Source organism: Lentilactobacillus sunkii DSM 19904, from assembly GCF_001435575.1.
GTDB classification, from domain to species: Bacteria; Bacillota; Bacilli; order Lactobacillales; family Lactobacillaceae; genus Lentilactobacillus; species Lentilactobacillus sunkii.
Genome location: NZ_AZEA01000001.1, coordinates 115,343 through 173,013 on the forward strand (window position 1 = coordinate 115,343; position 57,671 = coordinate 173,013).

59 protein-coding genes, 1 tRNA gene and 2 other annotated features (2 of these 62 running past the window's edge) are annotated in these 57,671 nt (G+C 41.0%); of the genes, 11 read left to right on the forward strand and 49 right to left on the reverse strand.

All coding sequences use genetic code 11. The features are described from left to right. The 8 genes from greA to FD17_RS00600 form a co-directional block, all read right to left on the reverse strand. Window positions 1-271 carry the 5' portion of a transcription elongation factor GreA gene (gene greA, locus FD17_RS00565; protein WP_057822695.1) on the reverse strand. Its footprint begins 203 nt before the window's first position, so 271 of the gene's 474 nt are visible here — the first part of the coding sequence; the start codon lies at window positions 269-271; its stop codon lies beyond the left edge, outside the window. Between the two features lie 22 nt (window positions 272-293). Further along, window positions 294-968, reverse strand: a complete 675-nt coding sequence (udk, locus tag FD17_RS00570; protein WP_057822697.1) for a uridine kinase — start codon at window positions 966-968, stop codon at window positions 294-296. A gap of 19 nt (window positions 969-987) precedes the next feature. Continuing rightward, window positions 988-2,109 (reverse strand): endolytic transglycosylase MltG, encoded by a 1,122-nt coding sequence (gene mltG, locus FD17_RS00575; protein ID WP_057822698.1) that lies wholly within the window; start codon window positions 2,107-2,109, stop codon window positions 988-990. 43 nt (window positions 2,110-2,152) lie between these two features. Beyond that, window positions 2,153-4,564, reverse strand: coding sequence for a phenylalanine--tRNA ligase subunit beta (gene pheT, locus FD17_RS00580; protein WP_057822700.1), 2,412 nt, complete (start codon window positions 4,562-4,564; stop codon window positions 2,153-2,155). A gap of 3 nt (window positions 4,565-4,567) precedes the next feature. Beyond that, window positions 4,568-5,617 carry a phenylalanine--tRNA ligase subunit alpha gene (pheS, locus tag FD17_RS00585; protein WP_057822702.1) on the reverse strand — a complete coding sequence of 350 codons (1,050 nt, stop codon included), beginning with the start codon at window positions 5,615-5,617 and terminating at the stop codon, window positions 4,568-4,570. Window positions 5,618-5,663: 46 nt separating this feature from the next. Next, window positions 5,664-5,882, reverse strand: a binding site (T-box leader). Window positions 5,883-5,919: 37 nt separating this feature from the next. Beyond that, on the reverse strand, window positions 5,920-6,270 hold the full coding sequence (locus FD17_RS00590; RefSeq protein WP_057822704.1) for a winged helix-turn-helix transcriptional regulator: 351 nt from the start codon (window positions 6,268-6,270) through the stop codon (window positions 5,920-5,922). A 32-nt stretch (window positions 6,271-6,302) separates the two neighbouring features. Further along, window positions 6,303-6,809 carry an HD domain-containing protein gene (locus FD17_RS00595; RefSeq protein ID WP_057822706.1) on the reverse strand — a complete coding sequence of 169 codons (507 nt, stop codon included), beginning with the start codon at window positions 6,807-6,809 and terminating at the stop codon, window positions 6,303-6,305. 70 nt (window positions 6,810-6,879) lie between these two features. Continuing rightward, entirely contained in the window at window positions 6,880-7,650 is a 771-nt protein-coding gene (locus FD17_RS00600; protein WP_057822708.1) for a TrmH family RNA methyltransferase, read from the reverse strand. A 47-nt stretch (window positions 7,651-7,697) separates the two neighbouring features. On the opposite strand from FD17_RS00600, the gene FD17_RS00605 reads away from it, so the two are divergent. From FD17_RS00605 to FD17_RS00615, 3 genes are all read left to right on the forward strand, one after another. Next, a complete protein-coding gene (locus FD17_RS00605; protein WP_057822710.1) occupies window positions 7,698-7,982 on the forward strand; it encodes an acylphosphatase in 285 nt (94 codons plus the stop codon). Between the two features lie 68 nt (window positions 7,983-8,050). Next, window positions 8,051-9,082 (forward strand): membrane protein insertase YidC, encoded by a 1,032-nt coding sequence (gene yidC / locus FD17_RS00610; RefSeq protein WP_057822712.1) that lies wholly within the window; start codon window positions 8,051-8,053, stop codon window positions 9,080-9,082. Between the two features lie 138 nt (window positions 9,083-9,220). Then, on the forward strand, window positions 9,221-11,077 hold the full coding sequence (locus tag FD17_RS00615; RefSeq protein WP_057822714.1) for a cation:proton antiporter family protein: 1,857 nt from the start codon (window positions 9,221-9,223) through the stop codon (window positions 11,075-11,077). Window positions 11,078-11,134: 57 nt separating this feature from the next. Here the strand turns inward: FD17_RS00615 and FD17_RS00620 are convergent, their stop codons facing one another. Together FD17_RS00620 and FD17_RS00625 are read right to left on the reverse strand one after the other, a co-directional pair. Beyond that, window positions 11,135-12,760: a HAMP domain-containing sensor histidine kinase gene (locus tag FD17_RS00620; RefSeq protein ID WP_057822717.1), complete on the reverse strand. Its 1,626-nt coding sequence runs from the start codon at window positions 12,758-12,760 to the stop codon at window positions 11,135-11,137. Further along, window positions 12,757-13,443, reverse strand: coding sequence for a response regulator transcription factor (locus FD17_RS00625; protein WP_057822718.1), 687 nt, complete (start codon window positions 13,441-13,443; stop codon window positions 12,757-12,759). Before FD17_RS00625 ends, FD17_RS00620 begins: the two co-directional genes overlap by 4 nt. A gap of 252 nt (window positions 13,444-13,695) precedes the next feature. Here FD17_RS00625 and adhP point away from each other — a divergent pair, with 252 nt between their 5' ends. Further along, entirely contained in the window at window positions 13,696-14,712 is a 1,017-nt protein-coding gene (gene adhP, locus FD17_RS00635; protein WP_057822722.1) for an alcohol dehydrogenase AdhP, read from the forward strand. A 120-nt stretch (window positions 14,713-14,832) separates the two neighbouring features. On the opposite strand, the gene rpmF is transcribed toward adhP, so the two are convergent. The 25 genes from rpmF to FD17_RS00760 form a co-directional block, all read right to left on the reverse strand. Then, window positions 14,833-15,009, reverse strand: a complete 177-nt coding sequence (gene rpmF / locus FD17_RS00640; protein ID WP_008856889.1) for a 50S ribosomal protein L32 — start codon at window positions 15,007-15,009, stop codon at window positions 14,833-14,835. Window positions 15,010-15,063: 54 nt separating this feature from the next. After that, window positions 15,064-15,618, reverse strand: a complete 555-nt coding sequence (locus FD17_RS00645; protein WP_057822724.1) for a DUF177 domain-containing protein — start codon at window positions 15,616-15,618, stop codon at window positions 15,064-15,066. Window positions 15,619-15,702: 84 nt separating this feature from the next. Beyond that, window positions 15,703-16,839: a nucleotidyltransferase gene (locus tag FD17_RS00650; protein ID WP_057822726.1), complete on the reverse strand. Its 1,137-nt coding sequence runs from the start codon at window positions 16,837-16,839 to the stop codon at window positions 15,703-15,705. A 14-nt stretch (window positions 16,840-16,853) separates the two neighbouring features. Beyond that, window positions 16,854-17,609, reverse strand: a complete 756-nt coding sequence (locus FD17_RS00655) for a class I SAM-dependent DNA methyltransferase (protein ID WP_057822728.1) — start codon at window positions 17,607-17,609, stop codon at window positions 16,854-16,856. Further along, window positions 17,609-17,965, reverse strand: coding sequence for a ribosome silencing factor (gene rsfS, locus FD17_RS00660; RefSeq protein WP_057822730.1), 357 nt, complete (start codon window positions 17,963-17,965; stop codon window positions 17,609-17,611). Before rsfS ends, FD17_RS00655 begins: the two co-directional genes overlap by 1 nt. A 9-nt stretch (window positions 17,966-17,974) precedes the next feature. After that, complete coding sequence (yqeK, locus tag FD17_RS00665; protein ID WP_057822732.1) at window positions 17,975-18,586, reverse strand: bis(5'-nucleosyl)-tetraphosphatase (symmetrical) YqeK; 612 nt, start codon at window positions 18,584-18,586, stop codon at window positions 17,975-17,977. Beyond that, window positions 18,576-19,208, reverse strand: a complete 633-nt coding sequence (locus FD17_RS00670; RefSeq protein ID WP_057822734.1) for a nicotinate-nucleotide adenylyltransferase — start codon at window positions 19,206-19,208, stop codon at window positions 18,576-18,578. Before FD17_RS00670 ends, yqeK begins: the two co-directional genes overlap by 11 nt. Window positions 19,209-19,220: 12 nt before the next feature. After that, entirely contained in the window at window positions 19,221-19,532 is a 312-nt protein-coding gene (yhbY, locus tag FD17_RS00675; protein WP_057822736.1) for a ribosome assembly RNA-binding protein YhbY, read from the reverse strand. Window positions 19,533-19,547: 15 nt separating this feature from the next. Continuing rightward, on the reverse strand, window positions 19,548-20,684 hold the full coding sequence (yqeH, locus tag FD17_RS00680; RefSeq protein ID WP_057822738.1) for a ribosome biogenesis GTPase YqeH: 1,137 nt from the start codon (window positions 20,682-20,684) through the stop codon (window positions 19,548-19,550). 8 nt (window positions 20,685-20,692) lie between these two features. Continuing rightward, a complete protein-coding gene (locus tag FD17_RS00685; RefSeq protein WP_331334169.1) occupies window positions 20,693-21,274 on the reverse strand; it encodes a YqeG family HAD IIIA-type phosphatase in 582 nt (193 codons plus the stop codon). Window positions 21,275-21,289: 15 nt separating this feature from the next. Next, entirely contained in the window at window positions 21,290-21,646 is a 357-nt protein-coding gene (rplT, locus tag FD17_RS00690; RefSeq protein WP_054768958.1) for a 50S ribosomal protein L20, read from the reverse strand. Between the two features lie 51 nt (window positions 21,647-21,697). Then, window positions 21,698-21,895 (reverse strand): 50S ribosomal protein L35, encoded by a 198-nt coding sequence (gene rpmI, locus FD17_RS00695; protein ID WP_056981245.1) that lies wholly within the window; start codon window positions 21,893-21,895, stop codon window positions 21,698-21,700. 33 nt (window positions 21,896-21,928) lie between these two features. Further along, complete coding sequence (infC, locus tag FD17_RS00700) at window positions 21,929-22,438, reverse strand: translation initiation factor IF-3 (protein ID WP_057822742.1); 510 nt, start codon at window positions 22,436-22,438, stop codon at window positions 21,929-21,931. 38 nt (window positions 22,439-22,476) lie between these two features. Then, window positions 22,477-22,614, reverse strand: a sequence feature (ribosomal protein L20 leader region). Window positions 22,615-22,702: 88 nt separating this feature from the next. After that, entirely contained in the window at window positions 22,703-24,646 is a 1,944-nt protein-coding gene (gene thrS, locus FD17_RS00705) for a threonine--tRNA ligase (RefSeq protein WP_057822744.1), read from the reverse strand. Between the two features lie 332 nt (window positions 24,647-24,978). Beyond that, complete coding sequence (gene dnaI / locus FD17_RS00710) at window positions 24,979-25,938, reverse strand: primosomal protein DnaI (RefSeq protein WP_057822746.1); 960 nt, start codon at window positions 25,936-25,938, stop codon at window positions 24,979-24,981. A gap of 6 nt (window positions 25,939-25,944) precedes the next feature. After that, on the reverse strand, window positions 25,945-27,339 hold the full coding sequence (locus FD17_RS00715) for a replication initiation and membrane attachment family protein (RefSeq protein WP_057822748.1): 1,395 nt from the start codon (window positions 27,337-27,339) through the stop codon (window positions 25,945-25,947). Beyond that, window positions 27,340-27,828, reverse strand: a complete 489-nt coding sequence (gene nrdR / locus FD17_RS00720) for a transcriptional regulator NrdR (protein WP_057822750.1) — start codon at window positions 27,826-27,828, stop codon at window positions 27,340-27,342. A gap of 14 nt (window positions 27,829-27,842) precedes the next feature. Next, window positions 27,843-28,433 carry a dephospho-CoA kinase gene (gene coaE, locus FD17_RS00725; RefSeq protein WP_057822752.1) on the reverse strand — a complete coding sequence of 197 codons (591 nt, stop codon included), beginning with the start codon at window positions 28,431-28,433 and terminating at the stop codon, window positions 27,843-27,845. Then, window positions 28,430-29,269, reverse strand: coding sequence for a DNA-formamidopyrimidine glycosylase (gene mutM / locus FD17_RS00730; RefSeq protein ID WP_057822754.1), 840 nt, complete (start codon window positions 29,267-29,269; stop codon window positions 28,430-28,432). Before mutM ends, coaE begins: the two co-directional genes overlap by 4 nt. A gap of 25 nt (window positions 29,270-29,294) precedes the next feature. Further along, complete coding sequence (gene polA / locus FD17_RS00735) at window positions 29,295-31,946, reverse strand: DNA polymerase I (protein WP_057822755.1); 2,652 nt, start codon at window positions 31,944-31,946, stop codon at window positions 29,295-29,297. A gap of 100 nt (window positions 31,947-32,046) precedes the next feature. Further along, window positions 32,047-32,769 (reverse strand): Bax inhibitor-1/YccA family protein, encoded by a 723-nt coding sequence (locus FD17_RS00740; protein WP_057822757.1) that lies wholly within the window; start codon window positions 32,767-32,769, stop codon window positions 32,047-32,049. A 143-nt stretch (window positions 32,770-32,912) separates the two neighbouring features. Then, entirely contained in the window at window positions 32,913-34,244 is a 1,332-nt protein-coding gene (murC, locus tag FD17_RS00745) for a UDP-N-acetylmuramate--L-alanine ligase (protein WP_057822759.1), read from the reverse strand. Window positions 34,245-34,269: 25 nt separating this feature from the next. After that, window positions 34,270-36,438, reverse strand: a complete 2,169-nt coding sequence (locus FD17_RS00750) for a DNA translocase FtsK (RefSeq protein WP_057822761.1) — start codon at window positions 36,436-36,438, stop codon at window positions 34,270-34,272. 21 nt (window positions 36,439-36,459) lie between these two features. After that, window positions 36,460-37,098 (reverse strand): YtpR family tRNA-binding protein, encoded by a 639-nt coding sequence (gene ytpR, locus FD17_RS00755; RefSeq protein WP_057822763.1) that lies wholly within the window; start codon window positions 37,096-37,098, stop codon window positions 36,460-36,462. Window positions 37,099-37,122: 24 nt separating this feature from the next. Further along, on the reverse strand, window positions 37,123-37,458 hold the full coding sequence (locus tag FD17_RS00760; protein WP_057822766.1) for a thioredoxin family protein: 336 nt from the start codon (window positions 37,456-37,458) through the stop codon (window positions 37,123-37,125). 129 nt (window positions 37,459-37,587) lie between these two features. Between FD17_RS00760 and FD17_RS00765 the strand changes: the two genes are divergently transcribed. Beyond that, window positions 37,588-37,899 carry a hypothetical protein gene (locus FD17_RS00765; protein ID WP_057822768.1) on the forward strand — a complete coding sequence of 104 codons (312 nt, stop codon included), beginning with the start codon at window positions 37,588-37,590 and terminating at the stop codon, window positions 37,897-37,899. Here the strand turns inward: FD17_RS00765 and trmB are convergent. The 3 genes from trmB to FD17_RS00780 are packed head-to-tail and all read right to left on the reverse strand — an operon-like array spanning window position 37,889 to window position 40,514. Further along, complete coding sequence (trmB, locus tag FD17_RS00770; RefSeq protein WP_057822769.1) at window positions 37,889-38,530, reverse strand: tRNA (guanosine(46)-N7)-methyltransferase TrmB; 642 nt, start codon at window positions 38,528-38,530, stop codon at window positions 37,889-37,891. The two genes, FD17_RS00765 and trmB, sit on opposite strands and share 11 nt — an antisense overlap. A gap of 26 nt (window positions 38,531-38,556) precedes the next feature. Continuing rightward, window positions 38,557-39,780, reverse strand: a complete 1,224-nt coding sequence (locus FD17_RS00775; RefSeq protein ID WP_057822771.1) for an ABC transporter permease — start codon at window positions 39,778-39,780, stop codon at window positions 38,557-38,559. Further along, the gene (locus tag FD17_RS00780) at window positions 39,777-40,514 is read right to left on the reverse strand and encodes an ABC transporter ATP-binding protein (protein WP_057822773.1); all 738 of its coding nucleotides are present in this window, start codon (window positions 40,512-40,514) and stop codon (window positions 39,777-39,779) included. Before FD17_RS00780 ends, FD17_RS00775 begins: the two co-directional genes overlap by 4 nt. 126 nt (window positions 40,515-40,640) lie before the next feature. Between FD17_RS00780 and FD17_RS00785 the strand changes: the two genes are divergently transcribed. The 5 genes from FD17_RS00785 to FD17_RS00805 all read left to right on the forward strand — a co-directional run bounded on the left by FD17_RS00785 (window position 40,641) and on the right by FD17_RS00805 (window position 43,751). Next, window positions 40,641-41,069 carry an HIT family protein gene (locus FD17_RS00785; RefSeq protein WP_057822775.1) on the forward strand — a complete coding sequence of 143 codons (429 nt, stop codon included), beginning with the start codon at window positions 40,641-40,643 and terminating at the stop codon, window positions 41,067-41,069. Between the two features lie 2 nt (window positions 41,070-41,071). Beyond that, on the forward strand, window positions 41,072-41,377 hold the full coding sequence (locus tag FD17_RS00790; protein WP_057822777.1) for a hypothetical protein: 306 nt from the start codon (window positions 41,072-41,074) through the stop codon (window positions 41,375-41,377). 117 nt (window positions 41,378-41,494) lie between these two features. Further along, window positions 41,495-42,379, forward strand: a complete 885-nt coding sequence (locus FD17_RS00795) for a peptidylprolyl isomerase PrsA (RefSeq protein ID WP_057822779.1) — start codon at window positions 41,495-41,497, stop codon at window positions 42,377-42,379. Between the two features lie 274 nt (window positions 42,380-42,653). Next, window positions 42,654-43,172 carry a methylated-DNA--[protein]-cysteine S-methyltransferase gene (locus FD17_RS00800; protein WP_057822781.1) on the forward strand — a complete coding sequence of 173 codons (519 nt, stop codon included), beginning with the start codon at window positions 42,654-42,656 and terminating at the stop codon, window positions 43,170-43,172. 33 nt (window positions 43,173-43,205) lie between these two features. Next, complete coding sequence (locus tag FD17_RS00805; protein ID WP_156653596.1) at window positions 43,206-43,751, forward strand: bifunctional transcriptional activator/DNA repair enzyme AdaA; 546 nt, start codon at window positions 43,206-43,208, stop codon at window positions 43,749-43,751. A gap of 73 nt (window positions 43,752-43,824) precedes the next feature. On the opposite strand, the gene FD17_RS00810 is transcribed toward FD17_RS00805, so the two are convergent. The 7 genes from FD17_RS00810 to FD17_RS00840 form a co-directional block, all read right to left on the reverse strand. Next, window positions 43,825-44,811 carry a 3'-5' exoribonuclease YhaM family protein gene (locus FD17_RS00810; protein WP_057822785.1) on the reverse strand — a complete coding sequence of 329 codons (987 nt, stop codon included), beginning with the start codon at window positions 44,809-44,811 and terminating at the stop codon, window positions 43,825-43,827. 11 nt (window positions 44,812-44,822) lie between these two features. Continuing rightward, the gene (locus tag FD17_RS00815; protein WP_057822786.1) at window positions 44,823-47,417 is read right to left on the reverse strand and encodes an ATP-binding protein; all 2,595 of its coding nucleotides are present in this window, start codon (window positions 47,415-47,417) and stop codon (window positions 44,823-44,825) included. After that, window positions 47,414-48,655 (reverse strand): metallophosphoesterase family protein, encoded by a 1,242-nt coding sequence (locus FD17_RS00820; RefSeq protein WP_057822788.1) that lies wholly within the window; start codon window positions 48,653-48,655, stop codon window positions 47,414-47,416. The genes FD17_RS00815 and FD17_RS00820 overlap by 4 nt, the downstream gene beginning before the upstream one ends. 74 nt (window positions 48,656-48,729) lie before the next feature. Then, window positions 48,730-49,074 carry a YlbF family regulator gene (locus tag FD17_RS00825; protein ID WP_057822790.1) on the reverse strand — a complete coding sequence of 115 codons (345 nt, stop codon included), beginning with the start codon at window positions 49,072-49,074 and terminating at the stop codon, window positions 48,730-48,732. Between the two features lie 72 nt (window positions 49,075-49,146). Further along, on the reverse strand, window positions 49,147-51,234 hold the full coding sequence (locus FD17_RS00830; protein WP_057822791.1) for a PBP1A family penicillin-binding protein: 2,088 nt from the start codon (window positions 51,232-51,234) through the stop codon (window positions 49,147-49,149). 156 nt (window positions 51,235-51,390) lie between these two features. Beyond that, the gene (gene argS, locus FD17_RS00835; RefSeq protein ID WP_057822793.1) at window positions 51,391-53,082 is read right to left on the reverse strand and encodes an arginine--tRNA ligase; all 1,692 of its coding nucleotides are present in this window, start codon (window positions 53,080-53,082) and stop codon (window positions 51,391-51,393) included. A gap of 306 nt (window positions 53,083-53,388) precedes the next feature. Further along, window positions 53,389-53,459 (reverse strand) — tRNA-Gly (locus tag FD17_RS00840). Window positions 53,460-53,584: 125 nt separating this feature from the next. Here FD17_RS00840 and FD17_RS00845 point away from each other — a divergent pair. After that, the gene (locus FD17_RS00845) at window positions 53,585-53,923 is read left to right on the forward strand and encodes a YisL family protein (RefSeq protein WP_057822796.1); all 339 of its coding nucleotides are present in this window, start codon (window positions 53,585-53,587) and stop codon (window positions 53,921-53,923) included. Between the two features lie 9 nt (window positions 53,924-53,932). Here the strand turns inward: FD17_RS00845 and FD17_RS00850 are convergent, their stop codons facing one another. The 4 genes in view from FD17_RS00850 to asnB are tightly spaced (at most 29 nt apart) and all read right to left on the reverse strand, a layout consistent with a single transcriptional unit that may run on beyond the window. Next, window positions 53,933-54,649, reverse strand: coding sequence for an aspartate/glutamate racemase family protein (locus tag FD17_RS00850; RefSeq protein ID WP_057822798.1), 717 nt, complete (start codon window positions 54,647-54,649; stop codon window positions 53,933-53,935). Between the two features lie 12 nt (window positions 54,650-54,661). After that, window positions 54,662-55,912, reverse strand: coding sequence for a carboxylate--amine ligase (locus FD17_RS00855; protein WP_057822800.1), 1,251 nt, complete (start codon window positions 55,910-55,912; stop codon window positions 54,662-54,664). Window positions 55,913-55,914: 2 nt separating this feature from the next. After that, window positions 55,915-57,450: a UDP-N-acetylmuramoyl-L-alanyl-D-glutamate--2,6-diaminopimelate ligase gene (locus tag FD17_RS00860; RefSeq protein WP_057822802.1), complete on the reverse strand. Its 1,536-nt coding sequence runs from the start codon at window positions 57,448-57,450 to the stop codon at window positions 55,915-55,917. Between the two features lie 29 nt (window positions 57,451-57,479). Next, a protein-coding gene (gene asnB / locus FD17_RS00865; RefSeq protein ID WP_057822804.1) for an asparagine synthase (glutamine-hydrolyzing) crosses the window boundary here: on the reverse strand, window positions 57,480-57,671 show its 3' portion. 1,689 nt of this gene lie beyond the right edge of the window; 192 of the gene's 1,881 nt are visible here — the last part of the coding sequence; its start codon lies off the right edge, out of view; the stop codon is at window positions 57,480-57,482.

Genomic DNA, 57,671 nt, shown 5'->3' on the forward strand with positions numbered 1-57,671 from the left:
TTCCCACTGTGACTTCATCTTTGTCGCTATCGTGTGAATCAATGATTTGAGCATACTGCAACATATGTTCAATTGTCGTAATTCGACTTTCAAGCATACTTTGTTCATCTTTGGCAGACTCGTATTCTGAGTTTTCAGATAAGTCACCATAACTTCTTGCAATCTTAATTCGTTCCACTACTTTGGGTCGTTGATTTACTTTAAGGTCTTCTAATTCCGCCTTAAGCTTATCGCGACCTTCGGCAGTCATTGGATATGTGTCTTCAGCCATTTGATAAATTCCCCTTTTATATTTAAATTGTTGAATCAAAGTTGTTCTTAATCTCTTTATTGCCACGGTGTATCAAGATTGAACGCATCTTAGTGGTTAACAGGTCAATTGCGACTTGATTTTCTCCACCTTCCGGTACAATTAAATCGGCATAGCGTTTCGTAGGCTCAACAAATTGATGATACATTGGTTTGACCGTCTTCAAATATTGATGAATGATATTATCCAAGGAACGACCACGCTCTTTGGTATCTCGTTGAATTCGTCGAATCAGTCGAATATCATCATCCGTGTCAACAAATACTTTAATATCCATTAAATCACGTAAACGCGGATCGTCAAGGATTAAAATGCCTTCCAAGATAATAACTTCGCGTGGCTCCTGATGAATGGTTGCATCACTACGAGTAAATTGTCCGTAATCATACACTGGCTTCTCAATTGCTTCATAGTTGAGCAACTGCTTAATTTGCTCAATTAACAGATCAAAATCGAATGCCATTGGATGATCATAATTTACCTTTTTGCGTTCATCCATACTCATTTCATCCTGATTATTATAATAAGAATCCTGTTGGATAATTGTTATTGAATAATTGGATAATTGATCAAAAATCTTTCGCGCAACGGTGGTTTTACCGCTTCCTGAACCACCTGTAATCCCGATAACGACCGGACGTGTTTTGTGAGTTGACATGTGAAATGATCCCTCTTCATTAATTATTGTCAGATGTATGTTTTGCGATCTGTTCTTGATGCTCCGCATAAGTCTTTGAGTAATATACCTTTCTGGTCTTCGTATTGGCAACGAAGTACAAATAATTTTTTGACCTGTCCATTGGATGAAGCACCGCACTCATGGAACTGATGCTTGGACTGTCAAATGGGCCCGGTCCAAATCCGGTGTATTTGTATAGATTATAAGGTGAATTGCTCTGCAAGTCCTTATTTGTCAACACTTTGTTGTTACGATGAATTGCATAAAGGACAGCAACATCTGATTGAAGCGGCATATTAATGTCAATTCGATTCAGCAGGACTCCAGCCATTTTACGGCGGTCCGTTTGGTTGACGCCCTCACGCTCAATCAATGATGACAGTGTCATAAATTGCTGCATGTTCATTCCGGACTTTTTAATCTTACTCAGATGAGGTGTCACCATTTGATTAGTCTTGGCAACCATTTGGTTAACGAGTGATTTCAGTGAAGTATTCTTCTCAACCTCATAAGTTGCAGGATACAAATATCCCTCAAGTCGATAACGCACGTTTTTGGCTTTCATTGCTGACTTCAATAAATTAGGATAACGCTTGGCTAATTGGCTAATGTATGTCTGATCTTTCATCAACTTAATGAAGTCGTTTTTTGAGAAATCAGTTGAGATCGCAACTTGGGCCGCAATTTGATCAATATTAGCCCCCTCACGAACCAAAACCTTTCCTTTTGTACTTTGGATTGGCTGATCGGTTCCGCCTTGTTGCAAATGTTTGGCAATGCCCTTTAAGCTCATCGATGGCTTAAGCTGGTAATAACCAGCTCGAAAGTTGGCCATGTTATTTGACTTAACGTAATAGTCAAAGACCATCCCACTTTTTACAATTTTTTTGTTTTGAAGGATTGAACCGATTTGCTTATTTGAAGCACCAAGTGGAATATGCACCTGGGTCACATTTGTGTCACGCGGGTTGAGTGGTTTTAGAGCATCTTGGAAATATCGATAGCCCATAAAGCCAATCGTAGCAGCTAAAATAACCAACAAGGTAATTACAGAAATAATAATTCTCCGCCCGAGACTTTTATTGGGTTTGGGGTTTCGTCGACTTGAGTCATCACTCATGAGAAGCTCCTCCTATCTTTTCAATTTAATTATAGTTTCCAAATTATCTAATTTCTGCATTTAAGTCAGCTGTTAAACGTTTTTTAATCTTTTCAAAGGCTGTGTTGACAACCTCGTCTTTGAGAGTTTCCCGTGGATCAACGTACGTGAGTGAATAAGCCATCGACTTCTTGCCTTCTGGAACGTTTTCCCCCTGATAAACATCAAAGAGTCGAACTCGCTTCAAGAACGCACCGCCGCGTTTTGTCATAACTTCCAAGATTTGACTATTGGAGACATCCTGACCAACCACAATTGAGATATCACGTTTAATTGATGGATACTTTGAAATTGCCTGGTACTGATCGTCATTCTTAGGTAAATCAATCAATTCCTGCATATTTAATTCAAAGCCATAAGTTTCCTTGATCTTAAATTTCTTTGCAATCCGCGGATGAATTTGACCAAGAAAGCCAACATTGTGACCGTGAATCGAAATATTCGCTGTTCGACCTGGATGCATTTCCGGATATTGGTCGGTAGCACTGTATTCAATATCACCCTTAACGCCAAGGTTAATCAAAAATTGGTTAACAATTCCCTTTAATTGGAAAAAGTCAACGGGCTTAACGTGGTTGTTCCAAAGTGGATCGGTCAGGTTCCCAGTGATAACACCGGCGATATGTTCAACTTCTTTGGGACGGATTTGTTCAGCACTGTCCTTATAGAATACCCGACCAGTTTCGTAAAGTGCAACGTCGTCAACTTTATGAGCATGGTTATAGGCAACATCATCAAGCAAGCCGGAAAGCATGTTCATTCTCAAAACAGAATGATCCTGGGTCATCGGCCAAAGCAAATTGGTTTCAAAGCTGTCTTGCATTAAGAACATTTTTGCTTTTTCGGGCGTCGTTAATGAATATGAGATTGCTTGAGTCAATCCCAAACCTTCCAGAGCGATCCGTGAAGCTCGCTGAAGTTTCTGGGTTGGTGTCAGAACACCAATGCTTTGACGGCCAGTTGGTAAAGTGGCAGGCAAATTGTCGTAACCATAAATTCTTGCTACTTCCTCATATAGGTCAGCATCTCTAAAAATATCCCACCGGCGAGCTGGAATCGTTACATTCAGACCATCTTCATGAGTTTCGCTTGAAAAGCCAAGTCGATCAAAAATATTTTTAATTTCATCTGTACTCAGTGAAGTCCCTAAAACATGATTGGTTCTTTCAGCTGTGATGAAAATTGTTGGCAGCTCAGGATGATATTCACTTGCCGTAACAGTTCCTTTGGCAATCTGACCACCAGCCAGCTCTTTAATCATGCTTACCGCTTCATCTACGGCATCTTGGACACCATCAGGGTTAATTCCCCGTTCGAAACGCTGAGAGGCTTCTGAGTGCAGATTGTGCCGTTGAGCGGTCTTTCGAATTTTGAAAGAATCAAAAATTGCCGACTCAATTACGACATTAGTTGTCTGGTCGTCAATCTGGGTGTTAAATCCACCCATGACACCGGCTAATGCGATTGGTTTGTTCTTGTCGGCAATGACCATGTCGTCAGTTGAAAGTTCACGTTCCTCTTCATCAAGAGTCGTTAACTTCTCACCTTTAGCGGCCATACGGACAGTAATTTCGCCGTCGATTTTATCTTTGTCAAAGGAATGCAACGGTTGGCCATACTTCAACAAAATATAGTTGGTCACATCAACAACGTTATTGATGGGCCGAATGCCGGCATTCCAAAGCACAATCTGCAGCCATGAAGGACTGGGAGCAATCTTAACACCTTCAACAACTCTTAACTTGTATGTTTTTGCAAGCTTATCGTCAGCGGAAGCCTGGATGATTTGGTTGGCATCCAATGATTCATCTTCGTTGACAACCGGTTTTTTGATTTCTGGCTTTTGATCATAAATAGCTGCTAAATCATGAACCGTTCCCAGGATACTTAACATATCACCACGATTGGGTGTGACATCCAAGTCAATGATTGGATCATCCATTCCCAGGTATTTGTAAATTGGTTCACCAACCGGAACATCGTCGTCGAACACATAAATACCATCAGCCCATTCCTTTGGAACAACGTCTTTACTGAAGCCGATTTCATCCAATGCACAAATCATTCCGGATGATTCAATACCACGCATCTTTGATCGTTTAATTTTGACATTGCCGCCGATTCTAGAATTAGGTAAAGCCACAATCACTTTTTGGTCAACATCGACGTTAGGTGCGCCACAAACAATTTGAAGTGGCTCGTCTTCTCCCACATCAACTTGGCAGACATGCAGATGGTCTGACTCGGGATGCTTGGTCATTGATAGAATATGGCCGACAACCAGCTTTTTCAAACCGTCTTCTGCGACCTCCACAGAATCAACTTCAACCGCTGTCCGTTCGATCTTTTCAGCTAAATCCTTAGCGGGCATATTCAGATCCAAATATTGTTTAAGCCATTTGTAAGAAACTTTCATTATCTAATTACCCCTCTTACTGAATTGATTTAAGAAGCGAACGTCGTCCAAATAGAAATCACGAATGTCATCCACTCCGTATTTAAGCATTGCAAAACGATCGGGGCCAACACCAAAGGCAAAACCACCATACTTCTTTGAATCAACACCTGCCATATCGAGGACATTTGGATGAACCATACCGGCACCTAAAACCTCAATCCAGCCAGTGTGTTTGCAGACATCGCATCCTTTACCCATGCAATTGAAACAAGTCACGTCAACTTCAACTGATGGTTCAGTAAATGGGAAGTAGCTTGGACGTAATCGAATATCGAACTTATCACCAAAAATATTTTGGGCCATTGTGATCAAAGTACCCTTTAAATCAGCCATGGTCACATGTTCATCAATGAAAAGACCTTCAACTTGGTGGAATTGATGGGAATGAGTTGGATCATCAGTATCACGACGGTAAACAATTCCTGGTGAGATCATCTTCAAGGGACCCTTTGAAAAATCGTGTTTCTCTAAGGCGCGGGCCTGCATCGGGGATGTTTGCGTTCTCATCAGGATTTCCTTACTTATGTAAAAAGTGTCCTGCATATCTCGAGCTGGATGGTTTTTAGGAAGATTCATCATCTCAAAATTATACTTATCCTCTTCCACTTCCGGTCCGGACAAAACTTCATAACCCATTCCAAGAAACAAATCGACAATCTGGTCAATAATTTGTTGGATAACATGAGGCTGACCCTGTGTGACCGGTTTTCCGGGCATGGTCACATCGATCTTTTCCGAAGTAAGCTGAGCATTTAATGCCTGATTCTCCAACTTTTCACGATGATCGGCAACGGCCTCGGTAATTGCATCACGGATTTTGTTGGCATAACTGCCGACTTCCGGACGTTCCTCAGGAGTTAATTCCTTAATTCCTCTAAGTGCAGCGGTAATTGGACCTTTTTTGCCAAGCAGATGCACCCGAATATCATTTAATGTCTTTAAGTCACTGGTTTGCTCGATATCAGCAAGCCCTTTTTCTTTAATCTCTGTCAATTGATCTCGCAGTGACATAGTATCCCTCCAGTTCTAATTTTAACCACAAAAAAAGCTTCGCCCAATAAGGGACGAAGCGACGCGGTACCACCCTAATTTGCTGTTCAAAAAAACAACACACTTAAGACATCGTTAACGGTGATTACCCGGAAATTTTTTGTTTAATAACTCCCAATTTCTGCTCGAAAAATGAATTCGTGAAAATTTCCTACTTCGTTTTCACCAACCACGAAGTCTCTCAGATAGGAAATCAACCTACTACTTTTTTCTCAAACGCTTTACATTAGTGAATAATAAGCTAAAACAAAAAAATGGTCAAGCTACTTTTTAACGCTTGGGTACCATTTTTCTGACCATGTATGAATTTCGTGCATGATCGGTGCTAATTCTTTGCCTTGTTCAGTCAAAGCATATTCAATCAATGATGAGTCTTCATGTTCAGTTCGAACAACAACTCCGTCATCCTCAAGCTCTCTCAAGCGTTCAACCAATACCCGGTCGCTGCACTTGGGAATTTGTCTGGCGATTTCACGAAAACGTAAAACACCTTCTTGAAGGAGGACATCAATAATCAGTCCGTTCCATTTCTTCCCAAGAAATGAAAATGTCTTCTCGAACTTTGGGCATAAATAATAGTTAATTGTATCTTGCAATCCAATTGCTTGTCGCATTTAAAATCCCCCTCTCGTAATATGAACTTCAATTACTTTGTTGCAGATGTTTTGATAACCTGTTTCTTAATATTTGCGATTTTTCCTTTAATTGGGCTCATAAATTCATGAACAGCCTCATAATCGTCAACCAAGGAAACAATGACACTTTCTTCATACTTTGGTCGGGCAAGTGTGAGTCCCCACATGTGTTTCAAAATAATGTCTTTTTCCATTGGTGTCAATTTGGTAATCCGCTCGGCGTTTCGTAAGGCAACCCGTGGGTGAATAAATGCATGAGAGCCCAAGTCAAACTTTGTGGTTCTCCAATCGTAGAAAAACAAATCATGGAGCAAGCCAGCACGAGCAACGGCACGATAATCTAAGCCCCTTCTTTTGGCAATCTTGTAACTGTCAAAAGAAACAGCAATTGAATGTTCAAGTCGAGTTGAGTGATGGTGTTGAGTATAGTTAGCCAATTTCTTAACCATATCAGTTGCCATCAGGTCAGAAACTATATCACGATACTCAGAATCGTTTTTCCATTCATCCTTTTGCATGTAATACCCCTTTGTCTTTATTTATCAACATGATACTAGGTATTGCCCTAAATATCAATGAAAACGCACGTTATTTAACAAACTTGAAAAGTAATATCCCAGTTGCAACAGCAACGTTCAAAGATTCTGCTTCACCGTTCATTGGGATATAAAGGTTCTGGTCGGTTTTTTCCAAAATTTTAGGGTCAACACCATTTCCTTCATTGCCCATAATAAGTGCAAATTGTTTGGTTGGTGTTATATCATAGTAGGAAATGGCCTGATCATTTAGCTCGGTTCCATATGTCTTAACGCCGGCATCTTTTAAAGCTGACATCCACTCCAAAATGTCACCGGTAAACAACTTCATATGAAACTGGCTGCCCTGCATGGAACGAACTACTTTTGGATTATACAAGTCGGCTGATCCTTTACCAAAGACAATGCCGTTTAAACCGGCTGCGTCTGCGGTCCGAACCATCGTGCCAATATTGCCCGGGTCCTGAATATTATCCAATAAGAGCCAGCCGCCTTTGAGATCATCCGGAATCTGTTCATGGTAATCTTCAGTATCAAGAACCGCAAAGACGCCCTGTGGTGTTTCTGTGGAAGAAATGTGTTTGGCGATTTCTTGCGTGATCAAGAAGACTTCGGTGTCATCATCGACGGGCAGGTCACCAAGATAACTCTCGTCAACGACCATTAATTGTTTAATGGCTTGACGGTGGCGAATGGCTTCATCAACAATGTGCCAGCCTTCAATCACATATTGACCGGATTTAACCCGGCCTTTCTTAGTCTGCATCTTGGTCCATTCTTTAACCCGATTGTTTTGATTAGAAGTTATTTTTTCGATATCCATATCAATTTCTCTCTTTCATTAATTATTAAAAATAGGTGGTGAATGTTTTGAACGATAAAAATAAAACCGTTAAAATGGCTGCTATTGGTCGAGTTCAGGGTGTTGGTTTCAGATGGTCGACCATTCAGATTGCAGAAGAACTGAACATCTCCGGTTGGGTCAAAAATGAACCTGACGGCAGTGTCACAATTGTGGCCAGTGGAACAACCGAAAGTTTGGATCGGTTCATCGCAAAAATCAAGAATTCACCGACACCATTTGCCAAAGTTAAAAGCCTTCACATCAATTATATATCGAAAACGGTTAATAAAGGGTTCAATGTGAAATATTAAATTGAAAAGCGGTCAATAATCTAGTAAGATTATTTTGTTTACGTATTAACTTAAGAAAGGTCTTAGTAATGAAAAAAATTAAACATATAACCACCCTGGGGCTGCTTACCAGTTTGGCCCTACTGCTGAGTGGTTGTGTCCGAACAACCAAGTCCGGAAAACCATATGGTGCGGTTTATGATTACCTTGCGCGGCCTGCACAAGGAATTATGGAATGGATAGCCCAATTTGTCGGCAGTTACGGTTGGGCAATTATTGTCTTAACAGTGATTGTGCGGATGGTTCTGTTGCCAATCATGATTCGCCAAATGAAGGCTTCAACGATCCAACAAGAAAAGATGCAGTTGATCCGCCCACAAATGGCTGAATTGCAAAAACGGCAAAAGGCCGCCAGCACACCTGAAGAACAAACTGCTGCCAGTCAAGCAATGATGGCGCTATACAAGCAAAACGGGATTTCAATGACCGGTGGAATCGGATGTCTGCCTTTGTTAATTCAAATGCCGATTTTTACCGCCTTGTATGCAGCCATCCGGTACTCACCCGAACTATCCCACACCGTCTTCATGGGCATTCGACTTGGCCAATCAAGCTGGTTACTGGCAGTTTTATCTTTTGCTTCATATTTGTTGCAAGGTTATATTGCGATGCTTGGTACGCCCGCTACCCAGAAAAAGCAAATGGGTGCCATGATGCTGATGAGTCCCATCATGATTCTTGTGTTCACTTTGACAGCCCCAGCCGGCTTGGGTATCTACTTCTTCATTGGTGGTTTGTTTGCATGTCTGCAGACCTTAATTATCAATATGTATCGTCCAAGAATCCGAAAGAGTATTGCCAAGGAAAATGAAGGTAAAAAAGTGGTCACCGTTGAAGATTTGATGCCAAAGCCAACACCGGCTACCACTGATTCAAAGTCGTCAGGACCTAGCGTTCATGAACGAAACCGACAACGAAACACCGGTAAACAACAAGTCAACCGTAAACTGGCAAAAACGCCCGTTCAGGAATCAAAACCTACATCGGTGCCATCCAAGGATGATAAGCCACAACCAAGGAAGCCCCGAAACGCTGGTAAACAACAGCGTCACCACAAATAGCAGCAATGCATAAACACATCCCAACAGATGTGTTTTTTTATACCCCAAAATTGCATTTACATAAAACTACACCAAAAAGATTGCGATAAATGGTAGGATATTGATGTATATTTTTCAAGAAAAGAGCTGTGAACAATTATGAATCAAATATCACTGCTGATTATCCTATTAGCGGCACTCGTCATCCCATTGGCAATGGCACGTTTTCGAATAACGTTTCTGCCAACCGCAGTGGTGGAAATTATTGTAGGTGTTTTCCTTGGCCCCTCACTTTTTAATTGGATTACCACATCCGATACACTCAGTATTCTCCAAAACGTCGGTGTCATATTCCTGCTGTTCTTGAGCGGAATGGAAATTGACTTCAGCTTGTTCAAAACGAAGCCGCAGGAACTCTCACCTCTTGAGCAAAAGGCCCGCCACAATCAGCCAAAACACTCAGTCCTCCAAATTGCGTTGATTGCTTACGCATCGATTGTAGCGATGTCGCTGGTGATGGCTGCTGTCTTGAAACTGTCACATCTCTTTTCAGATATCTGGCTGGCGGCAATTTTGTTCATGACGATTTCACTTGGCATTGTCATCGCGGGATTAAAGGAAAAAGAACTCCTCAGCAAACCATTTGGGCAAACAATTCTGCTAATTGCAGCTTTAGGTGAAGTAGTACCCATGGTAGGCTTGACTTTCTATGCATCCGCTTACAGCCCGCATTCAAAGTCTTTATGGCTGATCTTACTCATTTTGGTTGTTGCTGCTTTATTATTTTGGCGTTTTAAAGCATTCTTCCATTTCTTTGATCAAATCAACAAGTCAACCACCCAGGTGGATATCCGGTTATCGTTTTTCATGATCGTTACCCTTGTTACTGTTGCTGAATCGGTTGGTGCAGAAGGCATTTTGGGAGCATTTTTAGCAGGAATTGTCATCAAACTATTAGAACCCCATGAAGAAACCAAGGTTCGGTTGGATGCTATCGGTTATGGCTTCTTTATTCCCATTTTCTTCATCATGAGCGGTGTCAATTTAAACTTGCGACAGTTAATTGGTAACCCCCATACACTGCTGATGATTCCCGTCATTTTCATTGGTTATGTCATGGCAAAAAGTTTGCTGTTTTTTGCACTAAGGCTGCGTTTCAAAAATGCTAATGCAATCGCCGGGACAGCAATGTCTGTGACAACAATTACCGTTGTGCTGGCCGTTTTACAGGTTGCCGGACATCTCCATCGAATCACCAATCAGCAGTCTGGAGCATTTCTTTTGTCGGCAGTCATTACCTGTATCTTTGGCCCGATGATTTTTAACAAGTTATATTCTTCCGAAGCTGCGGATCTCAAAAAGGCGACGGTTCACTTCATTGGGACTAATTTAACAACCGTTCCAGTTGCTCAACAGTTAGCAAAAAGTTGGTATGAAGTAACCATGTACACCAACAACCAGCATAATTACCGTGCGTTTAATAGTGAAACAAGGATCCACCTTCTAGACAGTCTGGATCCTCAATTTATGATTCAAAATGGCGTCTTTGATGCTGATGTCGTTGTACTGGGACAGGTCAATTCCGAAAAAAATTATGAACTTGCGAAAATAGCTAAAAATTATGGTGTACGACGAGTGATCGTCAGATTTGAGGATCGAAACATCCTCGATGAACGGCGCGACGAGCTTAATAAACTTGGTGTTGAGCTATATAACACTCCTGACGTCAATATCAGTATGCTCCGTGCGTTAATTGAAGCTCCGTCCACAATGAGACTGATGACCTCAACCGACTCCAGTGTTTATGAAGTTGCACTCAAGAACAGCCGCTATGCTGATATCCAGGTTCGAAACATTCCCTTTATTGACAAAATTACCATCACGCAAATCTATCGTGATAAACGTTTCATCCGTCCATCCGGTGGCACATCTTTGAAACTGAACGATCGAATCATCTTCACCAGCAGTAAAAGTGAAGCCCCTGAGGTTCGGCGTGAACTTGGAAAATTGAATTAAAACACAAAAAACGTTGAAACAAAATGAGTTGTTTGATCTCATAATCCTTCAGCGTTTTTAATTTGTTTTAGAGTTATCATCTTGTGAATCGTGTGGCTGCTGGTTTGGCTTCTCCTTGGAAGTATCCAAGATACCTTCCGGCAGCTCTGAATTATCTTCAGAATCCGGCGTTTTAGACTCGTCATCGGGTTCTTCCTCCGGCATATTCTGCATGATAGGAAGATTGATTTGAAAGATAGAACCATATCCCAAAGAGCTCTCAATCCAAATATTACCGTGGTAAGCTTCAATCAGCCGGTGAGCAATTGAAAGGCCGAGCCCGTTACCACCTTTGTCCCGACTACGTGCTTTATCAACACGGTAAAATCTATTGAAGACCTTTTGCTTATCAGCTTCGGAAATTCCTTCACCAAAGTCTTGAATGGCGATGTTGACCATTGATAACGACGTAGAGAGAGACAAATGAACTTCCTTACGTTTGGTTGAATACTTGATGGCATTGTCCAAAAGAATGACCAGAACCTGTTCCAAATGATTACGATAAATTTTAACGTAAACATCGTTGTGAGTGTCATCATCAAAAGTAAACGTGAAATCAGGATGAATCATTTTGAAATCGTTGTACACCTGTTCGAACACTTGATTAACGTCGGTTATTTCTTCACCGTAATTGATTTCAATTTGTTCGGCGCGGGATAAATCAAGCATCTCGGAAACCAAGCTCTTCATCCGATTTGTTTCCTGAAGGGATGCCTTCAAGGATTCCTCCAGAACTTCGGGATCATCCTTCCCCCATCGCAGGAGCATATCAATGTGGCCTTGAATAACAGCCACTGGCGTTCTTAGTTCGTGAGAAACGTCTTCAACAAATTGCTGTTGTTGATCAATATACCGCTTAGTCTGGTCCAACATACCGTTTAATAGTTCCGCCAAATCGGTTAGTTCATCATTGGATCGAAAAGCCGGAACTCTGGCATCGGAATCGGGATCACTTTTAACTTCATTAATCGTCTTTTGAATTGAATTAATTGGCCTAAGCAATTCCTGAGCCAGAATGTAGGCAAAAATCATTGTCAATAAGACGGAGATCATGACCAAAATGACTAAAATCACCAGTAATTTGTTTGCAGTTGCTCGATAATTATCCAACTTATCCGTAACCTGAGCATAACCAATGAGCGATCCGTTTTTCTTTGATATGAGGGGTTCAGCCCCAACCATTACCTGGCGACCATCTTGTCTGGATGTAAATATTTTTCGCTTATTTGAATTGTAGTACTTAACAGCACCTTTGCGTGATTCAAACAGCTCTTTTCCATTAACGTCGTATACGTTAACCAGAATATTATCTCTGGAAAAGTTAACAATGAGAGAATTGGAATACAAATCATTGCCATCCGCCTGAGTCACCTGGTCATTGCTATTGGTTATCTTTGGCTTCAAGTAGTAAGCCACATCACCTTTTGACAACGGCGACGAGTAATTGGACAATCGCGACGACACAGTACTAAGTGTGTTATCAATGTGTGCCCGTTCTTGCTGCAGCAAGACATTTGTAAATCGATTAAAAATTAAAACCGAAAAAATGACAACGATCGCTAAAACGCCGATGGACGTAAAAAATGCCCACTTCCATTTTAGCGATGTCTTTCGTTTCTTTTGTTTCGTTTTGGGTTGGCTCATGAGCGCATCACGTACCCCGTGCCTCTAACTGTTTGAATATAACTGTTCTCGCCTGGGCGATCAATCTTGTTTCGCAGGTATCGGATATACACATCCACCACATTGGTTTCAACTTCCGAATCATATCCCCAAACCTTGGTAAGCAGCACATCCCGTGCCAAAACAACGTCGACATTCTCCATCAAAGTGAGTAATAGTTCATATTCACGTTTTGTGAGATTGATCACATCGTCTCCTCGGCGAACAATTCGACTTTCTTTTTCGATAGTCAGGTCTTTAAATGTCACTGATTTTTTATTGCTCTTTTGTTGATCATTTTCAATTTGGATTCGACGAAGCAATGCCCGAATTCGTGCCAATAATTCTTCAATGGCAAATGGCTTAACGATATAGTCATCCGCACCGTGATCAAATCCAGAAACGCGGTCAATCACAGAATCACGCGCAGTCATCATAATAATTGGTGTGTTTTTCTTTTCACGTAATCGACGGGCAACTTCCATTCCATTAAGCTCTGGCAGCATTAAATCAAGTAAAATAACATCAAAGTTTTCATCCAATGCTGCCTGCAAACCAGTTCGGCCATTGAGTTCAACCTGGGTATCGTAACCTTCGTGCTTTAATTCCAATTCAACGAATCGGGCTAAATTCTTTTCGTCTTCAATAATCAAAATTCGACTCATAAATGATCAGCTCTCCTATAAAATATCTTAATTTGTTTATTAGTAACGTAGAAACCTTTTAACATAACTCTCATTTTACCATAATTATGAGAGTTTAAGGGTTTTACTTTGCCAAAACTTATAAAAGTAGTAAACAATTGGAAATTATTTTCAAGTTTTGAACATTTGTGTAGATTTTCACTTGCCAACGCCGCCTTTCCTGTTTATAATAAGCTTGTTTGAAAATATATTACAAAAAGGATGATTAAACCTATGAAAGCTGCTGTTGTTAGAGATCCAGTCGATGGATATGTCGATATTAAAGATGTTACTCTTCGCCCAATCCACCAAGGTGAAGCTTTAGTTAAAGTTGAATATTGTGGATTATGTCACACGGATCTTCACGTTGCCGAAGGAGACTTTGGTAAGGTTCCTGGCCGAATTATTGGTCATGAAGGTGTTGGTAAAGTTATCCAAGTTGCAGATGACGTCACTAATTTAAAGATTGGTGATCGAGTATCAATCGCCTGGTTCTTCAAAGGCTGTGGCCATTGTGAGTATTGCATCACTGGTCGTGAAACTCTTTGCCGCAACGTTCAAAATTCTGGATACACCGTCGACGGCGCAATGGCTGAAGAAGTTATTGTTCCTGCAGACTATGCCGTTAAAGTTCCTGAAGGCCTTGATCCAGTTGAAGCCACTTCATTAACTTGTGCCGGTGTAACGATGTACAAAGCCCTTAAAGTTGGTGAAACTCGTCCAGGTCAGTGGGTTGAAGTTGTCGGCTGTGGTGGTTTGGGTAACCTTGCCGTTCAGTATGCTCATAACGTTTTTGGTGCTCATGTTGTTGCCGTTGATGGTAATGAGCAAAAGCTGCAAGCTGCCCGAGATAACGGTGCAGAAATTACAATCAATCGTCATGACCCAGATGTTGCCGACCAAATCCAAAAGAAAGTTGGCGGTGTTCATAACGCACAAATCACTGCCGTTACAACAGATGCATTCACCACTTCAGTTAATGCTTTACGTCCAGATGGTAAATTGGTTGCCGTTGCCCTTCCAAAGGGTGATATGGCATTGAACATCGACAAGACTGTTCTAGATGGCATTCAAGTTGCCGGTTCCCTTGTTGGTACCCGACAAGATCTTGCTGAAACCTTCCAATTTGGTGCTGAAGGTAAAGTTAAGCCTATCGTTCAAACTCGCCGTCTTGACGAAGTAAACGACATTATCGATGAAATGAAAGCTAACAATATCGTTGGCCGGATGGTTGTTGATTTCACCAAGTAATTCTTAATATAAAAACTAAGGGCTCATACGAAATAAATTTTCGTATGAGCCCTTTTTGATACTAAAAAAGTGTACAAAAAAACCAATTTAGAATCCATGGCGTTCTAAATTGGTTATTAATTACTTGTTATCTTTGATAACTTTACGGCCTTTGTAAAAGCCTGATGGTGAAACGTGATGTGGCATGGTGTATTCACCGGTCTTTGGGTCGAGGCTCAAATTAGGAGTCGTCAACTTGATGTGACCGCGACGCATGCGCTTTTTAGCTTTAGAAGTTCTACGTGCTGGTGTAGCCATTCTTTTTCCCTCCTCGTAAAAATAAAATATCCACTAGTGAAATTTTAAGTCCAGCTATTTTGAATCGCGATTCTTAAAAAAGTTCTTCAATTCTGCCAGACGTGGATCAACAGTTTTTAATTCTGCCTTCTGCTTGCTGTAGTCATCGACTGTCATAACATCCCAGTCGTTTCCACTTGGCATCTTTTGCCCAGCAATTTCATCAGGAGACAAGACGTGCATAGGAATGTGCAAAATAACATTATCAACAACGGCACTCTGCATATCCACCATATCGTCTTCACCTAAAACAAAGACAACGTCATCTTTGCCATATCTTGATTCCGCAGCCTTGGAAGGAACATAGAATTCCTCAACCTTGAAATCTAATGGCAAGTCGACAGGCGTCAACGAACGTGACGAAGGGACCACAAGCTTTCCAACGATGTGACTATCAATAATCACGTCACCTTGATCAGCAAATGCAGTTCCTTCAATGTTAAAGTCGGATGCATCAATCACCTCATCGGCGTATCGATCCAGCAAATCGGCTTTAATGGAAAGCTTCTCATTGAATGTGAAAGGATCAGTATCTGAGTACTTTTGCAAGTCTCTGAAGTACCATTTCAATATAATTCCTCCAATGCAACAAAACTTATTATACCGGCAACAAATAGCCTTGTCAAGGTGTTTTCCTTGATAGGAGTTTACTGATTATTCAATGATTATAGGATGGCGATAAAAATCTTGAGATGCGCCAGTAATCATCTGTGTCAGCATTCCCCCACGAAAGTCCATTTGAATAAAGTCGGCAACAACATCATCATTAATTTTTGTAATCAGCGGCCATTCGAGTTCACCTTTGATCTGGTTGAGGTATTTCTGACCTGTTGAATTAAACCCCAATAAGCGGATATACCCGCCTGTCAGAAGCATATCACGAGCTGCAGCATGCAGCAACACATAAACACAAAGACGCTGAATCCGCGTATAGGTATATCGTTTGGTCTTGACCAAATGTAAAAATTCTTTAAAATTATTAGCCTTGATGGCAGCCCGCTTCAGCCGATACTCGATTCCTTCAGTCATTTGATATATTTCATGAAGCTTGTCAACTGGATTTTCCACCAATTCAAATCTGAGGAATGGCCAAAAGTCACTCCAGTCCATCATCTGATTGTTGCGAATCATGTCCAACGTTGGCCTGGGAGCCACTTTTTGAATACTGGACTCTTGATGATCCTTGATGGCCTTTCGAATAGCCGTGGCACTGGCAATGGACGCACTGAGCTCAATTTGAGTATCATCGTGCTCACTGCCCATCCGTTGCAACGGAACCAAGTCCAATGGCGACCCTGCGTCAAAGTTGGCATTAGCATAACCAAATCCTAAAACATCATTGGGTTGGTTTAAGCGAATACCGGTTTTAGAGAATAGATAGTCTTGAAAAATCGAAGCATAAGGCTTATCAAACCGTTTAAAACTGTTCTTATCTTCAGGCTGATTATCAATCAATCGTTGGTAATTCATATCAGGATGCTCGGCGCCAAATGCCAACCATTTACATCTCATTTGAATTGCCAGGTCAACAGCACCTTTTGAGAACAAATGAGATGGCTGGACAGCACTAAAAAGTGGCAGCTCAACGACCAGATCAACGCCATTAAGCAACGCTGATCTGGTTCGCTGCCACTTGTCAAATGCTGCAGGTTCCCCACGCTGGAGCCAATTGCCACTCATAATTGCAACACTGACATCAGCGCTGGTCTCCTTTTTGGCTTGATTCAACATATACAAATGCCCATTATGAAATGGGTTGTATTCTGAAACGATCCCGACTGCCTGGAGCATGTTTCTCAACTTCCTTAATTCTTATGAGTACTGAAGAACCACCGTTTGGTTTCATCAGTAAATGGTTTTTCACCAAAATCGGTTCTTGGTGTCGTGCCGGAAAATCCGGCCTGGTCTAACATCTTATCAATCTCTTCATGCTCATATGCCCGCTCACGATGAATTTCATTATATGCGTCATAGGCATCCTTATCTTCATTATATTGGAAGAAGTTTAATTCATGTTCGACGGCCATTGGTGCGAAATCACCTTCATAACTCGTCCACATAAACGCTGCGTCTTCACTACGATAATTGTACATATAACCCGGATATACTTCGGTAACCTGATAAGGGGTAATCATATCAAGCATGAACTGCCCTCGTGAATTTAAGTGAGCATTAACAGCTTTAAATGTCGCCTGTAAATCAGTCTGATCAACGAGATAGTTCAGGGAGTCATCAAAACAGGTAATTATGTCATATTGATCCAACCCATCCATCGACCGCATGTCCGTTTGAATAAAAGGCACCTCAACGTTTGGTTCGCGAGATCTCTGCTCCGCAATCGTCAGCATGTCCTCAGACAAATCTGCTCCCGTAACCTGAAAGCCCATTTGAGCTAATTTAATCGCCAATCGGCCAGTTCCACAAGCAAGATCTAATATTTTCAACTCATTATTTTCTTTGCCGGTAATTCTTGCTTGACGGACAACATAAGCTGCCCAACGTTCATATAGAGTTGCATCAAATAAATCATCATAAAATTTGGCGAATTCAGTATATATCATTAAGCCTCCACCCACGAATCGGTATTAACGATTGGTGCATCTGACCAAAGCTTTTCCAAATTGTAGAAGTCACGAACTTCTTTCTGGAAAATATGGACAACAACATCCCCAAGATCAATCAAAATCCAACGGGCGGTATCTTTACCTGAAACACTATACACATTGACGTCGCCTGCTTCAACCTGGTCGACAATTTCATCGGCGATTGCTTTAACCTGACGACTTGAATTTGCATCGGCAATGACAAAATAATCTGCCATCAGACTAACCTTTTGCATATCAAGAACAACAATGTCGTTGGCACGCTTGCTGTCTGCAGCACGCACAACAATTTCTGAAATTTCTTTACTATTCATATTTACTCCTTAATCTAATCCCGAACCTGGTACCCAACTATTATAAGTGACAATGGTTTGTGGAAAAACAGGTTTGTCATGACCTACCAGATAACCCAAGGTTTGCTTGGTCTGGTATGCCACCCCATCTTTCAAATTATTCATCGTAATTTTCCTGGCATCATCAACTCCTGGAAAATCCCTGCCTGGTTCAATATAATCAGCCATGTAAACAATTTGTTCCAACGGGGTCATATACTGATGGCCAACCGTATGGTATCTCACGGCGTTTAAGATATCAATATCAGTGATCTGCAGCTCATTTTTAACGAAAATCCAACCAACTACCCCATGCCAGATTGCGTTCCCATAATTGAGCAATTCGGGATCCATATGGTATTCCTTAATTGCTTCGATGAAATCTTCGTCCGGCCGCTGCTTGGCATAATCATGAACCAAGCCGCCAATTGCAGCTTTTTCGACGTTGACGCCGTTTCGCTCAGCTAAATTCATCGCAGTCTGCTCAACCCGCAAACAATGTTGAAAACGACTATCGGTCAAAGCATCACGCAGCTTAGCCACTAACTCGGGGCGAGAATACGGGACAAAATGACCTTCATATGTTAATTGATCACTTTTCATAAAGATGGTTCTCCTTTATATAACGTTCTACAGACGATGGCACCAGATATTTAATCGATTGATGCTGCCGAATCTTGGAACGAATCAGAGATGATGAAATATCGATATATGGCACATCAACCCAGATAACTGGATACTTTGATACTGGGGTGTAACCATCGCGCTTAACACCGACAAATGAAACCATTTCGACCAAGTCATCGATGCGATACCATTTATGCAGGTAATTGACCATATCACCACCAATTATAAAATAATAGTGGTTTTCAGGATGTTGTTGAGTCAACTGTTTCATAGTGTCGTAGGAATAACTGACACCCCCACGAATGATTTCTGTCATCTCAATCGCAAATTTAGGATTGTCGCGAATGGATCCACTGATCATCGCTACCCGGTCCTTGGCATCAATCGCAAATTTTTTATCGACATGGGGTGGGTTGGCATCCGGCATAAAGCAGACCTTATCCAGTCCCAATTGGTCCAACACCTGCTCTGCAATGATCAAATGACCATTGTGAATTGGGTTGAATGTTCCACCAAGAATGCCAATTCGTTTCCCCGGCTTATGCTGGATCGTTTTCGTTTGCATTAATGTTTCAACATGATTCATGACATTCGACATACCAAATTACCTCTAGATTGCAAAAACTTCAGTGGATAATTTTTGATTATTTGCATTTTTTGATGGTTTGAACAATACCAGCGTCTTACCAATTGTTTGAACAACAGTGACGTCACTCTTTGTCTCAATATATTCCATAATATCATCTACCGTAGCAGTAGAATTCTGAAGGACATTGATCTTGATAAGTTCTCTGGTATCAAGTGCTTTTTGAATCTCATCCAGCCAAATTGAAGAAAGACCATTTTTTCCAACTTCAAATATTGGCCGCATCCGATTAGCATTAGCTCTTAAAAAACGCTTCTGTTTCCCTGTTAATTTCATAAATACCTCTTTATTCTATATCATTGCGGGACGAATCAATACAGAAACGCCCTTGGGCGCCCAACCAGTCACCGAAACGTCAGCAGGAATTGTCACCCATCCAAGCCCTTCAATGACCAGATCACTTTTTTCAGTTGACCTGAATTCATGTGGCTCCAAAGGTGGAAAGGCATCTTTTTGATCTTCGGTTGGAGGTGTTAGAAATGAACCAACATGACTCGCATAAAATTCATCAGCATTTTCCAACTTGGTTCTGTGGATGAATAAATTATTTTCTGCATAAACCGTAAAGCCGTGACGTTTATCACCAGCGTTGTAGTCAAAACGCCCAACTCCAGCAAAGAACAGCGTTTGGCCAGGGTTTAATTGATATCCCTTAGGCTTAATCGTTTTCTGTGGGGTGACAAGATTCAATTCTTTACCTGTTAGGTGGTGAGCCATTTGTTCAGGCTGAATGATTCCTGGTGTGTCGACTAAATTATGGCCATCTTTCAATGGAATATCGATTCTGTCCAAAGTCGTCCCAGGGAATCTTGAGGTTGTGATTAATTCTTTAATACCCGTTGACTGGCGGACAATTGAGTTAATCAGAGTGGACTTACCCACATTGGTAACCCCAACAACGTACACGTCTTTGCCCTTCCGATACTTCTCAATCTGATCCAATAAATGATCAATATCGAAGTTTGTTTTTGCGGAAATCAGCTCTACGCCAATTGGTCGAATTCCTGCAGCGTTGGCTTGCTGACGCAGCCAATCCTTCACCTTATTCTTCTTCAAAGCTTTTGGTAATACATCCAATTTATTTCCGACCAATAAAACCGGATTATTGCCGACAAATCGGTGTAGTCCGGGGATCATGCTGCCGTTGACATCAAATATGTCGACAACATATACAATCAGTGAGTCGGTATCAGAAATGCTCGTTAACAGCTTTAAGAAGTCATCATCTGACAAACTGACGGGGGCAATTTCGTTATAGTGTCGAAGTCTGAAACAACGTTGGCAGTATACTTCACCATTTTCCAAGCCCTTTTTCAAAGCAGATTCTGGTGTGTATCCCAGTGCATCCTTGTCAGTCGTTTGAACTGCTGCACCACAACCCACACAATGAACGACTTCACCGTCAACAATAACTTCATTATTTGCCATAATTCCTCCTATTTCCAATGTAAATCCGGATATTTTTTAGATAGTTTATTCCATACAATTTTTTCAAAGTAACGGTTGATTGTCGTATTCCAAGCATCATCACGTACAAGTGGCCTCACAAGGATGCTTCGCACACCACAGCTGTTGGCAGCGACAACATCAGTCATCAATTGATCGCCGATCATAACGGTATTTCGCTTTTTCAAATTAAATTTCTTTAACGCAAGTCGAATACCAATCGTTAACGGCTTCATAGCACGAGGAATGAAAGGCAGTTCATAATTCTGCACAGCCTTCTGAATCCGCTTGTGGCTGTTATTAGAAACAACAATAACCTTAATGCCATATTTTTTATTTTCTGATAACCAGTTGCGCAATGCCTCGGAACCTTTTTTAGAATTCCAGGGCACCAACGTATTATCTAAATCGGTTAGAACACAGTTGATATTATGATCCAACAAGAATTGAGGGGAAATCGTGTAAATATCTCCGATCATCCATGTCGGTTTAAATCGAGACAACATATGTCGCTCCTTAAATATAGTAAATTTATTTAAAAAAACTTCCACCAAACTATCGGTGAAAGTCATTTTAGCACATCAAAATTACTTAAGTACCTTTTTAGCTTCGTCTGTAAGTGCTTTGAAAGCATCTGCATCATTAACAGCTAAATCAGCAAGCATTTTACGGTTCATGTCAATATTGGCAAGCTTCAAACCGTGCATAAATTGGCTGTAGCTGAGGTCGTTAAGACGTGCAGCAGCGTTAATACGCGCGATCCAGATCTTACGGAAGTTACCCTTGTTGTTACGACGGTCACGGAATGCATAAACTTGTGACTTCATGACTTGGTCTTTGGCAGTCTTGAATAAACGAGACTTTCCACCGCGGTAACCCTTAGCTAATTTTAAAACACGCTTACGACGTGCATGTGTGACTGTTCCACCTTTTACTCGTGGCATTTTGAATTCCTCCTATATTTTAAAAAAGTAATAATGAATGTATAGTTGATTTTATAGATGTGGCAATAACTTTCTGTAAGTCTTGATGTTAGTTTTGTCCATCATACTAGTACCACGAAGTTGGCGGCGTTGCTTCTTTGTCTTACCGTGGAAACGGTGACTTGTGTAAGCATTGGCACTCTTAAATCCACCGTTGGCAGTTCTCTTAAAACGTTTTGCTGCAGCACGGTTAGTTTTTTGTTTAGGCATTGGTAAAAATCCTCCTCAAGTATTTAACAACTATTATTTTTGATCTTGGTCTTTTGGAGAAAGCATTAAGAACATGCTTCTTCCGTCCATCTTTGGTCGTTGAGTAACGGCAGCAACATCAGCCGTTTCAGCAGCCATCCGGTCGAGAACTTTTCGGCCAATATCCTTATGGGTAATGGCACGTCCTTTAAATCGAATTGATACACGAACTTTTTCGCCCTTTGCCAAAAACTTCTTGGCATTCTTCAACTTGGTGTTAAAATCGTTCACATCAATTGTTGGGCTTAGTCGGACTTCCTTGACACTGATGACTTTTTGCTTCTTACGGGATTCACGTTCCTTTTTCTGTTCCTCGAAACGATACTTCCCATAATCAAGAATCTTTGCAACTGGTGGTTTGGCTTTCGGTGCAACCAGGACAAGATCCAAATCAGCGTCTTCAGCTAACTGAAGCGCTTCTGACTTAGTCTTAACACCAAGTTGATCACCATTAGCACCAATCAAACGAACCTCACGAGCACGGATTCCATCATTAACCATCATATCTTTTGCTATGGTACTTCACCTCCGAATAATTTGAAAAAGCAGAAAGAGAGCGGGCACAGAATTGCGCCCGCTCTCAATTAAAGACCTTGGATAACCAAGTTCTTACTCGATATCATGCCCAGCAAACTTAGAAATTTACTCAGGCGAGAAGCGGGTAGCTCCTGCTTTCATTTGAACAACTATTAAATAATATCATCTAATCACTTATATGTCAATGGTGAACAATTCACCCGGTTGATAAGTGATCTGCTGTAATCAATCCTAATCTTCGCGTGAATATGAAGCAATATCTTTGGATACTTCATCGATAAAGTCTGGAACAGACTCTGACTGTGTATCCTTTTCACCATATTTACGTACTGAAACACTGTTGCCACTGACTTCTTCATCACCAACAACCAACGTATATGGAATCTTGTGGGTCTGAGCATCACGAATCAGATAACCCATCTTTTCTGCACGGGTATCAACTGATGAACGGATCTTCAATGCACGAAGCTGTTCGTTGATCTTCTTAGCATAGTCAAGATGTTTATCTTGGCTGACAGGGATAATCTTAACTTGGTGTGGAGCCAGCCAAGTTGGGAATGCACCCTTATAAATTTCAGTCAGGTAGGCAACAAATCGCTCCATGGTTGAAACCAAGCCACGGTGAATCATAACTGGACGGTGTTGCTTACCATCTTCACCAATATAATGAAGATCAAATCTTTCAGGCAACATGAAGTCAAGTTGGATGGTTGACAATGTTTCTTCGTTACCAAGTGCGGTCTTAGTTTGAACATCAAGCTTTGGACCGTAGAATGCAGCTTCACCTTCTGCTTCGGTGTACTTCAATCCCATTTCGTCCATGGCACCCTTGAGCATGGTTTGAGCCTTTGTCCACATCTCGTCGTCATCAAAGTACTTTTCAGTGTTCTTTGGATCACGATAACTCAAACGGAACGTATAATCGTTGATGTCAAAATCGTGATAAACGTCAACCATGAGGTTCAAAATGTTCTTAAATTCTTCTTGGATTTGGTCAAGCGCAACAAATGTGTGACCATCGTTCAAAGTCATTTCACGAACTCGTTGAAGTCCTGATAAGGCACCTGATTTTTCGTAACGGTGCATCATCCCAAGTTCAGCGATTCTAAGTGGAAGTTCACGATATGAACGGATATGGTGGTTATAAATTTGAATATGGCTTGGGCAGTTCATAGGACGCAGTTCAAGCATTTCGCCATCACCCATGTCCATTGGTGGGAACATATCTTCACGATAATGTGCCCAGTGACCAGATTGTTTATAAAGGTCAAGGTTGGCAAGCACTGGTGTGTAAACGTGTTGGTAACCGTTGTCGACTTCCTTGTCGACGATATAACGTTCGATAGTTCTTCTGATTGTGGCACCATTTGGCATCCAGTATGGGAGTCCGGCACCTACTTTAGGGTCAACGAAGAACAGATCAAGTTCGTTACCAATAACCCGGTGATCACGTTCATGGGCTTCTTTACGCTTTTCAAGATCGGCATCCAATTCCTTTTGTTTGTTAAATGCTGTTGCGTAAATCCGTTGCAGCATTGGGTTGGATGACTTACCCTGCCAGTATGCACCGGCAACTGAGAGTAACTTGAAGATTTTAACTTTTCCGGTTGAAGGTAATACAGCACCTTCGGCAATTGACTTAAAGTCGCCAATTTCGAAGAATTTAACTTTACCGTCAACTTCGTTTTCTTTAACTAATTCGGTTTGGTATGGATCATCGCCGGCAGCCTTGGCAGCGTCAGCAGCACTCAGAAATACAACCTTGATAGGTAAATCCTGTTTAATAATCTTGTGCATGGACTGGCTTAAGCTTTCCAACTGATCAACACTGATTTGGGTATCCGGTTTGTCGGTATCAACAAAGAATCCATCCTCATCGGCATCACTTTCGCCAAAATGAATATTGTCAAAACCGTTGGCAATTGCCATCTTTAAAATTTGAGCTGCAGTAGCTCGTAAAACACTCAAACCATCAGTACTGTCTGAAGTGATAATTTCAATCTTACCACCCTTGTGTAAAGGCTCATCGTTATTGACAAGCTTACCGTCCAATTTTGCTGCAACGGCTTTTTTACCTAAACTTACGGCAATTGACTTGGCAATATCTTCTGAAGTAACGCCATCATCAAACTGCTTAACACTACCATCTGGAAATTCAAATGAAAGTTGTGACATATCTCTTACTCCCTTTATATTTTAATTGGAGCCACAAAAAAAGTCCCTGATATACTAATAAAGTATATCAGGGACGCAATTAGCGCGGTTCCACCCAAATTGGATTTTTGGATACAAATATCCAAAAAGCTCTCAAGTGGCTGCTAACGGTACCGACCGGGAAAGCATTATCCGCAATCCATTCTCAAAGAGTGGTAACAATTAATTTCTAAACAAACGGTCTTGCAGGCTAGAACCGTTCTCCCTGTGATGAGAAGTAATTGTCATGTCTCTTTGATTCATTGACATTTAGTATAGAGTTGACTTTGAAAAAAGTCAATCAATTTTGCAAATTAAACGGGCCGCCGGTTCTTTCCAGTCATTTCAACCTCACGAGACAGGAATTTAATTCGCTGCATCAGCCGTTTTGCTTTCAACGGTTCATCGTCACCTTTCTGGTTAATCCGCAGATGTTCCTGTTCAAGTTGTTTCATCGAGAAATTGGATGTAAAGAACGTTGGTAATTGCTGTTGCATCCGATATTCCAAGATAACTCCCAAAACTTCATCACGAACCCATGATGACATTGAATCGGCTCCAATATCATCAATCATTAAAACCGGTGATTTTTTGATCACATCGATTTTTTCAGTCACCGTGTTATCGGTAATTGCCGACTTCATCTCGACGGCAAAACTTGGAAAATGAACCATCGTTGTTTGAATATTATTATCTGCGAGTTCATTGGCAATCGCACCGGTTAAATACGTTTTCCCGACCCCAAATGGGCCATATATGTACAATCCCGGATGGAATGTTTTAGGATCAGCCTTCATTTGATCAATAAAATTTAAAGCCATTGACAACGCTGTGAACCTGGCTGGATCCGGATTACTGGGATCTGCTCCTTCGAACTCGGCAATTCTGGCATTCTTAATATCCTTTGGCATCGAGACCGTTCTGATCCTCCGTGCCAAGGATTGGTTACGCTGCTTTTCAATGACTTCAGGAGAAGCAGTATACGAGATATCAATCAGATGGTCATTAATGACTAATTGCGGAAGGTATCCGGGAGCAAATGAACGTTTTTTCTCTTTGATCTGATTCTTGACGTTCATATATTCGTAAAGCTTTGAAGCGGATCGGTCAACCGCATCATCTGCAAGTTCATCTCGATGATCACTGAGAAATTGAGCAATTTCAGGATCATTTTTGATTTGATTGATAATCTTTTTAAACCCTTCGCTGACATTACCGCCTTTAAACTGACGATCCTGCATCAATTTTTTGACAAAGTCACTTACTTTTTCCATTTAATCTCACCTACTTCCCGGTTTTTTTAATTTATCCAGTTGTTCTTTTAATTGCTTTTTCTGAGCTTCTGTCAGCTGAGTTGTTGGCTTTGGGCCTGATGTTGAAGCCTGATCGTCTTTTGCCCAGTCAGGCAAAGTCTCCTTAACATTGACTTTGCGTTGCTTGTATTTTGAAGCACGTTTTTCAGCCTGCTTTTTCAATTTAATTGGGCGTTCCTTAATTTCGTTGATCGCTTTTTCAGCATCGATAATATCATGTTGTGACCAGTCATCGGCGATGGTTGACATAAGGTTTTTATTAAGGGTCGAGCGGTTCTCATCAACCAACAGATAATAGATCAGAATATTGATCACTTCGTTGGGAAGCGCACGCAAATTAACAAGTTCGCTTAGCGTCCGCTGTTCGCCACTTGTCACGATCCCATGCTTTTGTTTTTTAATCTGCTGTAGGAATACAATCGGCGCGGTCTTTTTACTGATTTCAATCAGTTGGTCAGTTGCGTTATCAGTACTTCCTGAAGTCGCTTTGCGAGGAGAAGATGTGGGCTTTGGCTGAAGCTCCACTGTCCCCACCTGTTGTTGGCTGAAATTATCAACAATAATTGCCTTTAACTGACTCTGGTTAAGTTGATTGGTACTGAGATTGGTCGCCTTTTGAATCAGTTTAGCCATCTGAATTTCGTCAATTCCGTAAAGCAGATGTTCAGACAGAACTAAATCACGAGCAGCTTTGACACTGTTTTCATCAACGTATGAATTCTCAAGCATGCTTAAAAGAAGCCGAAAATCAAAGTGATTACTGTCGGGCTCAAAACTGCTTGGATCGATATTTCCGGCTGACTGGACAACTTTTTGTTTGGCGTCGTTCACAAAACCAGGAATTTGCTTAATCAGATTTTGGGGAACATTAAACAGATCCAGCAATGAAGCTGAAATGTTCGTTGTGTCACCTAAATCAGGCGGTGTTGCAACTAATCGATCAACAATTTGTTGATAAGTCACTTCGCCCACTTTGCCTAACAGAATAATTGACAAAATATCCGTGCGTAAAAACTGTTCAGCAGTCAGTGGAAGATTCATGGAATAAATCAATACATCAGGTTTTTTGGCAGACACAAGTGTGTTAATCAGTTTAACGGCTTCAAGCTGTTTTCTGATATCCACAAGATCTTCAATTTTGCAATTGAGCATACTCTGAATTTCATAATGTTTGTGCAGCACCAACTGATTATGGTCATCCAGGCTCATCGACCACAGCAGATCATACAATGCCAATGCCTTTTCACCAATAATTGGTTGGTACAAGTTGGTAAGGACACTGTGATCTATGCTTCGGTTAATGTGGGAATTGGTAATCAGATATTTTGTATCAGGAGTTAACTTATCGAAAGGATTTTCCATTTACTTTTCCTCCGAGTTATCCTGATTCTTTTTCTTATCCTTTTCCATAATTTCTTTGAGCTCTTTATAAAATACCGACATATCTTTAAATTGGCGATAGACACTTGCAAAGCGAATATAGGCAATCTCGTCCAAATTCACCAAATCTTCCATCACAAATTCACCAATTTGCTGGCTGGAAACTTCATTTTCACCTAATGATCGCAGCTTGTTTTCGACCCGGTCAACCAAATTCGTAATTGCATCCATAGAAACCGGGCGTTTTTCTGCCGATCTGACAATTCCTTTTAATAATTTTTCTCTGTTAAATTCTTCACGGTTCCCGTTTTTCTTCACAACCAACAACGGTGTTACTTCAACCCGCTCAAAGGTTGTAAACCGAAAACCACAGTGTTCACATTCTCTTCTTCGTCTAATAACCCGGCCATCATCTGTTGGCCGGCTGTCGACAACTTTGGAGCCATTGTATCCGCAATGAGGGCATTGCATGGCATTCACCTCGTCTATTTCATTTCGTTTGCCAACCATTTATCAACTTGTGTCAGCGTTGTAGAAACTGTTCCTGAGTTATAAATAATTGTATCAGCCAAATCGCATTTTGTCTGCATTGGCCATTGGTTTTTAATTCTTGTATTTGCTTCAACGATACTAAGTTTATTGCGTTTCATCAATCGGTGCAACTGGGTGACCGGATCGCTATATACAACAATAACTTCATCAACCAAATGCGCATAACCATTTTCAAATAGCGTTGGCGCGTCCAACACAGTTAATTCATCGTCCTTGTAGGTTTCAAGCTGTTTAAAAATTTCATCTCGGATAAATGGGTCAATCGTTCGGACCAATGCTTTCAAATCATTAGGACTATTGAAAACAATTTGACCCAGTCCACGTCGGTCCAATGAACCATCGGGTAGCAGAATTTGCCTACCGAAAACTCGAACCAAAGCTTTAAGTCCTTCAGTCCCCTTTTGTTCTACTTTATGCGTGACCAAGTCGGCATCGATAATTGGAATTCCCTGTTGCTGCAAATAGTCACTCACCAGTGATTTCCCGGTTGCAATTCCACCAGTCAAACCAATTAATTTTGTCATTTTTTAACACCACGCAATGGCTGACACTTTGGGCAATAATGAGTTCCCCGCTGAGCCAGTTTAATTTTTACAATCTTGGTTCCACACCTTGGACAGGGTTCGCCTTCTCTGCCATACACATTTAACTGGTTTTGGAAGTTTCCCGCCTCGCCATAAGCTGTGGAGTAGGAATGGACTGTGGTTCCATGACCGGCAATGGCTTTATTCAGTTCGGCAATAATACTTTTCCGTAATAATTTAATTTTTGCCAAACTAATAGTATTCACCGGTTGCTGGGGATTAATTTTACTCAACCACAACACTTCATCAGCGTAAATATTCCCTAATCCGGCAATATTACTCTGGTCCAACAAAAATGGTTTGACGACTTTGTGACTTTTAGCAAATATTTTCTTCATATAAGCAACTGTTAAGTCGTCTTCTGTAGGTTCGGGGCCAATCGTCTTCAACCCGGCAACCTGCATTTCGGTACCGGTATCCACCAGGTTCATTCGACCAAATTTACGGGTATCGTTATATCGTAATTGGCGACCATCCGTTAAATGAAAAATAATGTGGGTATGCTTGTCAATTGGTGAGCCCTCAGGTTCAACGTCATACTTCCCTTCCATCCGCAAATGGGAGACAATCGTTAAATTATCGCTCAGCCGGATAAAAAGATACTTTCCCCGCCGATCAATTTTCATAATTTGTTTCCCACGAAGAGCAGCTTGAAATTCTTCAGGTGAAACATTAATCATTTTGGGATATAAGACATCGACCGTTTGGATCGTGCTACCCTCGACTAACTGGGTGAGCCCACGTCTAACAGTTTCAACTTCAGGTAATTCAGGCATTGCAGATCCCCCAATTTAGCTTAATTTATTTTGCATCATACCAGGTTTTGCCCCAGTGACTTTCAACTTTTAGCGGCACATGTAATTTGATTGCCGAATCCATGACACTTGGAATCAACTTTTTGACGGTTTCCATTTCTTCATCCGGAACCTCAAAAATTAATTCATCATGCACCTGGAGCAACATCCGAGTTTTCATCTCTTTAATTGCATCCGCCATATTGATCATGGCAATCTTAATAATATCTGCCGCACTCCCTTGGATAGGCGTGTTCATTGCAGTACGTTCAGCAAATGAACGCAGGTTGAAACTCTTGGAATTAATATCAGGCAGGTAGCGGCGTCTGTGAGCAATGGTCTCAACATAACGATGGTTTCTGGCAAACTCTACAATATCTTCCATATACTTTTTCACACCAGGATATTCTTCGAAGTACCGCTGAATGAACTGGTGGGCTTGCTTCCGAGTAATACCGGTATTTTGGGACAGCCCAAAGTCACTGATCCCATAAACAATCCCAAAGTTCACGGCTTTTGCCTGCCGTCTGAGGTCAGGCGTTACTTCTTCATTGGATGGTAGGCCAAAAATTCTTCGTGCGGTGGTGGCATGAATATCCTCACCATTTTTGAAAGCATCCTGCATGTTTTTATCATTGGTGATCGATGCCAAGACTCTCAACTCAATTTGAGAATAATCTGACGAAAAAATCTGCCAACCGGAATGTGATGGAATGAAAGCTTGACGAATCAAACGGCCTTCCTCCGAACGGACCGGAATATTTTGCAGATTTGGATCAACTGAAGACAGCCGACCAGTCTGGGTCAACGTCTGAAGGTATCTGGTATGAACCTTTGAGTCATCTTTGTGGATAACCTTCAACAACCCATCAATATACGTAGATTGCAATTTGGCAATTTGTCGATAATTCAGCACGTTCTGAACAATAGGTGCATCAGGTGCCAACTTTTCCAAAACGTCGACCGAGGTGGAATAACCGGTTTTGGTCTTCTTTAAGATTGGCAAACGCAGCTTTTCAAATAAAATTTTTCCAAGCTGTTTAGGTGAACCAATATTGAATTCTTCACCGGCTTCTTGGTAAATTGTCTGCTGGATTTCTGCAAGTCGTTCTTTGAACTTGCTCCCCATACTTTCCAAGGTTGCCGAATCGACTTTGATCCCATTGATTTCCATGTGAGCAAGAACAAAAGCAATCTTAATTTCAATCTCACGATAGAGCTTGGTTTGATTATGTTCATCAAGATCCTTAAACATTTCGTCGTGAAGCTGATCAATTGCCTTAACCTTGTGAACCATATGAGTAAGAAATTCTGGTGATTCAGTATCGATTGTTCGCTTGGCTCCTTTGCCATAAACCTCTTCATCGGTTTTAACATTGTAGTACCCATGCAGATGGGCTACTGTTCCAACATCATTACTGTTATTAGTTGTATTAAGCAAATACGATACCAGCAGCATATCAAAGTCGACATAGGCTAATTTGATGCCTTGCCGATACAAGCCAACGTAAGTTCGTTTAGCATCAAAAACATTCTTTTTGATTTTGCTGCTTGTTAACAATTTTTTAACATGGTCATTATTGAGTAATTCACAATTATTGGTGACATACCACTTGTCACCTTGACCAAGTGCAAAGCCAACCAAAGGTGAAATATGGTAATTTTCTTCAGACATTTCCAGATGAAAGGAGATTTCATCTTTGAATTGGTCAAGTTCGGTGGCATTGTCAGCCGTCAAAACAGTATATTTAATGGCTTCTTGATCATCAGAGTGATCATCATCGACTGATAATTTGGCTAGAAAAGACTTGAACCCCATTCTCTCATAGAAATCGGTCAGCTTCTCAATATCGTCACCTTGATATTTAAGGTCATCCAAAGAAACCGTAATCGGTGCTTCCCGATTGATGGTTGCCAAAGTGTGGGCACGTTCGGCCTGCTTTTGATCATTAATCAGATGTTCTTTTAACTTTTTCCCGGAAACTTGATCAATATTTTGGTACAAATTGTCAATGGTACCAAACTGTTGAATGAGTTTGAGGGCAGTTTTGTCCCCAACCTTTTCAACACCGGGATAATTATCAGAATTATCGCCTTTGAGACCTTTAATTTCAATGATCTGGCTTGGCTTTACCCCTAATTTTTCTTCAACATGTTTTGGTGTGTAGGTTTCAAGTTCGGTTACCCCCTTCACAGAGACCTGAACAGTTGTCTTGTCTGATGTTAATTGAGTAAGATCTCGATCTCCTGTCACAATGACAACCTGGTAGTCACCAGCTTCTTCAGCTTTTTTCGCCAAAGTCCCAATGATGTCATCAGCTTCATAATTTTTTAATTCGTAAGTTTGAATACCACGGCTGTTAAGCAGCTCTTTGATGAACGGAAATTGCTCCGAAAGTTCGGTTGGCGTCTTTGCGCGGCCACCCTTATAATCAGCGTACATTTCAGTTCGAAAGGTCGTTTTGCCTGCATCAAAAGCCACTAAGACATCGGTTGGCTTCTCATCGGTCAAAACTTTATCAAGCATTCGATTAAAGCCATAAATAGCACTGGTATGCAAACCAGATGAATTCGTAAATTTGTCCATCGCGGTATATAAGGCATAAAAGGCTTTGAAAGCCACACTGTTACCATCGATTAATAATAATTTCTTAGTCATTAACTTCTCCTCTGATGAAAACTATTACTTTAATTTTACCACGACACATAACAAAAAACGATCAACCAAGTCAATGGTTAATCGTTTATCAAAATTTGAATTAACGGTCGTTATTACCGAAAATTGAAAGTAGTTGGATAAATAGGTTCACAAAGTCCAAGTAAAGCTGCAAAGCTCCGAACACAGCCAAACCAGTCATTGATACTTCGCCATTACCAGAATATTGATTATACATCTGTTTCATCTTTTGAGTGTCATAAGCAGTCAAAACTGTGAAAATCAAGACAGCAATGATTGAAAAGACAAATGCGATCAACGTACTACGCAGGAAAAAGTTGATTACCATCGCGATGATTAAAGCAATCAACGCTGCAGTGGCCTGTGCGCCCCAACGATCGAGATTTTTATGTGTTACCAACCCAACAGTTGTCATTGTGATAAAGATTGCAGATGCAGATACAAAGGCAGCGGCAATTGAAGCACCAGTGTACGCCCATGCGATTGTTGCGAAAACGAAGCCACTCAAGATTGAGTATAGCATCAGAACTGTAAAAGCAAGTGTTGGTCGCTTCAAAGCCTGCATTGAGATAATAAATGGTAAAGCAAACCATAAGACGAGCGATCCCAACATCACGCCTCGATGAGCTGCAATGTAAACACCCATACCACCATCAACCGATCCGCTAACCAGAAATGCTGTTGCAGCAGAAACCAAAACGGCTAAACTCATCCAGCCGTACATTTTTGTTAGAAAAGCATTTAATCCGGCCGCGTTATTGACGACTTTCCGAGCTTCCTGTTGTTCATTTGGATAATTGTTCATTAAATCCGCTCCCTTTTGTTTATAAGTTCAAACATTGCATCGATTCAGACACGACATTCATACCTATACTGTTAAGTAATTTTAACAAATAAAAGCCATTAATCAAGCAATTACCACTCAATTAACAGCTTTTATAAGATATCTTAATTAATTTTCTTGCTTAAGTGACTTAATAGATCTTCATACGATTTTTCATATTTCTGAATATCACCAGCACCCATGAAAATGATCACATCGTTATCGTAGTCCAATAGTGGTGACATATTGTCAACGGATAAAATTCGACCGCCCTTGCTGATCTTCTTGGACAAATCCTCACTTGAAACTTTACCGTGACTTTCACGAGGTGAACTGTAGATTTGTGTCAAGAAGACTTCGTCAGCCAAATTCAAACTCTTGGCAAAATCATCCATCAAGGCAATCGTCCGGCTGAAGGTATGTGGCTGGAAGACCACGGCAATCTTCTTGCTAGGATATTCCTGGCGGGCAGCATCAATGGTTGCTTTGATTTCAGTTGGATGATGGGCATAATCGTCAATAATGGTCATGCCGGCAATCTTTCGTTCAGCAAATCGGCGTTTAACTCCTTGGAATGTCTTTAATTCTTTACGAATTTCGTCCAAGTCAACGTCTTCAAAATAAGCAACCGCAATGACCGCTAAAGAATTGAAAATGTTGTGTTCACCAAACAATGGCACAGAGAAGTTACCCAGATCTTTACCCTTGTACGTAACATTGAAGCTTGAGCCGCTGGTTGTTCGTTTGACATCAACAGCTTGGAAGTCATCGGTATCATGCAAACCATAGTAATAAATTGGAACCTTGGCTTTTAATTGGCGAAGACGTTTGTCATCACCCCATGCAAAGATTCCCTTCTTTGTTTGGTTGGCAAACGTTTGAAAGGCGTCTTGAACATCATCAATGCTCTTGTAATAGTCAGGATGATCAAAATCAATATTGGTCATAATGGCATAATCCGGTTCAGTGGCGAGGAAGTGCCGACGGTATTCATCTGCTTCATATACGAAGAATCGTGCGTTTGGAACACCTTTACCAGATCCATCACCAATCAGATAATCGGTTGGTGCAATTCCGGAAAGTACATGGGACAGCAAGCCAGTTGTACTGGTCTTACCATGGGCGCCGGAAACACCAATGCTGGTTTTACCTTTGATGATCTTACCAAGAAATTGGTGATAACGGTAAACTGTCAGACCCATTTCCCGGGACTTCTTGATTTCTGGATGGTCATCAGTAAATGAATTACCAGCAATGACTGTTAAGCCCTCGTGAATATTGTTCTCATCGAAGGGCAATATTTTGATACCCGCTTTTTCAAGACCACGTTGGGTAAATGTGTATTGATCAATATCAGATCCCTGCACTTTTTCACCACGATCATGTAAGATCAAAGCCATTGCGGCCATTCCTGTACCTTTAATTCCGACAAAATGATATACCGTATCTGAATTCATTAGACATCCTACCTATCCCATTATGTTATTTTTGATTATCTTGCGGTGATTCCGGAGCTGGTCCTTTTGTCGTCGGCTTATAGTACACAGTCCGCGGCTTGGAACCCTGTTGCTCTGAAACCAGATCTTTTTCCTGCAAATGATCAATAATGTTTGCAGCTCTATTATACCCGATTGAAAATACCCGTTGAAGCTTTGAAGTAGAAATTGTGTCTTCATTTGCAATATATTTCAAAACTTGTGGCATTAATCGGTCTTGAGAACTTGCTTCGGAACTTGATTTTTTCAAGCTTTCCGGCGTAAACAGATATTTCGGTTCTCCCTGCTCGCGCACAAAATCAATGATTCGATCAAGTTCTTGATTATTAACAAATGCCCCTTGGAGTCTGACCGGCTGGTTAGCCCCACTACCTAGATATAGCATATCTCCACGACCAAGTAAACGTTCCGCACCGGCTGAATCAAGAATTGTTCTCGAATCAACCTGGCTGGAGACCATGAAAGCAATTCGGCTTGGAATATTATTTTTGATCGTTCCGGTTACGATATCCACGCTTGGGCGTTGGGTTGCCACAATGAGATGAATTCCGGCAGCCCGGGCTTTTTGCGTAATTCTAACAATGTAATCCTCTACCTCACTGGAAGCCACCATCATTAAGTCAGCCAATTCGTCAATAATCACAAGAATATAAGGCATTTTGAGCCCATAATCGCCGGAATCATCCGCCTGCTTGTTAAATTGTTCAATATTTTTAGCACCGGCAGCAGCCAATTTTTCGTATCGCTGATCCATTTCCTCAGTCACCCATTTAAGCGAAGCGGCAGCCGTTTTGGGATCAGAAATAACTGGCGAAAGCAAATGGGGGATACCATCATATGGCGCGAGCTCAACAGCTTTTGGATCAATCAACAGTAAGCGTAGATCTGACGGAGTGGCTTTGTACAGCAAGGAAACCAACAGGCTATTAATGAAAACACTCTTACCAGATCCGGTTGCTCCCGCAATTAATCCATGGGGCATTTTTCGAATGTCGGCTGTACGCGGAGTCCCTGATAAATCAACGCCAATTGCAGTCGTCAGAGGGCTCTGACTCTTTTTAAAATGTTCAGTTGAAATGATCTCAGAAAGAACAACTGGTCTCGGCTCGGGATTAGGAATTTCAATGCCGACTGTCGTTTTGCCTGGAATTGGTGCTTCGATTCTAATATCCTTAGCGGCAAGTGCCAATTTTAAATCATCGGTCAGATTGGTGATTCGGCTGACTTTAACTCCCAGTGCCAACTTAACTTGAAACTGGGTAACTGTCGGCCCATTTGTCCAATCCATAACCTGTGCATTGACCTTAAAAGCAGAAAATGTTTGGTTTAAAATATCTGACTGATGTAAAATCCAATCATCAATTGAGTCTGATTCAGTCTCCTGCGGCTTGGAAAGTAATGAAAGCGGAGGGAAATGATACCCACGCTGATTGTTTGAATCAGATTGTGTGTTTATCTGCGAACCTGTGGCATGAGTTACACTCTCATCAAGATTTGGTACATGACTGACCGTTTTTTGTTCTGAAGACTGATCTGTTTTTTTAGTGTGAAACAAAGAAAGGTCAGTTTTGCTGGCCTGCTCTTTGTTGATTATTGAATTGAGGGATTGTCCCAGTCCGTGATGTGCCAAGGATTTTCTGGGTTCCCTGGGTAGTCGTCGAGTCGCAATTTCGTGGTGACTAGAGGAATCATCCACTCGTGGATTCATTGATTGTGGTTGATTTTCAAAATGACTTACCCGATGATTGGATTCTGAAGTGGTGGTGTTATTAACCACTTCGTTTTTTTGCTGATCCTCAATGCTCTGTTCATCAGCCAGGACAATGAGGTCATCATATGTAATTCTCAGCCGACGAGTCAGCTCATCATATAAATGATGTCGTCGACGCTCCTGACTGAGAAAGTAATTTGTTTTGATCTGTTGTTTTCGTTTTTCAGACTTTGACCGTTTTTGCGGCTTAAAGTTCTTAATCTCTTTCAAGAATGCCGGAGTTTCATCCCCATTATCCGAATCTCGTTTAAGAATACTTTTAGCCCGCTTGTCTTGGGTGTCGCCAAAATCCTGTGTTTTTACTTGTTTAATTTCACTTTTTTTGCGCGGGGTTCTTGTAATCCCCTTTTTTCGAAAAAAAGCCGGTCCATCATAATGCTTCATAACTCATCCACCCAAAATTATTTAGTCAAACAAATGCTGTGCTTTTTTGAAATCAAAGGCAGTTCCCACCTGATAGTCATCAGGCAAAATTAACGCACCGGGAACCTGTGGTGCATTCGGCAGTTCCAGTTCACGACCGGAACAAATCATCCCATCACTCTCAACACCACGAAGTTCGCCCGGCCAAATAATTTGACCGTCAGGCATCATGGCACCGCTTAAAGCTACAACGACTTTAATATCTTCGCGCATGTTCGGAGAGCCACTGACAATTTGAAGATCCTTACCTGTTCCAATATCAGTTTTGGTAATTTGCAAATGGTTGGCTTTTGGATGATCCTCTACAGATTTAACGTAGCCGACAACAAACTTAGGCGCATTGTCATATTTAATATCTGCTGGGAAGCCATGCGTGCTTAAATATTGGTTCAGCTTGGCAACCTGGTCTTCAGTTAAATTGACCCGACCATTTTCGTTGACAATTTCGGGAAGAATTTTACTTGCATTTAAAAAGTTGTACCCCAACGTCTGATCGTTATCAGAAGCGAAAATTCGGGCAACATCATCATGAATTGCGACACTTTGTTTGGCTGCATCGGGTTCCATAATTAAAACCATTGTGTCACCGGTACTCTTGGGGTTATAACTTGCAATTAACATTTCAAAATTCCTTCCAACAATCAATTATTTTGCTACAGTACTTGCTAATGAGTTAATAAAGCTCTCAACTTCAGCTTTTGTTTTACGGTCTCCATTATTGAAACGACCAATTTCTTTGCCATCTGAATAAGCAACAAAACTTGGAATACCCATAATGCCCATTTCGCCGGCGAGATCAATGTTCTCGTCACGATCAACCATTAAGAAGGTATATTCTGGATACTCAGCTTCAATGGCGGGCATAGCAGGTTTGATAAAACGGCAGTCAGGGCACCAATCAGCAGTAAAGAACAGCATATACTTGCCCTCTTTAAGCTGGTTTGTAAGATCACTCAAGTTAGTTTTTGGTAAATTTTTCAAAATTATCATCCTTTCACTTACTAATGTATAGTACATTATAGCGCAAGTCGATGCGATTTGGGTTGAGTTTGCTCATCCACCGTCAATATACTAAAGTATACATATCATACTACGAAAACAGGTGAAATTATGAAAAAGCAAACAATCTTATATTCTTTAACACTTGCAGCCCTTGCTGCCGGCACTTATGCTGCTTATAAATCCAGTGCAAAACACGAGAAATATTTAACAGCTATCGTCAAGGATACCAAACATTCAATAGCAATGAAAGGCTATAAATACATGGGCAGCTGGAGTATTTTCCCATCTTCTGATTCCAACACGGCAATTTTTCAATTTGGATTTAATTACCTGGATCAAAATGGCAATCACAAAACTGAAGAATTTTGGATCAACAGTGCAACAAAAGGGCTTGTCAAACATCAGGTTGTTAGTTTGTAAAATGCGCAATCAGCTTATAAATTGGCCCTTTTGGACTGAACTTTTGCTCATATTCAGTTTCAATATTGGTCTCATTTTCTGGTGATTTATGCAGGTCTAACGAAACATAATCGAATTTCATTGGAAAATTGTTCATCGTAACCAATGTGTACTCAAACAACCCGCGATTATCTGTCTTAAATTCAATGTCGCCGTCTTCGACCAAAACATGTTTGTATGTTTTAAGGAAGAGCGGTGATGTCAATCGTCGCTTGGCGTGGCGTTTCTTCGGCCATGGATCGGAAAAATTCAAAAAGATTTTTTTGATTTCATCTTCGTAAAACAATTCGTCCAAATTGGCACCGTCTGTCAATACGAATTGAACGTTTGGTAGTGGATCTTCCATAAAAGTCCGTAAAGCTGTCGCAATGACAGAAGTCTGCAATTCGACACCAATATAGTTAATATCCGGATTGGCCCGGGCGGTTTCAATGATAAATCTCCCTTTGCCAATTCCAACCTCAACATTCAAGGGCTGTTTTTTGGCAAATCGCTGTTGCCATTTGCCCAGCCAGTTTTTGGGATCAGTCACAATAAAGTCGCTGTGGTCTTCGATATATTTATCGGCCCACGGCTTTTTTCTTACACGCATATCATTCTCCTATAAATTATTAATTTTTATCTGATCCGTTCGCTTCTGGCAAGTCGCCTTGGCAGATATACATAGATAAATGCCCAAATTTCAAGTGCTTCTCCAATAATGACACCAAAAACGGTCACTAAACTTGTATAGTTAACCGCGACCACGGCAATGGCAAAGACAACTCCAACGGTCGTCAACAGGTATAACAGGACCCGCTGGAAACTCATCAGTTGATATTTGTCGGTTATCGGATACACATGAACAAACGCATTGTCTGAAAAATGAAAATAAAACGGAATCATTTGGAACCCAATGAGATAAATGAAAAGAAGGCTCAAGAAAATGGGCAGCATCTCGCCTTTGACAAAAACTAAAAGCAAAGTTCCAATGACGAGTAAACGAACGTATAACCCACTCATTTCATTGTCTCTTACAATCCCATGGCCATACAAATACAGATACGTGTTCTTGGGAATAAGCTTGATTCGATTTAAAATACCGTCCACATAGCGTCGACGCTTGACCGACCCTTGCAGCATCGGAACATCGGTAAATAAATTGAAGAATTGATAAACCGTATGCATCCGACTGTTTTCATCCGAAATCATTTTCGTCCAATCAAGCGATCGGGTTACCCAACTTCTGCGGCTAACCCAACTGACGATCAATGCAATTAAAGCTACGGCCAATCCAATCCAGTAATTAATATAGATTGAAAACCCAAAGGAAACAACGGGAACCAACAGTCTAAATAAGAAACGGCTGGAAAGCCACCGTCTCTTCAAATGGTACTTTCTGGCAAAATCCGTATTCAACCAAGTTGTCTTCAAAAGAACAGCGGTGGCCAGCAGCAAATATAGATCGATTGCCGTAACGTGCATTGTGACTTGAATAAATGGCATTAAGAGAATCCAAAACAATACCTGAATACTCAAAGCAATTGATAAGCTGTAATTAAAACCGCTTTTCAAATAATGATAAAGGTCTGCTTCTCTAGGAAGCAGAAAAACGTAATCCGGGGCTTCAATCAAAGTTGCAAAGCGCCCCAGCTGGACGCTGACCAGGAGAATCCCGATAATCACAATCGGGGCCCACCACAAACCTGTATGCAGCTGTTTGAGCGTATTGGAATAGTAATAGCCTAATCCGCCAATTACAAAAAGCAGTGCCAATACAAAATAGTCATTGAAAACTAATCTGAGGTACCGCATCATTTCTTTTAAATGAGTTGTTAAACGCTGCTTGAATAACTGCTTCATGAGGCATCGCCTTCTCTAGCCAACGTCAGGTAAATGTCGTTGAGTGAATCACCGGCTTCAGGGAACAATTTTCGAAGTTCTTCAATGGTTCCTTCGGTTCTAACTTTGCCGTCGTGAAGCAAAACAAAGCGATCACAGTATCGTTGAGCAGTATCAAGCACATGAGTTGACATTAAAATGCTGGCACCCTGCTTTTTTCTTTCAGAAATTAAGTTAAGCAAGTCGTTGACAGCCAATGGATCCAATCCGAGAAACGGCTCGTCGATAATAAAAAGCTTGGCATTCGTCAAGAAGGCACAGACAATCATTACTTTTTGGCGCATCCCTTTGGAGAAGTTATCAGGGAACCAATCAAGTTTGTTGTCCAACCGAAAAAGCTTAAGAAGCTGATGGGCCCGCTCCCAAGCTTGATCCTGGTCAAGGTTGTAAGCCAACATAGTCATTTCCAAATGTTCTTTTAGAGTTAACTCTTTATAAACAATGGGTTGTTCTGGAATATAAGCAATCTGTTCCTTATATTTTTTTACGTCATCATTTAATCCGGTGCCGTTAATTGTAATTGATCCCTTAAAAGGGGTTAATAAACCAATAATATGATTGATGGTTGTTGACTTGCCGGCTCCATTAAGGCCAATCAGACCGACCAACTCACCATCTTTGACGTCAAAGTTGACGTCTTTTAACACTGGCACTTGGGAATAGCCCCCTACCAGATCTGAAACTTTTAAGGACATAGTTTACCTCCATTGCATGAAAAATCTACAAACAAAATTATAACATAGAACATTCGCCATTGAATGAGGCCAAAGGGACATTAATGGTATAATATCATTAGTATTCACAGAAAGAAGGTAGAGATTTTGAAAGATTGCATTTTTTGTAAAATCGTAAGAAATGAAATCCCCAGCTACACTGTTTATGAGGATGATATTGTTAAAGCGTTCCTGGATATTTCTCAAGGAACCCCCGGTCACACTTTGGTGATTCCAAAGAAACATATTGCCAACATTTTTGAGTATGATGAAGAATTGGCAAGCGAAGTCTTTGCACGAATCCCCAAAATTGCCAGAGCCGTTAAAGCTTCCAACCCGGATATTAAAGGCATGAATATTCTGAATAATAACGGTCAAGTTGCCTATCAGTCCGTTTTCCATTCCCACTTCCACTTGGTTCCCCGCTATACCAGCAACGATGACTTTAAGATGATCTTTAAGGATAACTCCAACAAATATTCACCGGATCAGCTGAAATCTATTCAAGAATCAATTGAAGCACATATGGGTGATTAATCATGAAAACTGCTTTTAAAATTTTAGGGGCAACCGCAGTTGTGGCAGGTGCCTATCTTTATTCACGCAAAGAAACGCCAAGTGAGTTTGTTGAACGGGCAAAAACCACGTTTAATGATAAGAAAGAAAAAGCGACTGATTGGAAAACGGCTTACCAAGACTTTAAAACGTCGATGGATCAGTTTAAATCTGAAATGCCACTCCTTGAAAAAACACTTTCCGATATTCAGCGGAATGTGGACGACGCCATGTTTCAGATTCAACCCCGTCTGGATGAAATCAAGAAATACTCCGACAAATTGAAATAAAATCTGAATATTTGTTTAAATTCTTGAGGTCATTATATAAACCAGTCATATTATGTTATTATTATCGAGAACGTTTGCTTTGCAGACGAATACTTTAAGGAATGGATGTGTTTTTGTATGAAAAAATGGCTAATTGTTTTAGCCGGCATTATGATGAGTTTTACCCTTGCAGCTTGTGGCAGCAAAACTGTTGCAACAACCAACGGCGGTAAAATTACTGAAAGTGCTTATTACAGCAGCTTGAAGAGTACTTCAAGCGGTAAGCAAGTATTGCAGCAAATGATCTTAAACAAGGTTTTGGACAAGCAATACGGTAAAGATGTTAAGGACTCACAAGTTAATAGTGAATTTAACAAATACAAGAAACAATATGGTTCATCATTTAACTCAGTTCTTCAACAAAACGGAATGACTGCTTCACAATTGAAGGATTCAATTCGTTCAAATCTCTTATTAAAGCAAGCCGTTAAAGACAACATCAACATTTCTGATGCTCAACTTCAAACTCAGTTCAAGTCATATCAACCAAAAGTCACTGTTAACGAAATCCTGGTTTCAAAGAAAGCCACAGCAAACAAAGTTATCAGCGAACTTAAAAAAGGTAAGAGCTTCTCAAGCTTAGCCAAGAAGTATTCAACTGATACTGCAACTAAGAACAAGGGTGGCCGAATTTCACCATTCGACAACACCAACACTTCACTTGACAGCAACTTCAAAAAAGCTGCGTTCAAGCTGAAGAACGGTGAATACACTAAGACCCCTGTTAAGACTCAATATGGTTACCAAGTTATCCAAATGGTTAACCATCCTTCAAAGGGAACTTGGAAACAACACGAATCTGAATTAAAGGATCAAATCGTTACTGCCAAGATGTCTGACAGCAACACCCTTCATTCAGTTGTATCTAAAGTTCTTAAGAAAGGTAAAGTTACTATCCAAGATAAAGACCTTCAAAACGTCTTGTCAGATTACCTTTCAACAAGTTCATCAAGCAAAAAGTAATTCTGATTTAACTTAAAACTAAATAACAGAACCATTACTTTTGTTGGTTAAAAGCTGAGCTGTCCTCCCCTTCTCTGGGAAAGACGGCTCAGCTTTTTGCTGTATATGAATCTTCCTCAGGTGTGTTTTAACGAATCAATTCTGTTCCAATTGTAGTTATTAAAAAGCCATATATTGATATTTTTCGAAACATCTTCCTGTTATACTGAAAAATATAGCACTGTGTTCTATATTTGACGTTTGTTACATTGAGGTGTGGAAGGAAGAATATTGTATGCTGATTAATAATAGTTATCAATCTCCACTGGGAGAAATTATTTTATTGAGTAACGACAAGTATTTGCTGGGTCTTTGGTTCTCAGATCAACAGTACTTTGGCGCAAAATATAATTTGGCAGAATCACAAATGGGCAACAGCCACCCCATTAGTGAAGCAAAAAAGTGGCTGACCAACTACTTTGCCGGCCAAAAACCATCCATCAGCAACATTCCATTATCCCCAGAGGTCACTGACTTTCGTCAATCAGTTTTAAAAGTATTGGTAAAAGTCCCCTATGGCAGCACAATCACATACCAAGAAATTGCTGATAAAATTCCAGCGGAGCACAGCACTGGGCATACAGCAGCCCGAGCGGTGGGAGGCGCGGTTGGCCATAATCCAATCTCACTAATTATCCCCTGTCACCGAGTAGTTGGATCAGACGGCAGTTTGACGGGATATGCCGGTGGGATCGATCGGAAAATTCAATTGCTGAAACTTGAAGGGATCAATTTAACTCAACTGCATGAATAAACGTTATTTGCTGCTGAAAGGAGCTGGATAATCATGGAAAACTTTGAATGGACAGCAATCCAAAACAATGATGCAAGTTATGACAATCAGTTTTGGCATGCAGTTAAGAGCACTCATATTTTTTGCCGGCCATCCTGCCCTTCCCGACTTCCTAAACGAGAAAACATCACAATCTATTATGACCCAAATGATGCCATTGAAGCCGGGTACCGGCCATGCAAGCGATGTCGGCCACTAAACCAGCCTGTTGATAATATAACTTGGGTAAGTGAAATTAACACCATCTTGGAAAATAATTTTCAGCAGAACCTTTCGTTAAAAGAGTTGGCGTACCAAGCACATGGCTCACAATCATATTTACGACATGTCTACAAACAAGAAACAGGCATGACACCACAGCAAAAACTACTGGAAATTCGAATGAGCCGAGCTGAAGGAATGCTTATCAATAGTGATCAAGCTGTCGCTGTAATTGGTAGAAAGGTGGGCTTTGACAATCCACCTTACTTCATTCAAAAGTTTCGCCAAACATTTGGAAAAAGTCCGTTGCAGTATCGACTTCAAAGGATAAAAGCATGATCAATTCAAAAACCAACAAAACAGGCAGGAAAACAAAGAAATGATTGTTTTCCTGCCTGTTTCATATCTCATATTACAACAGTTTACCCTGAGTTGGTTTTTGCTTTGAATCGCCGGACTTTTCCGGTTTGTAGAATCTCCGGTTATCCAGTCCAAAGACACGATCACTGAATTGGCCGGGTTCGATATTTTTCGTAGCTCCCTGAATCATCATAATAGTCGCATCCAGCTCATCAAGATGGTGAAGAATTTCTGCTTCAAGAATCTTGGGCCGTTCAGGAGAACCATACTCCAAAAGGCCATGATGAGATAGGACCATGTGCCTCAAAAGAAGAACGTCTTGTGACTCCTCATCGATTCCAAGTTTGTCAGCCGCTTCGGCAATTTCAGCGTCCATGATGCTCAAATGTCCCAGCAAATTGCCCGCCAAGGTGTATTCTGTCGCAATTGGGCCTGACAGCTCAATAGTTTTACCTAAATCATGCAGAATGGCTCCTGCGTACAATAAAGGGGCATTGATCCCATCGTACTGGTTCACGATTGCGTGAGCCTGTCGGAGAATTGAAATAGTATGAAAAGCCAACCCGCCTGCAAAATCATGGTGATTGGATTTGGCAGCGGGAAAAGTATAAAAGGCATCGGCGTGCTTTGAAATCAGCATGCGAACAATCCGATTATATGTCGCATTAGTGATTTCAAAAATTGTTTGGTCGATATATTCAGTCATTTGATCACGGGACATTCCAGCCCGCTTAACAAAGTTTACCGGGTCATGAGGTTCGCTTTGATTAGCGAGCCTCATCCCCAGAATCTTAATCTGTGGGGAATTCATATAATTTTCCCGTTTACCTTTTAATAAAACAACTTTGCCGGTGACAAACTGGGCCACATCTGCTTCAGATGCATCCCAATATTTGCCGGAAATTTGGCCGGACTGATCTTGGAATACAAGCGACAAAAAGGTTTTGCCGTTCTTGGCGACCCGTTTTGTGGAATCCTTCAAGAGAACATACATCTCGAACTCTTCATCCAGCTTGATGTCCATTAATTGTTTTGCCATAAAACCGCCTCCTAAAGCTTGTTAAGATTCAAGACGAGCTGCCCATCATCATTTTCATCCAAATTGGCCGTGAAATATATGACTTGTGTTTTTTCGCTGATTTGTTGAAGCATTTTACCCGCAGCTGCTTTTCGATTTTTATCGAAATTGACAAACCCGTCATCAATCATGATTGGCATTGGGTATTGATCGCTAAATCCGACCGACATCGAAAATATTAATGCCAAATACAGCTGCTCCAACGTTCCGGTTGACAATTCGTTAATTGGAAAGTGAACGTCGTCATTTCGCACAACTGAGATTTCATTTTTAAAAATAATTTCTTTGTAAGCACCATCAGTTAACGTTGAAAAATACTTTTTGGCAAGTTCCAAAGTTTTTGGCAGCCTGCCTTTACTGGCAATATCCAGAACTGATTGGATCCATTCGGAACTCAGCTTCAAGGCAAAGTATTTCTGTACATTTTCAACGATTTCAGTTTGCTTATTAGCAAGACTTTGGCGAAGATCATAGTACTTGCCGTTTTTAACCAAGCCCTCAATTTCTGTGCTGATTTGGGTTGCTTCCCGATTTAAATCATCAACTTGTTCGCGAATCTGATGGGTTTTTACTGACCTGTCTTTGATGTCTTCATCCAACTGACCTTGATCAATATCTTTGGGAATCTGAATATTGGCTGCTTCAATCTGTTTTTCCAAATCAGCTTTACGTCGAAGCCTGTTGGAAAGTTCAGTTTGCACTTCAACAGAAGCCTTGAAAGCTTCATCGGATTGAATGCTGCGATCCTCAAAAAATTTAGACTTTGCTTCTGTTAACTTTGTAAATTTGGATTGGACAGTCTGAATTGATTTTTGCGCTTCATCCAACGCCAACTTTTTCCGATGATAAACAGCTGACAATTCCTGCCAATGCTGTACCGTGGTATTGATGGTTTCGATTGTTTCAGAATACCGGGTTTGATCGAATTTCAACCAATCTCCAGCAAATTGCCATTTCTCAATATAATGATTGTATTGAGCTTGGGTAACAGCCAACGCAGTCTTTTGCTTTTGATAATTGGTCTTCAGGTCCATGATTTGCTGTAACGGGCCCTGAATGGAGATCCAATTCGATTCATCAATCCCCTGGAGTTCAAACTGATCGCGAATTTTAGATATATTATCTTCAATCTGTGCCAGTTGATTTTTCAATCTGCCTGGATCATCCGTGTTTTGAACAGGTGCTTCAACCGTAGATTCATTGGCACTATACCATCCCCACACAGCGGAAATAATCGCCAGTACATAGCCAATCCAACCAAACGAAGTCGAACTCAAAAGAATGGCTGCCACAATCAAAGCAATGGCTGCCCCATACCAAATCATCGATCCACTCTGCTTATTTGATTGATTTGCCTGCTGGGCGCGGCGGTGCTCACTATCCTTCAGATCAGCCAACTTGTCACTGAGGTTTTGACGGTCTCTCAATAATTCATTAACTTGGGTGAACGTTGCCATATCAAAGACTTTCGGCAAATGTCCCTGATCATTTTTCTCAATCAAACTGGCCTTTTCATCAATCTGTTGTTGGCTTTCAACCATCTGATTAACGGTCATTTCAATCTGAAGTGCCCGTTTACGTTCCTCTGGAAGCTGGTCGCCGAGTTGATTAATAACATCCCGGTGATCTTTGTAGAACTGCTGTGCAGGACTGACTGACAATTGCGCAGCCAATTCATCAATCCCTTGTTGCTTTTCTGCCAGCTGTTGCTTTAAATTATCTACCTGAAGGTTCAGCTGATTAAAAGTATTTAGATCGTCATTTGAAAAACCTTTTTTACGTTGTGATGCTTTAAGATTGTTATACTGACTTAGCTGATTAACAAGCGGCAGGACAGTTTGGATATGTCGTTTTTCATCCAACTCATGATCATTTTCTTTTGATGTTGTCTGGAGTTTTGCCAAACTTTCCCGCTTGCCCTTTAGAGTGGCCTGTAATTGTTGATACTTTGGGAAATCTTCTTTGGCATCTGTCACCTGTTTCTCCAGAGCCTTATATTCTGCAATTTGAACATTGATAGTTTTCGTTCGGCCACGCGGAGCGTACATCTTAGCTGATTGTTTGTCCAAATCAGCCTGTAAGGCCATCCATTCACCGGCACCGGCAACCCCGATGGATTGAATTCGCATTCGAAGTTCATCACGGCCCATTTTATACAATTCACCCTGGTCAACACTGCCAAAGTAAAACAATTGGTCGTATGCCGTTCGATCGATAGGTGAGATTAATTTTTTATAATCTTCATCCGTGAGTTCCGTATCGGCATCCAAGTCATAAAATTTAACCGTTCCACCATATTTTAATCCCGTTCTGACAAGCTTATAGTCATGGTCATCGACAGAAAAGATTATCTCACCACCATACGGGGCATTTCCTTTGGGCTGATATTGCCCATGAATGGAATGCTTCTTATCGGTGAATCCAAACAAGATTCCTTTGATAAATGCAATGATCGTACTCTTACCAGCTTCATTTGCGCCATAAACGACCTGAAGCGGGGTTTGGATATCAATCTTTTGATCAATCCAACGGCCGAAACCATATATGTTTAATTGTTTAATTATCACTTGGAATCGTCCTCCACATCATCAGGATTAACGACATTCTCTCGGAGAATCTGACCGGCCTGATCAAAGATCGCATGTTTAGATTCATCAGTGCTGACCTCATCTTTAATAAAAGCCGGCTGTTTGTTAAAGCCTTTTACAATTTGATCAAATACATCGTCTGTCAGTGTTTCTGCCTTGGCTTGATTAAAATACTTCTGATCAATACTGCTATAAACTAGATTTGAAGTCTTCGGTGCTTCAATCGAAGTAATCCAGCAGTTCAACTGCTGCCACTTGTCGGCATTAATCTGCTGAAGGTCATCAAGTAAACTTCCATTGTTAATTGCGGCAAGTACATCTGAATCAATACTTGAATCACTCGTTAACTGAACTCGGATAAAATGAAGTTTAGCATAATGAAGATCAGCAATTGTTTCTAAAATGGATTCCGCTAATTGATCACTGGCCAAGTCAGCCAATGATATTGGTACCCGGTCCCATATGATTGGGGCAGTCGGCTTAAACTCGGATTTCAACTGATGACCATCAGATTGAACAAGTATATAACCCTTTTCACCTGATTCGTTGATGTGGCGGCCCTGAGTATTTCCAGAATAATTAATGGTCCCCTGATCGTTTAAAGCCTGACGTTTGTGTATATGGCCCAATGCCCAGTAATCATAGCCTTTGTCTTCAAGCTCGGTCAAAGTAAACGGTGCATAATTAGCCTCTGGCGCATTCAATGTGCTCAGACTGCCATGAAGCATCCCAATGTTCCAAGTCGCATCAGATACGGCTTGGGGATAATTTTGAATCATTGGTTGGGTAATCCACTGTTTATCAAAACTAAAACCACTGACGGCCACTACTTCACCATTCGACAATGTATATTTTTTAGTCTCCACCTGATTGCCAAAAACCATTGTGTTATCAGGATACCCAAAGGAATCTGGGGAAGATGTTGAATAATCATGGTTACCAAAACTGACAAAAGCTTCAATTCCATTGTTATCAAGCCGCTGAAGCTGATCAGTCAAAAATGCGTCAGCCGCAACACTTCGCTCTTCGCGGTCAAATAAATCACCAACAAGCAGCACAAAATCAACTTTTTGTTCAATAGCAGCATCAATAATCTTCTCAAATGAATCAAAAGTCGATTGATGAACCCTTTCCCAGAGCTCATCTGGTAAAACATTATTTTTGAGTCCCAAAAATGGACTGTCGAGATGTAAATCCGCTGTATGAATGAATTTCATTATGATTACCTTCCTACCAAATATGTACGGAAAAGCGCAGAATTAGATTTAAACTAATTCCGCGCTTTTTTTGATTATGAACGATACAACTCACTGATTGGCTTTGTAACGGTGTTGTTAATGTCAGACAATAATTGACTGAGCGCTTTTTCCTTAGTCATTAACTCGGAAATTAACTTGCTTTCACGCATTTTTCCAGCAATTGCTTGAATGTTTTGAATTTCATCCTGGGTTGGTTGAGCACCCTGCATTTGCTTTTGTTGAAGATTCTGCTGAGCATCCTGAAAGTCATTGAATAATTTGTAATCATCCAAACTCTTTTTAAGTGCATCATAGGCGGCTTGAATTTCAGTGAACTCATCAGAAGCGATCAATTCGGATTGAAGCTGGTTAACAGTTGCGGTCATTTTTTCATTCATCAAATATATTCCCCTAACTAGTTTATTTCTTTAATTTTAACACAATCCAGAAATCGCTTCCTGAATATCTTGTTAATGTTTGAACCAACCTTTGGCATCATTAATAAAATCTCGGGCTTTCTGTTCAATCTGATTACCATATTGGTTGGTCTTCTTTTGAATTGTATCCCAAAGATTGTCATTACTGCTTTCACTCTGAACAATTGATTGAGCGTCCTTGGTACCAAAGCTGGAGTTCTTGGTATAAGGCAGCATTGTCTGCATCTCATTCTTAAACAACGGCCCGACACCAGTCCCACTCAAGTTCTCCAAATGGTGAGCCTTGCTGGTGCTGTCAAAACCTTCCCAGGTTGCTACGACCAGATCCGGTGTGTATCCAATAATCCACTTGTCTTTGGTTGCATCTGCCGAACCGGTATTATCAGCTTCAGTACTACCTGTCTTACCGGCAACTGAATAACCATAAGGCTTAGCATCGGTTCCAGTCCCATTATTGAAGACTCCAAGCATCATGCTGGTCATCTGCTTGGCAACAGAAGACGACATGATTTGGCGGCCTTCCTGCTTTGAAGTATTATCAACAACCACTTTGCCGGTCGAGTCAACAATCTTCCGAATATAAAACGGCTTGACAATCTTTCCACCATTGGCAAAGGCCGTGTATGCACCGGCCATTTGCTGTGGTGAAACCCCACCGGACAAGCCGCCCAGTGCAAGCGCCAGGTTCTTATCTTTTTTGGTAACCGGAACATTGAAATCTTTGACGGATTCGTATCCACGATTAACCCCAATTTGGTTAAGCAACCAAACAGCCGGAGCGTTCATGCTTTGGGCAAGTGCCTCATACATTGGCACTTTGCCTTGATAGACGTTGTTATAGTTTTTTGGCGTGTAATGGTTGGTCCCATAGGATTTCTTTTTGTCGACCAATTCAGAGTCAAATTTGTACCCCGCTTCAAGTGCGGGCGTGTACACTGCCAATGGTTTCATCGTTGAACCGGGCTGCCTAGTAATTTGCGTTGCCCGGTTATACCCTCGAAAGACGTGCTTTCCTCGACCCCCAACAACCGCGGTTACACCACCAGTTGTGGGTGAAACACCGATCGAAGCTGCCTGCACCTCAGTGCCGTCAGCAGCATTTGCTGGGAACAATGCATCGTTATCGAAGTTGGTTTGCATCGCCTGCTGCTGCGATTGATTGAGGTTTGTATAAATTCGGTAACCCCGGTTCATAATCTCAGATTCTGTCATCCCGTATTTACTGATGGCTTCATCAATAACGGCATCAAAATAATAAGGATATTTGTACCCATCTTTACGGACATAAGTGTCCCTGACAACAATGGGTGTTTGTTTGTAATAATTAGCCTGCGATTGGGTGAGCTTGTGATTCTCAACCATCAACTGCAGGACAACATTTCGTCGCCACTTGGCCGCCTTTGGATGATCGATTGGATTAAATGCACTTGGTGACGTCAACATTCCGGCCAAAACAGCGGAATCCGGAACAGAGAGGTCAACGGCATCTTCACCAAAATACTTTCTGGCAGCGTCTTGGACCCCCCAAACACCGTTACCGAAGTAAGCATTGTTTAAGTACATCGTCAAAATTTCGTTTTTGGAATATACATTTTCAACCTGAATCGAAAGAAACAGCTCCTTGAGCTTTCGAGTCATGGTTTGTTCCTGCGAGAGATAAGCGTTCTTAACCAACTGCTGAGTAAGCGTACTTCCACCGCCACTGATGTAATCGCGATGAAGAAGCTTATTTTTCACCAACAGAAACATTGCCCTGGCAATCCCTTTGAATGAGAAACCATATTCATGATAAAAGTTTCGATCCTCAGTAGACAGAACTGCCTTGGGGATGTTTGCGGAGACCTGGTTCAAATGAACGTATGTCCCTTTCTGTGCGTATAGCTCCCCAGCTTTTTTATTATTAACATCAAAAATTTCTGTTGTCTTTGAGAGCGAAGATTCCAAGTTTTGCACATGGGCCGTCTTGGCTAAGAAAACCAGGTACGTGCTGGTCACTAACGAGACACTCAAAAAGATAACCACCAGCCATTTAACCAGGTGAAACCTTCGACAAAATCGATTGAAGCGTTTAAAAAGATGCCCCGCCGATTTTTTAAATGTTTTGGTTGAATTGTTGTTCATGCGGATACTCCTTTTGTGAATACTTCAATATTGTATCATATCTGAAAAGGTGACGATTTAAGGGGTGGAAAATTTAATGAGGATTTAAAAAAGCAGAAACAAAAAAGTCTCGGAAAGCGAGAAGGCTTTTCGAGACTTAATCGATCATTTAGGATTTTACATTGCGTCTGGTGCTTTAACACCAAGCAGATTGAGAGATTCTTTCAACACGATTGAAACTGCTTTAACAAGTGATAAACGAGCAGCCAATTGGTCATCCTCAACCAAGATCTTTGAGTGGGCATAATACTTATTGAAGGCTTTGGCCAATCTCAATGAGTATTTGGCAACTTCTGAAGGTTCAAAGTCTTTGCATGCACTCTTAATAACATCGGGGAAGTCTTTTAATGCAGTAATGGTTTCCCAAGCTGCGGGATCATCGAGGCTCTTGTCGGCACCGTGGAAATCAATGTCGCCGGCTTTTCTCAAAATGCTTTCGGCACGGGCGTGTGAATATTGAACGTATGGACCGGTTTCACCTTCGAAACGAAGTTGATCTTCCAAAACGAAGTCGATGTTGTTCGTTCGTTCATTCTTTAAATCACCGAAGATAATGGCACCAACACCAACTTCTTTGGCAACCTCATCCTTATTAGGAAGATCGGGGTTTTTGGCTTCGATTTGTTTCTTAGCCAGATTAATGGCATCATCCAACACTTCATCCAATAAAATGATTCGGCCGGAACGGGTTGATAACTTTTTACCGTTAACAGTGATCAAGCCAAATGGAATGTGGTGCAGGTTTTCAGCAGATGGCAGACCCATTTCAAGCAGAACAGCTTTCAACTGTTGGAAATAATAAGTCTGCTCAGCACCAACAACGTATAAGTTCATTGCTGGCTTATAAGTCCGATCACGGTAAATGGCAGTGGCAATATCACGGGTAATATACAAAGTGGCGCCGTCACTCTTCAAAATCAAAGCTGGGTTCAAATTGTATTTATCAAGTTTAACAACTTGGGCACCCTGTGATTCTACCAGTAAGCCCTTGTCCTTAAGGATTTGGATGCCTTCGTCCATCTTGTCGTTATAGAATGCTTCACCATTATATGTGTCGAAGGTTACACCCAATTTTTCGTAAATCTTATTGAATGATTCCAGTGAAACCTTACGGAACCACTTCCAAAGAAAGACTTCTTCCTCGTTGCCGTCTTCAAGCTTTTTGAAAGTTTCACGAGCTTCATCATCCAGTTCGGGATGTTCTTTATCTTCTTTATGGAACTTAACGTAATACTTAACCAGGTTGTTGATTGGGTCTTTTTTAACATCGTCTTCGTTGCCCCACTTCTTATAAGCAACGATCAACTTACCGAATTGAGTACCCCAGTCACCCAAATGGTTATCCTTGATTGGATGGTAACCATTTTTGACCAATAATTTGGCAATCGAATTACCAATAACGGTTGAACGCAGATGGCCCATTGAAATTGGCTTGGCAATGTTAGGTGAAGACATATCAATAGGTACGTTGCCACCTTTACCATTGTCATTTTGACCGTACGCTGCGCCTTCTTCAAGAACTTCATTTAAAATTTCGTTACTGAAGTTGCCTTTGTCCAAGAAGAAGTTCAAATAAGCGCCCTTGGCTTCAACTTTTTCATATGAAGATTGATCAATCTTGCTGACTAACTCTTCAGCAATGGCGTTTGGAGCCTTGTGAAATACTTTGGCCAATGAAAATGCGGGAAATGCCAAATCGCCCATTGCAAGGGTCTTTGGCTTTTCAAGTTTTTCATAAACCTCAGCTGATGATAATTCGTCGTTCAAGACGTTCAAAATTGAATTCGTAACCTGTGCTTTGTAATCCATTAATGTTCCCTCCATCTATAAATATACAAAAAAGCTCTTACAAAACAATTGTAAGAGACGAGTAAACCCGCGGTACCACTCTATTTGATAAAAATATCCGCTCAAAGTATTAAATTAATATTCTAAAAAGCGCGCTTCGCTGACTAAATTTTTCGGCTTTCACCATTCCGAAATCGCTGAGTATTCAGTAACCAGCTACTGTTCTTTTATTGTTGAATATTTATAATGTCCAATGTGTATAATAACTTGTTAACCTAGTTCATGTCAACATTTATTAATCACAGCCTAGTGCAACAATCAGCACTAAGCGGGTAACGGGAATCGGACCCGCGACGCAAGCTTGGGAAGCTTGTGTTTTACCACTAAACTATACCCGCATAACAAAAACAATTATATCATTTTAAATTATCTTTGTCATAAAGATTTGAAATGTCTAAAGAAATCTGGAAAAGATTGATTTTTTGATCAAAAATACTGATACTTAACTTAAGAGGTGATTTGAATGTGGATTATCGTGAACTACAGCTGTTGGGCAATCTTATTTGTTAATTTCATTTGGGGATTAACCAGATCCATCAAGAAGCGGGTAATCGACTCAATGATGATTGCCAGATTATTCTATTGGATCATTGTCATCAGCCAGGTGGTCATTTCCTTACGTTCGTTTCACCGTCATCCATTGCTGGTCATCATTGCCACTATTGCGACGCTGGCAGTGATTGCACTGACCGAAACCGCATATGGCAGAAAACAGGATGTTAATTACAGCCCAAAGCTTCTTTGGCTCCTGTTAGCAGCCACGCCAATTGCAGTCTGCATCCAAACTTTAGTCAACTATTGATTTAGTTGGCTATTTATTTTGGCTTCGGTTTGCTTCCGCCAAATCAATACACTTGTCTGCTAAGACAGTTTGAGCATCAATCACTGGATAATCGTGATTGCAGGCGCGCTGCTGAGCAACTGAGAGTTCCGTACACCCAAGAATCACGATATCACATTTAAGGCCTTCAACCATTTGCGAAAGAATTAAGTGGTATAAGCTCTCGTCGACATAGTTTTTAGCTTTGATATCATCATAAATCAAGGTCATTGTCTGATCGGCAATTTTATCGGTCGGCTTGACCAACTCATATCCGGCATCAATGATCTCTTTATCATAAATCTTATCGTGCAAAGTTCCTTTTGTGGCAATTAACCCTACTTTTTTTGCATTGGGTGCGTAGTCCTTAATTGCTTTGACAGTTTCTTTTGGCATATGCAAGATGGGAATATCAGTCAGTTCTTGGAGATCATTATAAAAATAATGAGCCGTATTGCATGGAATTGCAAAGAAATCGGGATGCAATGCGCTCTGCTGCTTGATGTCCTCAGCTAATGGAATAAGTGGGTTTGGCTTGGAGTGATCCAAAATATAATCAGTTCGATCAGGAATCGTTGAATGATTAACCAGAATATAGTTCAAATATTCCTGGTCACTTTCAGCATGGGTCCGCTCATTTAGGATATGAATAAAGGTCTCGGTTGCCTCGGTTCCCATTCCACCAATAATTGTAAAGAAATTTTTCACTTAAATCAGTCCTTATTTTTCGACAAAATACCTATTAAAGCTCTTGGCATAATTGTGCATCATCCACTTATATAATGCAAAGCGTTTGATGTTTTTGTCTTTGGCATACCAGAAAGTGTCACCATAGCGACCCTCACTGATCATTTCCATTGCCTGCTTTTTGGCGTCATTGTCTTTGGCGTACTTCTCAAAGATCTTCGGCGTCACACCTAACCAAAGGAAATACTGACTTTGATCTTTGTTGGCATAAACGGTTGGTTTATCCTTCAGAGAATCAAATGCATAGTCTTGGACAACCCAGTCGGCCAACTTGTGGCCGTTTAAGGTGACAAAGAAGCTGCTGCGGCCAGTCCGAAGATTAATTTCAAATAGTTTATATGAATTGTCCCGATGGTCAAATTTGATATCAAAATTAGCGTATCCATGAAAATTAATCTCTTCCAAAAACGTTTGAACCTTGTTGTAAATGTCCTGGTTAAAATCCGGAATAATGGCAACATAATTTCCAATAGCAGCTGGTGCCGGGTCCTCCAATAGTGGATGGCCGAGACACATCAGCTTAACTTTGTGATTTTTGTCAACATACACGTTAAGTGTCCGCATATTGCTGTCGTCGCCTGGTATAAAGTCCTGAAGAATAAAATCAGAGGTGTAGCCATTGTCATAGCTTTTAGCAACGACATCCCGAAATTCCGCTTCACTTTTGATGATGAATGCTTTCTTGCGTCCTTCAAAATGGATATCAAGCCACTCAACACTGTTTGCAGGCTTGAGGGCGACTGGGTAGCCGAATGGCTGTTCAATGGGCTCACCAGAGGTGTACATGGCTTTTGAAATAATCTTCGTCTTAGGGTATGGCAGATTATATTTGTCACACATCTTGTAAAAGTTTTCTTTATCATTTAATTTTTTGATTAAATCATAATCAATGTATGGACAGACAAAGACATCTTCCAACTCAGCCTTATGCTTGGAAATCAGTTCAGCGTAACCATCACCACAGCCAATTAGAATAACCGGCTCTTTATGATCAGCATATCTCTGCTTAATTTTTTTCATGGTATTAATCCAAACCGGATCTTCGCTAAATCCGGGAATTAATTCCAAATCAACAATCTTGGTAAATCTGGTTGGTGCCAATTGGGTTTGGGCAAACGCTTTGACCGGCTTGCCGTAGACTTCATATAAACTTCGAGCCATCCCATAGGCGTTAAAATCACTTCCCAATAAAACGGGCGTAAAATCAAGCTTCTTATTTTCCATTGTTAAAGTCCTTTCACGAGATTTTGAACGATTGCAGAATCGCCTTCATAAGGAACATTGTGGCCATTCATCTTTTGAAATTCATCGTGACCTTTTCCGGCCACCACAATCAAATCACCTTTTTTGCTTTCAGAAACGGCTTTTGTAATCGCTTGTTTTCGATCAGCAATATAGGTCGTATCGACTTTTGATGTGTCAATATGATCGGCAATCTCTTTGGCAATCTGCTTTGGATCTTCAGTAGCAGGATCATCGGTTGTCAGATACGCCTGATCGGCTGATTCATCAATTGCTTTGCCAAGTCCCTCACGGCGGTCAATCCCCTTATCACCGGTACTGCCGGTAATAACGGTGACCTTGCCGGTTGGTGCCTGTTTCTTGAGAAACTCCAGAACAGAGTGAAGACTGCCATAATTATGCGCATAGTCCACATAAACGGTACCGTGTTCTTTGGTTTGGTAGATTTCCATCCGGCCTGGAACGGTTGTGTTAGCCAGGCCATATTCAATTTCGTTTGGCTTGGCCCCCATCAATGCGCTGGTAACCGCTGCTGCTACAGCGTTTCCCTCGTTATAATCGCCAGGAATTCCGATATGGTATACCCCGTCGATATGAAGTTTTTTAGCCTTTTCGGTTTTAGAGGTGATCTGAATTTCATTTTCAGTCAGAGAATCTTCTAAAGATTTATACATAAAATCAATTGGAAATTCAGTTTCCTGATCGTTTCGATCACGGCCATAGATATAAATGTTTTCGGGTTGAGTGGTTGCTTTGGCTGTGTAATAAAGATCTGTCAAATGTGTTCCATCGGCATTTAGCAGACAGGCGTTTGAATTAACCAACAGTTGTTCTTTGCAATGCAAGTAATCCGCAAAAGTCGGGTGTTCATTTCGACCTATATGATCGGGGGAAATGTTCAAAAAGACACCCACATCATAGTGGAGCCCATAAACCCGATTCTTCTTGTAGGCCTGGGATGAAACTTCCATCACCAAATGATTCATGCCATTTTGAACTGCCTTATGCATATTCGTAAATAAATCCAGAGATTCGGGTGTTGTCAAACTTGATTTAACAACATCTTTACTGGTTGGTCCAACAACCGTGTTAATTGTTGAAGACAATGCAACCTTTCGTTGATAGGTTTGATCGAGAATTGCTTTGGTAAAGTAGGCAGATGTGGTTTTACCTTTGGTCCCTGTGTATGCAATGGTTGGCAGTTTATCTTGTGGAAACCCAAAAAATGCCGCACTTACGAGCGACATTGCTTTTTGGATATTTGTAACGATAATGCCAGGAATTTCAACATTGCGGTACACTTTTTCAGACATATAGGCAGTTGCCCCATGCTTTTGGGCATCCATCAGATAAGCTGGTTTGAAATTCCCTTTACAGAAAAACAAACAGTTATCCGTTACCAATTTAGAATTATATGCAATCTGGTCAAAGCGATGACTTGAGCTGCTAAACTGACTTTCGAGCAATAAATTATGTTCATTGAGTAACACTAAAATCTCAGCAACAGTAATTTGTGCCAATTTGTGCACCTTCCATTTCCTGCATATTTCTAAATCTTTGTACGATGAACCAAGCTGACAGTATCTTCAGTTGTGTCTTCTGGGAAGTAAACCTGATACCACAGGATAAATGTGTAAATCGTAAAGATCTTCTGCATGTTGGATTTGCCTTCAGCATGTTCTTTCAGCAATCGGTCCAGTTCGTTGACGTTAAAGAATTTGTGACCGGTATCTGAATGGAA

Excerpts from the sequence above, each read along its gene's own strand:
- FD17_RS00775 (WP_057822771.1), bottom strand. The coding sequence starts at position 39,780 with ATGAAGCAGTTATTCAAGCAGCGTTTAACAACTCATTTAAAAGAAATG.
- FD17_RS00590 (WP_057822704.1), bottom strand. The coding sequence starts at position 6,270 with ATGCGACAAGCAATTGGATTGCAAGATACAATTAACTATTATTTATGC.
- infC (WP_057822742.1), bottom strand. The coding sequence starts at position 22,438 with ATGATGGTTAATGATGGAATCCGTGCTCGTGAGGTTCGTTTGATTGGT.
- FD17_RS00765 (WP_057822768.1), top strand. The coding sequence starts at position 37,588 with ATGAAAAAGCAAACAATCTTATATTCTTTAACACTTGCAGCCCTTGCT.
- rsfS (WP_057822730.1), bottom strand. The coding sequence starts at position 17,965 with ATGAATAGTAAAGAAATTTCAGAAATTGTTGTGCGTGCTGCAGACAGC.
- FD17_RS00600 (WP_057822708.1), bottom strand. The coding sequence starts at position 7,650 with ATGGATATCGAAAAAATAACTTCTAATCAAAACAATCGGGTTAAAGAA.
- udk (WP_057822697.1), bottom strand. The coding sequence starts at position 968 with ATGTCAACTCACAAAACACGTCCGGTCGTTATCGGGATTACAGGTGGT.
- yqeH (WP_057822738.1), bottom strand. The coding sequence starts at position 20,684 with ATGGCAAATAATGAAGTTATTGTTGACGGTGAAGTCGTTCATTGTGTG.
- FD17_RS00740 (WP_057822757.1), bottom strand. The coding sequence starts at position 32,769 with ATGAACAATTATCCAAATGAACAACAGGAAGCTCGGAAAGTCGTCAAT.
- FD17_RS00655 (WP_057822728.1), bottom strand. The coding sequence starts at position 17,609 with ATGATATATACTGAATTCGCCAAATTTTATGATGATTTATTTGATGCA.
- FD17_RS00685 (WP_331334169.1), bottom strand. The coding sequence starts at position 21,274 with ATGACTTTCACCGATAGTTTGGTGGAAGTTTTTTTAAATAAATTTACT.
- FD17_RS00650 (WP_057822726.1), bottom strand. The coding sequence starts at position 16,839 with ATGCTCCAGGCAGTCGGGATCGTTTCAGAATACAACCCATTTCATAAT.
- FD17_RS00820 (WP_057822788.1), bottom strand. The coding sequence starts at position 48,655 with ATGAAATTCATTCATACAGCGGATTTACATCTCGACAGTCCATTTTTG.
- rpmI (WP_056981245.1), bottom strand. The coding sequence starts at position 21,895 with ATGCCTAAACAAAAAACTAACCGTGCTGCAGCAAAACGTTTTAAGAGA.
- adhP (WP_057822722.1), top strand. The coding sequence starts at position 13,696 with ATGAAAGCTGCTGTTGTTAGAGATCCAGTCGATGGATATGTCGATATT.
- thrS (WP_057822744.1), bottom strand. The coding sequence starts at position 24,646 with ATGTCACAACTTTCATTTGAATTTCCAGATGGTAGTGTTAAGCAGTTT.
- mltG (WP_057822698.1), bottom strand. The coding sequence starts at position 2,109 with ATGAGTGATGACTCAAGTCGACGAAACCCCAAACCCAATAAAAGTCTC.
- FD17_RS00595 (WP_057822706.1), bottom strand. The coding sequence starts at position 6,809 with ATGCAAAAGGATGAATGGAAAAACGATTCTGAGTATCGTGATATAGTT.
- FD17_RS00810 (WP_057822785.1), bottom strand. The coding sequence starts at position 44,811 with ATGGCAAAACAATTAATGGACATCAAGCTGGATGAAGAGTTCGAGATG.
- FD17_RS00800 (WP_057822781.1), top strand. The coding sequence starts at position 42,654 with ATGCTGATTAATAATAGTTATCAATCTCCACTGGGAGAAATTATTTTA.
- FD17_RS00750 (WP_057822761.1), bottom strand. The coding sequence starts at position 36,438 with ATGAAGCATTATGATGGACCGGCTTTTTTTCGAAAAAAGGGGATTACA.
- yhbY (WP_057822736.1), bottom strand. The coding sequence starts at position 19,532 with ATGAAATTAACAGGGAAACAGAAGCGTTTTTTAAGAGCTAATGCTAAT.
- FD17_RS00845 (WP_057822796.1), top strand. The coding sequence starts at position 53,585 with ATGTGGATTATCGTGAACTACAGCTGTTGGGCAATCTTATTTGTTAAT.
- FD17_RS00670 (WP_057822734.1), bottom strand. The coding sequence starts at position 19,208 with ATGTCGAATGTCATGAATCATGTTGAAACATTAATGCAAACGAAAACG.
- yqeK (WP_057822732.1), bottom strand. The coding sequence starts at position 18,586 with ATGAAAAGTGATCAATTAACATATGAAGGTCATTTTGTCCCGTATTCT.
- FD17_RS00620 (WP_057822717.1), bottom strand. The coding sequence starts at position 12,760 with ATGAGCCAACCCAAAACGAAACAAAAGAAACGAAAGACATCGCTAAAA.
- FD17_RS00625 (WP_057822718.1), bottom strand. The coding sequence starts at position 13,443 with ATGAGTCGAATTTTGATTATTGAAGACGAAAAGAATTTAGCCCGATTC.
- FD17_RS00790 (WP_057822777.1), top strand. The coding sequence starts at position 41,072 with ATGAAAACTGCTTTTAAAATTTTAGGGGCAACCGCAGTTGTGGCAGGT.
- pheS (WP_057822702.1), bottom strand. The coding sequence starts at position 5,617 with ATGTCACTGCGAGATCAATTGACAGAGATTAAAGAAAAAGGGCTTGCT.
- nrdR (WP_057822750.1), bottom strand. The coding sequence starts at position 27,828 with ATGCAATGCCCTCATTGCGGATACAATGGCTCCAAAGTTGTCGACAGC.
- rplT (WP_054768958.1), bottom strand. The coding sequence starts at position 21,646 with ATGCCACGAGTAAAAGGTGGAACAGTCACACATGCACGTCGTAAGCGT.
- mutM (WP_057822754.1), bottom strand. The coding sequence starts at position 29,269 with ATGCCTGAATTACCTGAAGTTGAAACTGTTAGACGTGGGCTCACCCAG.
- argS (WP_057822793.1), bottom strand. The coding sequence starts at position 53,082 with ATGGATTACAAAGCACAGGTTACGAATTCAATTTTGAACGTCTTGAAC.
- FD17_RS00855 (WP_057822800.1), bottom strand. The coding sequence starts at position 55,912 with ATGGAAAATAAGAAGCTTGATTTTACGCCCGTTTTATTGGGAAGTGAT.
- FD17_RS00830 (WP_057822791.1), bottom strand. The coding sequence starts at position 51,234 with ATGAACAACAATTCAACCAAAACATTTAAAAAATCGGCGGGGCATCTT.
- coaE (WP_057822752.1), bottom strand. The coding sequence starts at position 28,433 with ATGACAAAATTAATTGGTTTGACTGGTGGAATTGCAACCGGGAAATCA.
- FD17_RS00780 (WP_057822773.1), bottom strand. The coding sequence starts at position 40,514 with ATGTCCTTAAAAGTTTCAGATCTGGTAGGGGGCTATTCCCAAGTGCCA.
- polA (WP_057822755.1), bottom strand. The coding sequence starts at position 31,946 with ATGACTAAGAAATTATTATTAATCGATGGTAACAGTGTGGCTTTCAAA.
- FD17_RS00795 (WP_057822779.1), top strand. The coding sequence starts at position 41,495 with ATGAAAAAATGGCTAATTGTTTTAGCCGGCATTATGATGAGTTTTACC.
- ytpR (WP_057822763.1), bottom strand. The coding sequence starts at position 37,098 with ATGTTAATTGCAAGTTATAACCCCAAGAGTACCGGTGACACAATGGTT.
- FD17_RS00805 (WP_156653596.1), top strand. The coding sequence starts at position 43,206 with ATGGAAAACTTTGAATGGACAGCAATCCAAAACAATGATGCAAGTTAT.
- murC (WP_057822759.1), bottom strand. The coding sequence starts at position 34,244 with ATGAATTCAGATACGGTATATCATTTTGTCGGAATTAAAGGTACAGGA.
- FD17_RS00715 (WP_057822748.1), bottom strand. The coding sequence starts at position 27,339 with ATGGAAAATCCTTTCGATAAGTTAACTCCTGATACAAAATATCTGATT.
- FD17_RS00825 (WP_057822790.1), bottom strand. The coding sequence starts at position 49,074 with ATGAATGAAAAAATGACCGCAACTGTTAACCAGCTTCAATCCGAATTG.
- rpmF (WP_008856889.1), bottom strand. The coding sequence starts at position 15,009 with ATGGCTACACCAGCACGTAGAACTTCTAAAGCTAAAAAGCGCATGCGT.
- dnaI (WP_057822746.1), bottom strand. The coding sequence starts at position 25,938 with ATGGAAAAAGTAAGTGACTTTGTCAAAAAATTGATGCAGGATCGTCAG.
- FD17_RS00615 (WP_057822714.1), top strand. The coding sequence starts at position 9,221 with ATGAATCAAATATCACTGCTGATTATCCTATTAGCGGCACTCGTCATC.
- pheT (WP_057822700.1), bottom strand. The coding sequence starts at position 4,564 with ATGAAAGTTTCTTACAAATGGCTTAAACAATATTTGGATCTGAATATG.
- yidC (WP_057822712.1), top strand. The coding sequence starts at position 8,051 with ATGAAAAAAATTAAACATATAACCACCCTGGGGCTGCTTACCAGTTTG.
- trmB (WP_057822769.1), bottom strand. The coding sequence starts at position 38,530 with ATGCGTGTAAGAAAAAAGCCGTGGGCCGATAAATATATCGAAGACCAC.